Genomic DNA, 44,046 nt, shown 5'->3' on the forward strand with positions numbered 1-44,046 from the left:
TCGATTTCATATGGTTAGCTACTTAAAGCTGGTGTGCTTTTCAACCATTTGCTGGAGTAGCACCGGACGTCCCGATAATGCCACTGTAGAAATCAGTGAGCACCTGTCTGGTTTCCTCCATCGGATATAATGTTTGCGGGTCCGATGCGATGATGGGTGACAGCAGCTGATGCGTTTCTTTATCAAAGTACCTTCCCGGCCTGCCACTCTCTGTCCAGTAAACTTGATCCGAGAGATTGCGTGAACCGAATCTACGGTTATCCTTATCAATATACTGCACAATATCACTCAGAAAACGCTTGGTCATGATGGTATCCGGAATCAACTTTGACTCTACCCAATAGCAGATACTCAGTTGCTGTGTCAGATCTGCTCCCCATGTAACAGGGCATGTCTTCAGCTTACTTTCCTGATCAGATAAAGCATAATGGATCAACCGCCGGGAAACAGAACTATAGTTTTCATTCCATCTACGGGGGTGCGTTGCCAGCAGAAATAATAAAACGGACAACTCTTCATATTTCATTGAATAGCTACACGATAACTGGTCATCCAGTGCTTTTATGTGGTTGTTGTAACTGCCGAAGCGATGGCTGTTGCGGTTTATGTGATCTGTAAATGACACCATCAAATGACTGATTCTCTCCATGGTTCCGGTATTGCGAGTATGTATTGCGTCAAGCCAGATTTCCCTCACCAGACGGAAAAAGACCGGATAATCCAGGTACGCGTTGCGACTGATTACCGGAAAATCTGCCGGCAGATTTCTAATCAGGGCCTGATACTTTGGGGCACTCTCTTTGAAAGCACGTCGAAAGTCATCATCAGAATAATCCTTGAAATCCCCGGGATCAAAACATGCCCAAAGATCAGGGTGAACCTGTGGATGAAGACCATCGTATTGATCGTCAGGACTGTTGCAAACCTGCATGGCAGACCTGAAATCACACAAAATATCAACACCTCTGCCAACTTTCAAAACTGGCCACCCATAGCGAATATAGATTGCTGACTCCTTCAGCGACTCTGGCCACTGGCTGACCATCTCAGCCACTTTTTGCCGGTCTGGCCACGCAGCGGAGAAATGTTGGTTAAATTCGCAATCCACACGTTTTTTAAGTGACTGGGCGAAATTCATAACCTGACCTGCCAGACGGAGCTTGGCATTAGTGCCGGGAGTGTTGTCGACTGCCGCATCAAGGCTGTTCAGTGTGCTGGTTATATCAACACGTCTGTCTGTCAGCTCCTGAAGAATGCGATCTACCGTCAGTGGTTCGGTTGACCGCTGCTGCAATGTTTTTTCTGCGGCGCAGATATCCTGGTCAGAATACCCCTGCCGCTGCAATTGCAGACGCTCAGATAATGCAAGGGTAGCGTGCCGTGCGTCAAAGCTGGCTACTTCAGCAGAGGCGGCTTGCTGATCTGGCGACAACGGTAATTGATCGGCTGTGACAACAGGTTGTGAAGTGGATGGTAATGGTGACCAAGTGGGATAAGTCATAAGTAAACACCGGATAATTAAACTTTTGGTTTACGTTCAGGACTGCCAGGAGTGAACGTTATCTTTGGCAGCTCAGACGTTTTCAGGCCTAAATCACGCTCCCCCAGTGAAAACTGCCTCACTGATAAAAATTCTTTCTGTCGTTTATCAAGAACTTTATTACTACTAAGACTACGCCCCAGCTTGACATGGGATTTCAATTTAGTCACCACACTCATCATGCCCTTTGTCAGCGGGCTTTTATGTTTTTCTGCCAGAAAAATCTGGTCAAAAATACTTCTCACTGATGGTGATTCAGTTATCCACCATATCCGTGAAGTCTCCAGCACTTCAGCAAACTCTTTCAGCAGTTTTTTTTCATTCGTTGTCAGTGGCTCAACATTGCTGTCATCCCGGAAAAAATGCACCCTGTCTTGCAAGCTGCTCAATCTTTTTATGTTCCTTCCACAAATGTCAGTCATCAGCTTCTTCATGACCGGCTGATACAAATGATAGTCTGCGGACTTTAATGCTACACCATATTTCGTATTACCGGTTGAGCTGCACGCTGCTGGACGCTCTATATTAACGAATGGTTTATTACCGTAATCACTTTGGCTACCCTGGCCTGCAACGTCGGCTAAAGGAACCTTCTCTGAAAAGCTCCAAACCTTTTCAGGCACCAGCCACCGGGCACTTTCTGTCGCTTTTGCCCGCCGGTCACTGCCAGTTTTTTCCCCGGCTACTAATTCCTGCAAGTCCAGCGTTCCCGGAATAAATTGACTATCAACCCGCAACATAACATGGTGAGTGTGGTCCTCTTTTTTCACAAAAAGCCTGGCTGGTGACGCCAATAACCATTGGTTAAGCTTCTGCCAGCAGCCCTTCAGTTGTGACAGTCTCCTTTTCAACTCAGCGATGGAGCCCAGTGTGGGCTCTCTCAAATCAAAGGGGTGCGTCATATCCGGTAAATCCAAACCACTGATTGACGATGGGGCAGGCATTACCTCATTGCATTGACTCATGTACTTTAATAAATATGACCAGCTTGAAGCCAGCTTATAAACTACACAACATCTCTCATCTTGCTTTGAAGTATATTTATCGGGTGTTGAACCCTCACTGACCTTCGGCCCTGCCTGCTCATACACTTTATTTTCAAAGTAGTTTTTACAGGTAAGCAAATCCCTGACCAGTATTGCATAAGATGATCGGCACGCAATCATATTACCAATGAATGAGCGGACTAACAGTTTTGGTAATTTTTTCTTGTTCGCTATTAATTTCTCCACCCAGGAATCAAGATAGTTGAGATCAAGCAAAGCCTGATCTATGAAATTCAGAAATGTTTCATTCCCTGTTGCCAAAATTTCTTCACTGCTTAACCGCTCACAGATCAATCGGGACAAGGTAAAACATTCTTTTTCACTAAGGTATTGTGGCGGTTCGACTTTACAATCATCTGCGCAATCTTCCCTGGCAACCCGTCTTTCCGGGTAGGCATTTTTAACTCTGGAATATCTGCTGCCTAACAACTTTTTACAGGTTTCTTCTCCCCCACGAAGATTATCTGTTGAGCGCACCCGAAGAAGAGAAACTGCTGCTGGTTTTGCATCCTGCACATGATCACCGGGCAGACGCAGGTAGTCTATTACTCTAGCTGTAACACCAAATTCCAAAATATTTCGCCTTCTGAATAGCAGATCAATTAAGGCGATGTAGATTTAAAAAACATGAAAAAGTTCAGAAAAAAGAGGCATGAACCATTATTTATGAAGTGGTCTAATGACTCTGCCCCCCCATCTGAGAAGGTTCAGGCCACCCCTGGAGATTCCTGAATGTTAATCTCCATGCCATATCACTGCCAACAGTCAGGCACCAATAAAATCAAAAAACTCCTGTAAATTAGCGGGCAGGTTGCCTGATGGTCGGCGCAAGATCCCGTGTTCGTCATTAAACAACGAAATATATGCCATGATTTGCAGAACAGGTAGCTTAAAAACCAACTGATTCAGTTCTTCAACCGATTTTGGTTCGGGTATGGGACCAGCATGATCCTCACAATATTTTCCCCAGAAGTAATAGACAGCAAGCCGGAAAACCCGGTTATCTTCAAACATGTCACCGAAAGCTTTGTTATCATCCAATAGTTTGGCACCATAACTGAGCAGCAGTACCAACCGTGATAATTTGTCGGTCTCCCGTAAACTATAGTCACCACTGCCCATGGATGTAAAACTGGGACGAACACGGAATAAATTCGGGTCCGCCCCATGTTTCAGTAACAGCAAAACTGTTTCCAGAGAACCGAAATTCAGAGCATAAAATAACGGTGGCTCATCGCAGCTATCGCGCTGGTTCAGGTTAAACCCCTGATCTATCAGTTCAACAATTTTGTCATTCGACCCATTGGCAATCCATCTGTAGATATCGTCTCTCTCCTCGAATGGATCCTCAGGATATCGATACCACCAAATTATCGGCCCTGTGTCACTTGTATCTCTCGAAGCATCACGTTTTACTGATTCCGAATGATCTGAGCATTCAACGTTTCGCTCTCTCAAAGTGCTACCGGCAAACTGGTGGTACTGCTGAGTACTCAACAGAGAATTAACCGAAGCCTCAGTTGGCAATGTTTCAGAGGTTTCTGGTAGAGACTGGGGGAAATCTGGCCGGACAGCCAAGTGATGATTGATCATGCTTGAATACTCTGAGTTGGCCAGCGTTTGTTTCGTGCTACAATTTTTCGACAACATTAACAACGTAAAAGTTCTTGAAAATAATTCTGGGACTTGACAGCCTGGCGGAGGCAAAGGGACAGAACTGCCTTTTCTTAGTAAAAAAAGGTCGATGTAATTCAAACCGTTCTTACCATGACTATTACACTGGCTATTATCTCCTCCCCATTAACGGTTTAGAAATCGGCAATGGTTACACGACAAAGACAAATCAAGTAGTTGGCCAAATGGAATCGTATGTTTCTGGCTAAGTGGGCAGTTACTATGCAAGGAACAACGCAGGAGCAGTTGCCGGGAGTGGCTGTCCACTTATTCAGAAAATAGGATTTCATTTGGTTAACTACTTAAACGTCACTGACTTATCTGTTCTATTCCTATAGTTATCTGTTCTATTCCTATAGATAGATGTTTGCTCTGTAACGACAGTGAATTGATATCACTGCAAACAACTTTGTTATAAGGTACTGATTTGATACGGCAATCGCACGTCCCCCCAACAAGCACTGCCATCGACCCGCAAACTGTGGCAACCCCGCCCACAGAACCGGAGGGTCGATGGAGAGGGCTGGGTGTGACCATCCAATCCGGGGGTATTGCACTTCTCCAGTCGTTGAACCCTTTCTCTGATCTATCCAATTCCAGCCCACCGGTACCAGGCTTCGTAAGCCCTGCTGCCGACATGGATCCTCAGGGCCTTGATGGCCAGGCCAGTAATTTCCTGCAGTACACCGCACTGGCAGGACGGGCAATATCTGGCTATACCGGCCTGCCCTCAGAAATCATTAGTCTGCTGAGCAATCTTGCCAACCTTTCGGTTGCTGCCCGGTTTGCCAGGGATCAGTTTAACGCGTTCACAGCCCGTGCCGGTTTGCTACCCGAACCTGACACGCAAAGAGAGAATACGCCGGAAAACGCTAAAGAAAAAACCGGAAAAGCCCCCCGGAACCCACGACCACAGCCCGATAACCCCGTGACCACGACACTCCGGGCAGGCCAGCTGCCAAACATGCCTCTGGCACTGGGCGCTCTGGCCAGCCTTTCCTTGGCAGGCGCGTCAACAGCATCCGGCCCTGACACCCCGGTTGAAGTGGCGGATGCCGAAACTCTGGGCAAGGTCTGCCATACAGAGAAATATTCATGCAGTAAAAAATATCGGCTGATTAAGGATATTGACGGTAGCCAGCTGACTCAGCCCATTGGCAATAAAACCCATCCATTTACCGGCGAGTTGGACGGCGGTGGTCATATGATCCGCAGCCTCTCGCACTGCCTGGTAGGAGAGTTGGCCGAGAGCGGTCGTATTGATCGCCTGGGCTTTAGTGGTACCAGTATACGGTCAAACGATCCAGCCGGGGTAGCAGCCTGTGAAATGTCAGGTAATGCCACGATCAGCAATATTCAGGTTGAAGGTGCTGACATCACCACTAACGATGCACCCGCAGCTATTGGCGTTGGCAAGATTAATGGTGGAGGAACTGTGACCAATACGACTGCAGTGAATTGCACGGTAAAAAGTTCCGGAGCCAAGTCACACTCCGGTATTGGTGCGGGATATCAGTTTAAAGGCGCTGTTATCAACACAGCTGCGTTAAAATGTCATGTGGAAACAGCAGGAAAGTACGCAAGTGCTGGTATTGGTGCGGGATATTCGGAGGAAGGAATGGTTACCAACACAATTGCGGTGAACTGCCATGTTAAAACATTGAGAAGACGTGCAGATGCGGGTATTGGGGTGGGATATCTTGAGCAAGGAACGGTTACCGACACGACAGCAGTAAACTGTACAGTCGCAACCGCCAATGATAATGCAGATGCCGGGATTGGGGCGGGAACGTCGAATAATAAAGGTACTGTTAGACACACGACAGCCGTGAACTGCAACGTGACAACCGCCACAGGCGTTGCATATGCCGGTATCGGGGTGGGACATCATGAAGACAGCGATGTTTCCGACACGACGGCAATCAACTGCCGGGTGGAAACCTCTGGCAAACATGCATATGCCGGTATTGGTGCGGGAGGCGCAAATGCAGGGACTGTCACCAAAACGACCGCAGTGAACTGTCATATTGGCACAAAACGGGCCGGTGTCGGTATTCTCGTAGGACTTAACGTTAATCCAAAAAATATCGCCAACACTGTGGTGGTTAACAGCACCTTTAACAGTGCAGGTAAAGATGCCTCTGTGAATAAAAATGCAGGAGATGATTCTGTTATTTGTAATGTCCGCATTAATGGTGAGCAACAGGACAATGACCCTGAGTGTCGTGACTGGCTGGATCATAAATTCTGTGCAGGTATTGACCCCCGCCTGGTAACACAGAATTGTCAGGCCGCTAATTACAGTCTTACCACATTAAACAGTACTAATGCCCTGCTAACGCCCTTAATCACAGAGACGGGGGCCAGGGTATCGAGCACCAACATGACCTTTTCCGATACGGGTTCTGCCACAATTACAAAGCCCCAAACAACTGTGGCCACGGCATCCGACATGACCTTTGCCAGCCCGGGCGCTACCAAATTTGCCACACCATCACCGCTAGCGGAGTCTCTAAGTACTACTGTCATAACTTATATCACCCTGGGCGTCGCTCTGGGCACCGTAATTTTTATCCTGACCGGTGTTACCGGTGTGTGCGTCTACCGCTATTTCCGCCAAAGATCATCGACTAATGCTGACCGTAACCGTGAGGAACCCATACCGGAGTCCCCCGATATGCCCCGGGTTGAGAGAGAGCTATCTACTCCCCCCCGGAACCATCACCAACCGCAACTGTTGTCAGTCAGTCAGGCAAACTCAAGACCGCTGCCTGTTCTTCCCTGGAACCATTATCAACCATTGTTAGTCAGGCAAGGGGACATGAGACGGCTGTCAACTTCTCCCGAAAGCCATTATCAATCGTTGTCAGCCATTCAGGAGAACATGGGGACAGGGGGCAGAAGCTCTATTGCGACGAACGCTGAAGAAGAACCTGACCCGAAAAGTCCTGACAGCCCTGTGTACCATGTACTGACCGAGCATCAATACTGCGGCCATGACCAACCAGTGATGATGGAGCTGACAGATATGACAAAAGCCACTAACTCCATGGCAAGCGCAGGCAAAGAACCGGAGCCTGAACCGCAAAGCCCTGACAGCCCTGTGAACCATGTGCTGACCGGGTATGAATCCGATGACCATGACGAACCGGTGATGATAGAGATGACGGATATGACAACGGTCAATAACCCCATGGCGAGCACAGACCAGGAACCGGAGCAACAACGTCCTGATAGCCCTGATTAAAACCAATGGCTACAGATATCTGCATTTCCATAATATTTTCTGGCAATCATATCTCTACCTGCAGAAACCGGAATTACTGGCTATCTTATGTCCATATTGGTTTGTCAGGAGGTTCAAGTGTCCAGAGTCATTCAATTATGTCTTATTGGCATGATTGCCGTTTTCGTAACCGTCCAGTCATGCCTTGGTGGGGCAGAAACCAACGACAAAAGCAAACCGGTCCTTGCAGAAATAACTTCACCAAAACCGCACGGGGATTCGTCACTATCTGAAGCAGATAAAGAAGCGCTTAAATCTACTGTTCTTGAGATGGTTCGAAACCTGAACACGTTTGACTTTGACGAATTCGCCAGTTTCTTTGCTGAAGACGCATTAAAACTGTTAAAGCATCAGGTGCAACGCTATCACTCAAGTCATTTGTTTCAAATTATTTTTCCTGAAGGACGGGCAAAAGCCAATGAACTGAGTCCACAGGATTTTTATGTGCGAATTATTTCCAAATCAAAATTTAATGTGGGTATTTCCCGGGCCTACGAAATTAATGTGCCCCCCAGGTTTCGTATGCGGGCAGATGATGATGGAGAGATTGTAACCGTACTAACTATCTTCCCGGAGTCATACTCCGGCTATCAGACCAGAAGCGAAGTGTTCACCTTCAGGAAAGCGGGAAACCAATGGGTTCCGGAGGTTCCTGACTTTATTCTCAGCGACTTTAAATATGACCTGACCCGAAACTTTGCCAGCCCGCGCACGTTCTACCCGCTCTATCCGGTCATGGATACTTTCAATATTATGATGGGTTACTTCAAGCCTTCGAGTTAACCCGGAAGACGAGATTCACGGAAATATTGTTCCTCGTCTCTGTAATCGCAATTCCTTCCGTGTGGCCTCGGGCAAAGGCAAAACTCTCGGATCACGTCCATTGAGATGTTTCCCAATGGCACGTAAGCTGGCACCTTTGAGCGACAGCGGTGTGGTTTTCGGGTTTATCTTATATTTACGGATAACCTTCCTGACCAAATTTCTGGTCAGCTTTTTATCCGCACGAGCGCCACACCTGAGCAGTTCAAAGGCAATATCAACCCGCTTTTTCCAGGCAGCTAACTCAAGGGGAGCTATCCTGTCGCCATCGACGCTATTAACATCCGCATGATAATCCAACAGCAAGTTCACACTCCTTAAACCTCCGGTGTGCACCGCAATAGCCAGAGGGGTGGTCAAGCCGGTTGACTTGCCATTAACGTCCGCACCGGACTCCAGCAACAGCTTCGCGATCTTGATATCCCCCAATCTCACCGCTTTGTATAGTGGCGTTTCGTAGCCCGAGCTTCTGCTATTAGTGTCGGCCCCATGCTGCAGAAGTAGCTTTACGGCATTGATATGCCTATGGTAGACAGCCCAAAACAACGGGGTGTAGCGTCCCTTGGTCTTGGCGTCAGGATTCGCACCGTGTTTTAGCAATACCTTCATGACCTTAATACTGATAGGCTTTTCTTGAAGGATAGAGTTCAACGGCGTTTTGACACCAACGGCATGATCGTCAGGGTTTGCCCCATGCTCCAGCAGCAATTCCAGAATCTTGATACGACGATGGTTCACAGCCGTTTTCAACGGGGAATCCTGATATTTCAAATAGCATTCTTTGCGAATGTTCACGCCTTTATGCAGTAGCCGTTCAACTTCATTGCGGCGTCCGGATCTGACAGCCATGACCAGGTCCAGCTTGTCCCGAACCGTAATTTTACGTTTCCCATGTCCGGTCGGTGTCTGGTAATGGGGACTGGTATCTTGTTGTTTGCTGGCCTGGTCAACAGTGTCGGAGAGGGGAGATTGGCTTGCCGGTGTTTCAATCCTGAGAGCTGGCGTATTGCTGATACTGTTCATGATGTCTGCTCTTCATCAGGGACATCATTAAAATATAGGGCTTACGCATTGATCTGATACACCATTTGCATGAAAACTGTATATTGGACCTGTTGACGTTTAGTTGCGAGCTGAGTAACAAAACGTCAACAGGCTCCCGGGAAAAGTGATGACTGCCAGAACAAACTTTAGCCAGAAGAACGATCACTGTGGCCCGGAACCGGTTCAATCACCAGGCTGCCTTCGCGGATATCAAATTGAATCTGCCCATCAGCATTATGTCTGGCAAGTGATTCGATGGTGGCCGCCAGTTCCGGGGTTTTGACCAACGAGATTAATGGCATCCCGGCCAGCTCTTTGAGCAATGCCTTCTGAAAGCTGTCCACGATCATGGTTTTGAACAATGCCACTTCCAGGTCGATCTGAGCCTCCATAAACGCTATCTCAGTAAAATAAATGGCCTCATCTTCCCTGGAATATCTCAGCTGGGTGAAGCCGGTAATTTGCACCGGCAGTTTTTCCGTGACCATCCCCCCAAAGATATCCGCATCCACCTTGCCATCGATATGGAACATCAGGGGCTTGCCATCCCCCTGAAGAAAAATTTGCGGCGTGTCCAGATAGAGCTGCACCGTCATCATCGGCAGCATATCCAGATTGCGAATCTGTGGTGACAGAAAGCCTTTATCTACCAGCTGCTGAAACTGCTGCTGGCTGTAAACCTCCCGGTCATTTCCTGCACAGCCCCCCAGGAGAATAACTGCCAGAGCGCAGAAAACGTTAGCGAGCCAGAATCTGGTTGGCCCTGGCAACCGCCTGTCCCCGGTTGGAAGCCAGTGCATCTGCCCAACGGGTGGTTTCCGGCAACCGGAAGCGGGTAAGACATGATTCAACATAATGCACCGCCGTGTTCAACGATATTCTATGGCCAATACTGATGTACAGTGGGCGGGTTGCGCTTCGGGTGCGCAGCACACTGCCAATCACTTCATTATTATCCCGCAGTTCAACCCTGGCCCCTTTCTGCTCTGGCAGGGTATCACTGTTTCCACATAGTCGGCTCTTGGCAACCCCAATGGCGGGCAGCCCGGTGAGCACACCAACGTGACAGGCAACGCCAAAGCGCCGTGGATGGGCAACTCCCTGACCATCACACAGCAACAGATCAGGCGTTATCCGCAACTGGCCAAGCGCTGCCAGAATCGCCGGGCATTCCCTGAACGACAGCAACCCGGGGATATAGGGCATCCGGGTCGGCACTTTGGCAATGGTGTAATCCAGCAGCTCCAGAGCGGGAAAAGCCAGAACCGCAACGGCGGCACGGGTTACCCGCCCGTTATCCTCAAAGCCCACATCAACACCGGCAACACGGGTAATTTCAGGCAGGTCATCCTGTTGGATCACCTGACTGGCCAGTGTCGTTTGCATGGATATGGCTTCGGCATAGGACAAGTCCCAGCGAAGGTCAGCAAAGTCAGACACTCAACCCATTCCTTAACGGAAGACGAAGGGTCACTTCAAGACCCGGGTGGGCATTGCGGGCAGCAATGGAGCCGTTATGTTGTGATACTGCAGTACTGGCGATCGCCATGCCAAGACCCGTTCCATCATTTTCCTTACCCCGGGTTTCATCCACCCGGAAGAAGGGTTCAAACAGATCGTCAAGGGTCTCTTCAGGCACCCCCGGCCCATAATCACGAATACGAATCAGTGCCACATCATTTTCCCGAAACAGTCGCACCTCAACTTCCGAACCTTCCGGAGTGAAACGGATCGCATTCCTGATGATGTTTTCCACCGCACTGGAAAGAAACTCTCGCACAACCACCAGCTCAATTTTAGCGGTCTCTTTCAATACCACGGCCTTGTCACGGGCCTGGGCTTCAAAGTTACCATCGTCCACCAGCTTTTTCAGCATACCTTCGAGAGCCAGTTTCTCGCAGGTCATATTGGCCATATTATGCTGAATACGGGAAAAGTGGATGATCTGCCCGATCAACTGATCCAGGCGTTCTATCTCCCGTTCGATGCGTGCGTGCTCTGCCTCGGCATCCGGCGTTTTCCGTCTGGCCAGCGCCAGAGAGATCTGCAACCGGGTTAACGGCGACCTTAACTCATGGGAGACATCCCGCAACAACCGTTCTTTACTGAACACCAGAGACCCGACCTGCTCCGCCATGTGGTCAAAATCCCTGGCCAACTCACCCAGTTCATCCCGGCGTCTGGCAACCTTGCCGCCCACCCGGGCACTCAGGTTGCCACGGGCCAGCTTTCTGGAGGCCCGCTGCAAGTTCCGAATCGGCCCCACCAGGTAGCGGGCCAGAACCACACAGAGAAAGAAGCTGACACCCAACGCCAGAATAATAAGATGCCACTGACGTGCAATAACCTGCTGCACCCGCCAGTGCACCAGCATTGGCATCTCCTTGGTGAGGTACAGTTCGTAGGGGGCATCATTCAGGGTAATTCGCTGTGGGCCGACCACCACCACCCCTCGGCGAAAGGTAATGGTCGGATCGCTGAGGTTCCGGGTTTTATTGTAGGCAGAAATCAACTCTTCAGAGATCGACGCACTGCCCAGAATATTGCCCTCAGTATCGAACAGGTAGTAACCACTGCCGGGGAACCGGGGAATGGGTAAGTGCACGGAAGTACGGGAAAGCAGCTCCATTTTGCGGGCCGCTATTTCCAGCTCACGAAACAGCGCCCGCCGCTCGGACAGAAAGTCCGATGGGTCCACGGTGATGGCAAAGGCCAGAAACAGCGTCACCAGCATGGCAATCATGGTCAGCCAGAACCACAGAAAAATCTTCCAGAAGACACTGTGCCATGGCCAGACCACCAGCCCGGGGATTTTAACTCGCACTGGCAACCCCATCAGCCCGGAAGAATATAAAAGTAACCAGATCCACGCACGGTTTTTATCCTTGGATTGCCGTCAGGCCGGGTACCAATCTTTTTGCGCACATTACTCACATGCATATCAATGGCCCGATCATACAGTGTCAACTTACGGTTAAGGGCGATCTGGGTCAGGTCATCCCGGGAAATCAGTTCACCGGCCTTTTCAATCAGCGTTTTCAGCACCAGAAATTCAGTGGCGGTCAACTCCAGTGGTTCACCGGCAATGGCGGCCTCACGGTTGGCCAGATTCAGGGCAATATCATCAATCTGCAGGGTTCGGCTGGTCCCTTCCGGAATCAATGGTGTGCGACCACGGCGCAGAATAGCCTTGATTCTGGCCACCAGTTCACGGTGGTTGTAAGGCTTGGGCAAATAATCATCCGCGCCAATTTCCAGACCGATAATCCGATCCACATCATCGCCACGGGCAGTCAGCATCAGAACCGGGATGTCCGATTGCTGGCGTATCTGCTTCAGGGCATCAAAACCGTTCAGCTTCGGCAAAGTGACATCCAGCAGCACCAGGTCATGCATCCCGGACAGAGCGGCATCAACCCCGGCTTCACCATCATGAACCGCAGAGACCGTAAACCCTTCTGTGGCCAGATATTCCACCAGCAATTCACAGAGCTCGATATCATCATCAATCAGCAACAGCCTGGCACTGGTTTTGCCTGTACTTATAGAGTGACTCATAGCATGTGCTCCATAAAAAAAATACCCCGCCTTGGGGGAAAGCGGGGTTAAAGGTACAGCTCGTAAAGTAACTGATGGTATGGCCAGTCTCCCCCCCGCCCGGGTTTTCTGGCTGCCTCTGCTCATTGATTTAATAAAGAGGCTTGCCAAAAGCGCGGGACATCATATCATTCATCAAACATCAATGCTTAGTGAAACAGCGGCAAGACAACACATCAGCCCCAAACAGTGACGACTTTGATCACTGTTTCTGAATCTCGAATTCAGTGTATTGACTTGCATCTCAATCGGGTCAATAGATCCGGTAAAAGCAGTGTAAAGCCCTGACTTATTCCATTTTAAACAGTAAAGGATTCGCCAATAGTGGTTTTCCACATAGCTCTGGATGGATGAACCTCGTACTATCCGTCACAGTACATAACCCTGTATAGTGTTCGGCGCTTTGCACGGGGCATTTCCCTATATAAAGCCAAAGGCACACTCCCTTCCCCTGAAGTCATACAGGTTAATACTTAAGACCGCCAATACCTTCTTCCCCTAACAGGTTATGACGTTTGCAAAGACAAATAAGTGGCAGGTATTTTGCTGAATGCAAACAGTACGGAGCTATCAATGATCGCTAACATCACTGATCGTAAACTCGGAAAATGGCTTCCGATAGGCGCTTTAGCCACCTCTATTTTCCTTCTGGCCGGTTGCTCGGAGGAGCAGCAGCCGCAACATCAAATGCCGCCACCCGGTGTATCGGTTTTCAGTGTAATCGATCAGGAAGTAGGCGACTATTATGAATACATTGGCCGTTCAGAAGCGATCAATGAGGTAGACATCCGTGCTCGTGTAGAAGGCTTTCTGGTCAAAAGAAACTTTACGGAAGGCGGTATGGTTGAACAGGGCCAGCTGCTTTACGAAATTGACCGGGCACCATTTGAAGCCGCCCTCAAAGGTGCCGAGGCCCAGCTGGCAAGCAACAAAGCTTCCCTTATCAACGCCCGGAAAAACCTTGAGCGTAGCCGGGATCTGGTAAAACGGGGAGCGATCAGTCAGGCTGACTACGATAATAAAACCAGCTCGGAAGCCCAGGCGGTGGCCGCAGTGGAAGCAGCAGAAGCCAATCTGGAAACAGCCCGGTTGAATCTTGGCTACACGCAAATTTCCGCACCCTTCAAAGGGGAAATTGGCAAATCAACCTACAGTGTTGGCAATCTGGTGGGTCCCACCAGCCAGCCTCTGGCTACGCTGACCAGCATGGATCCAATCTATGTTACCTTTCAGGTGGATGAACGACAGCTGATCAGCCATCTGGCCGAACACCCCGGAGCCAGAACGGCGCAGGAAGCCAGCGTTGAGGTCGAAGAAAAAGGCAGGTTCAAACTCTCTCTCAGACTGCCCAATGGCACTGAATACGACCAGCCAGGCACCTTCAGTTTTGCCGACACCCAGATCGATGAAACCATGGGTACCCTGACCCTGCGAGCCACCTTCCCGAACCCTCAGGGTATTATTCTGCCGGGCCTCTACGTCACGCTGCAGGCAGAAAGCCATCAGAAAATGCCCATGCCCCTGATTCCCCAGGCCGCAGTTCAGCAGGATCAGTCCGGCTATTTTGTCCTGGTTGTCACGCCGGAAAATGTCGTTGAAACCCGACAGGTGGAAGTCGGTCGTCGTATCAATGCCATGTGGGCCGTAACCTCAGGCCTTAAGCAAGGTGAACAGATTATCGTTCAGGGCCTGCAGAAAGTGCGCCCGGGCGGCACAGTATCGCCAACCCTGGTTAATGTAGACCCAACCACCGGTACGCTTTCATCACCCGCTTCCGCCAAGCCACAGGAGCAGGATATCTGAGATGATCAGCCAGTTTTTTATTAACCGGCCCAAGTTCGCATTCGTCATCTCGATTGTGATCACCATGGTCGGTCTGATCTCGCTGACAACACTGCCAGTGAGTATGTTCCCGGAAATCACGCCGCCCCAGGTAACCATCAACGCCACCTACCCGGGTGCCGATGCAGAAACCCTGGAGTCTGCGGTTATGCGCCCCATTGAAGAGCAGGTTAACGGGGTTGAAGGGATGATTTATATGGACTCCAAAGCCTACAATAATGGCAGTGTGTCCATCACCGTCACCTTTGATTCCGGCACCGACCAGGACATCGCCATGGTCAACGTGCAAAACCGGGTCGCCGCTGCCGAACCGGGTTTGCCTGAACAGGTGCGCCGACTGGGCATCAATGTACGAAAACAGTCGTCCAATATGCTGCTCGGGGTTAACCTGGTGTCGGAATCCGGCAAGTTTGATCAGGTCTACCTGAGCAACTACGCCAGTAACTACCTGTTAGACCCAATGACCCGTATCAATGGCGTAGCGCAGGCCCAGGTGATGGGTGCCATGACCTACAGTATGCGCGTCTGGCTGAACCCCAGCCGGATGGCGGCACTGGGTGTCACCACTTCCGACGTCAGTCATGCCATTAATGAGCAGAATGCCATTGTTCCCGCCGGACAACTGGGACAATCCCCCAATCAGCCGGATCAACAATTTACCTATACGATTCGTACCCGGGAACAGCTGGAATCCCCTGACGCTTTTGGCAATATCATTATCCGGGCAAATCCGGATGGCTCTTTTGTCCGCATTAAAGATATTGCCAAAGTGGAACTTGGTTCCCAGAACTATCAGGGTGATGCACGGCTGAACAAACAACCCACGGCATTCCTGGTTGTTTACCAGCAACCGGATGCCAATGCCATGGACGTGGCCAAAGGCGTAAAAGCCCGGATGGAAGAGCTGAAGAAGAACTTCCCCGCAGGCATGGACTATACCATCAAGTTTGACACCACAGAGTTTATCTCCGAGTCCATCAATGAGGTGGTCAAAACACTGTTTGAAGCCGTACTTCTGGTTATCCTGGTGGTCTTCCTGTTCCTTCAGAACTGGCGCGCAACGCTAATTCCCGCCATCGCTATCCCGGTGTCGTTGATTGGTACCTTTGCGGTCATGCAGGTACTGGGGTTCTCCATCAATACCATCAGCCTGTTTGGCCTGGTGCTGGCCATCGGTGTGGTGGTAGACGATGCCATTGTCGTGATTGAAAACGTTGAACGACTGATCACCAAAGAAGGCATGGCACCGAAAGAGGCCACCCGCCAGGCGATGAAAGAGGTATCCGGCCCCATTGTTGCCACCACCATGGTACTGCTGGCGGTTTTTGTACCCGTGGCATTTATGCCGGGCATTACCGGAGGCCTCTATACCCAGTTTGCCGTGACCATTTCTGTCGCGGTACTGATCTCCTCGGTCAACGCGCTCACCTTAAGCCCCGCACTGTGCTCAGTGTTACTGAAAAAAGGCAGTCTTGACCAGATTGTCTGGCTGAAGCCGGTAGACACCCTGATTCACAAATTGACCGGGGGTTACCAGGGCTGGGTAAAACTTTTACTGCGCCGTTCCATTCTGGGTGTTGGTCTTCTGGCGGTGATGCTGGGCAGTACCGGCTTTATGTTTACCACCACACCCGGCGGCTTCGTCCCCGGTGAAGACCAGGGCTTCTTTGCGGTCAACATTCAGCTACCGGATGCGGCTTCACTGAATCGCACCCAGGAATTAATGGGGGGCATCACCGACCAGATTCGCTCTGAAAAAGGGGTGGATAGCGTTATCACCATTTCCGGCTTTAGTATCTTCAGCGGTGCCAGCAGTAATGCGGCCATGGCCATTGTCGTACTGGATGACTGGTCAGAGAGACAGAGCCCTGAGCTGCATCAGGATGCCATTTTGCAAAGAACCCAGGCTAAATTGTGGTCGCTGCAAGAAGCACAGGTCATGGCTTTTGCCTTCCCACCCATTCCGGGTCTTGGGTCATCCGGTGGCTTTGACTTCCGGCTGCAAGACACCATGGGACGCTCACCCCAAGAGCTAAGCCAGGTCATGAATGGCCTGATTTACCAGGCCAACCAGCAGCCGGAACTCGCCCGGGTGTTCTCAACCTGGCAGGCCAATGTGCCGCAATACCTGCTGGAAGTGGATCGTCAGAAAGCCAAGGCCCAGGATGTATCGTTATCCGAGATTTTCATGACGCTGCAAACCCAGCTGGGCTCACTGTACGTGAATAACTTCACCCTGTTTGGCCAGAACTATCAGGTCAACCTGCAGGCTGAAAGTGCTGACCGGGCCGGACCGGCTGACCTCAGCAAGTTCTATGTCCGTAACAGTCAGGGACAAATGGTGCCATTGACCACGGTTGCTTCCCTGAAACCCGTGCTGGGCCCAAGCAGTATCGGTCATTACAACCTGTATCAATCCGCCAGCATCAGTGGTCAGGCTGCTCCGGGTTACAGCTCCGGTGACGCCATTGCGGCAATGGCCCGACTGGCTGAGAACCTTCCCCAGGGGTATACCTATTCCTGGTCAGGTCAGTCTTTACAGGAAATCGAAGCAGGAAACCTGGCACCCATCCTGTTTGCGCTTTGCTTCCTGTTTGCCTACCTGTTCCTGGTCGCCCAATACGAAAGCTGGACCATGCCACTGGCCATCATCAGTGCCGTGCCTATTGCTACCTTTGGTGCCTTTGTGGGAATCAATATCATGCGACAGTGGAATCCGGTGCTGGCCAATGACATCTATGCCCAGATCGGGATGGTGCTGTTAATTGGTATCGCGGCAAAAACGGCGATTCTGATCGTGGAATTTGCCATGGTTCAACGTCGGGAAGGCAACAGTATTTTTGACTCAGCCATTAATGCCGCTGGCCTGCGCTTCCGTGCTGTACTGATGACTGCACTGTCTTTTATTCTCGGGGTAATGCCGCTGGTGCTTGCCACTGGCGCTGGTGCCGCCAGCCGACAGATCATCGGTATCACGGTGAGCTCCGGTATGTTGGCGGCCACTATCTTTGGCACTCTGCTGATTCCAGTGTTTTATTTACTGTTGCAAAGGGTGCGTGAGCATTTTGATCCTGACAAGGCAAATAGTTAATTGAACCAGAAGATGCTGTGTACAATCTCCGTTCACCGGGAATCGAAGGGTGATTGGCACAGTGTTCAACGGTTACCCATACCGTTCGTCCTGAGCCTGTCGAAGACCGGAAACTCCGGACTCTGATAGATCGTGCCAAGTACCCTTCGACTCCGCTCAGGGTGAACGGAGATCGTACACGTCAAACTCATTAAAACCAGGTACCAGATCGCTGGCTGGTTATTCATAACGGTATTTATAAAGCACTACTGTTATGAGGCATCAGTGGATCGGCCAGCTCATCAACCGTCAGGTTCAATGAGTTTTTCGGAATGGCTCCTGGCTTGATGGTTGCTGTGCCATCCTCTCTAATTAGCCATTGCTGCCCACCAGCCCTGACCGACAGAGGTCTGTGCAATGCCTCGGCCATCAATGTCAGTGGATGTCTGTCGGGCAGCGCACTGCCTGGCAACCAGTCCTCCAGAGTAAAGTTTGACCAGCATTCAGGCCCGTAGCAACTGCCTGCTAATTGCGCCCGTTGAACCTCCTCTCTGACAAGCGCAGCTGCCACCTCTGGATCATCATTGGCAGCGCGTGAGGAATCATCATCACCGCCAGCCTCCCATTGCTCACAGTCTGCCAGTCTGGAAATACGATGCCTGTCTATATCCTCCCCGGTTTTTTCCAGTGTCATTTTCAACGGGTTTACCTGCCTTTTCAGTTCACCCCAGGCCTCTTGCAATTGTGACAGATTGAAGGTGTCCATTTGTGATTGATCTTGCCGATCTTGTACAGGTTTTTTTCGACCTTTTGGCAACTTGTTGTTTCTTTTCAAAAACTGGAACCGTTCACTCCAGATGCTTTTAATCTCATCAAAAGCGGCTTCAATCTCACTAACCAGCCCTACCTCTATCCCGACACGCTCATGCAAAGATGCCAGCTCATCCAGAAATTCCCTGTCCAGCCCATCAGTCCGAAGAATTAATCCCGACAAGGTGCTCAGCGCATCATTGACATTATCAAGCCAACCACAAATCTTCGTTATATCAGTAACGTCCTGCATGGCCTTTTTGAATTCCATACCCAAAGTGGGCGACGGCGTCAAACCTGCTCGTATTAACTGCCCATAGGAATAAATAAAGGACGTATGAGTGATAATCCGGTCAAATTCTTTATTCATTTTTCTATCAAGCATATCAGCAAGAGCGAAATAAGACTCAGCCTTAACCACAGGCGTACTCTCGGGATCATCAACCACTGATTGAATCATTGCCTTGACCTCAGCCATTGGTCGATCAGCAATAAACGCCTTTACCGCATCCTGCACCCCCTGTGGCAAAGGTGTTTCCCGTGGTGGGGTTGGTGAATCTTGTCGGGCTGTCGACTGAGCTGCGGGTACAGGTGCTTTTGGCTGCACCGGTTTCCGGTAACCATAGCCCCTGGTCATTTTTCGTTTAAGCTTCCCCCTGATCTCCGATTTTTTCCTGGCTTTCTCAGATTCTTCTTCACTGATCAGACTGTTTATTTGCATGGCGGATTCTTCTGCTTTCAGGGCATGCATCAGTAAAATATCTCTGCAGGGCCCTTCTATGAATCGTTGAAAACAGTCATCAAGATTTGCACACTCAGCTTTAGACAGGGAAAACGTCTGCTTAAATTTTTCCATCGCGTCTTTAAACGACTTTTTGGTTGTTTCGATATGTATAAGTTTTTGATTGTCAATGTCTGACAAGTTGATGCAAACCAGGCACGCTAATGCCTTCGATGCAAGATAAAACAACCATTCGATATCGTCCATTTCAGCATTTATGCCATCAATTTTGCCATCAATCAGGTTAATAAACTTGCTTAACAGCCTGAGTGCTGTGGCAAATTCGCCAATACACAGTGAAGCACTGATCATTTGTATCACTTGGGGAATTTCATAGCAATCGAACAGGTCTGGGTCTGGTTTGTCCGACGCTGAATTTAACCAATTGCTGAAACCTTTAACAGCAGAAGCTGATCCTCGATTCAGGTCTGCTTTTTCTTTCAAATGTGGATAGTGATTGACAGCATCATCCAGGGTTTTTATCAGAGACAAACCGACAGTGTCACTGACACTGGATATCAGGTCAATATACCGATTATGCATATCCACATCCTTGCTAAGCAGACCATCAGGCTTGATCGGGATCTGGCTATTCAAATCGGCCATACTGTCACAGACATTCAGAAACTCCATGGATTGTGACATGAAGACCTGCCAGTGCTGTGACAAACGATCACCATTGAGAGCATTCGACTGAAACAGCTGGACCAAATCACTGATGTTTTGTCCATACTTATTTGCGAGACGTTCGATTTGGTTTTCGTCTGGCTCATCACCACAACGCAATGACGACACAAAGTGTAAATCTAACACTGTTTTGGATACAGGTTTGAAACGTTTGTGGCACAGAGCGAAGTATTCTTGTTTCAAAAGAAACAACTGATCTCTAAGCAATTCACGATTTTCTTTTGCAAATGTTCGGTCACTCGATTTTCTACCAACCTTTTTTCTTTCATTCGTCACCATTTCCTCAAAAAGAGCAACATCCTCTCGAAAATGCTCCATAATCTCGAGATCTTTCATTGACTTAGGTGTAAAGCCAGCAAAGTCATAGGAAAACTCCATATTTCGGAGGGTCTTGACACTAAAAGGCATTAATTCATCAAAATTTTTTACTTCGGAAAATTTTTTATGACGGACAACCTTTCTCTTAGCCAGTCCTTTACCACCCTTTTTTTCAACAGGGTCTTCCACCGGTATTTTTTTTCTGCTTTCAATAACATTCGGACCGACGGAGTCAATGGTCTTGCTGGCATTATTGTCTTTGGCTGCTGCCGGAAATTGCTTTTCAAAAGTAACCACGCCAGGTGCACTGCCAGCAGAAGGCTTTATATTTTCCATAACCATTACCTTTTATAATCGCGAATATTTCTTAATATTGACAACGTAAAGCCTTTTTTGTTCCCTATCGATGTAACCTGACCCGGGCCAGATCAAAAATGAGGCGTTATCACGGAGAAAAAATAAGGACTTAATGATACCTGTCGGCGACATTTACTGGAGCGGTTATTCATAACGGTGTTTAGAAAGCACGACTGTTAAGTAGCTGGCCATATGGAATCATATATTTCTGGCTACTTATGTATGAGGCGTCAGTGGATCGGCCAGCTCTTCAACCGTCAGGTTCAGTGAATTTTTCGGAATGGCTCCGGGCTTGATGGTTGCTGTGCCATCTTCGCCAATTAACCATTGCTGCCCACCCGCCCTGACCGACAGAGGTCTGTGCAATGCCTCGGCGATCAGTGTCAATGGATGCCTTTCAGGCAGGGCACTGCCTGGCAACCAGTCCTCCAGGGTAAAGTTTGACCAGTATTCAGGCCCATAGCAACTGCCTGCTAACTGCGCCCGTTGAACCTCCTGCCTGACAAGCGCAGAAGGCACCTCTGGGTCATCATTGGCAGCAAGTGAGGAATCTTCATTGGCAGCAAGTGAGGAATCATCATTGGCAGCAAGTGAGGAATCATCATCACCGCCAGCCTCCCATTGCTCACAGTCTGCCAGTCTGGAAATACGATGCCTGTCTATATCCTCCCCGGTTTTTTCCAGTGTTATTTTCAACGGGTTTACCTGCCTTGTCAGTTTACCCCAGACCTCTAGCAATTTTGGCAGATCGAAGGTGGCCATTTGCGATTGATCTTGCCGATCTTGTACAGGTTTTCTTCGACCCTTTGGCAGCTTGTTGTTTCTTTTCAAAAACTGGAACCGGTCACTCCAGATGCTTTTTATCTCATCAAAAGTGGCTTCAATCTCACTAACCAGCCCTACCTCTGCCCTGAGACGCTCATGCAAAGATGCCAGCTCATCCAGAAAATCCCTGTCCAGCCCATCAGTACGAAGAATTAATCCCGACAAGGTGCTCAGCGCATCATTGACACTATCAAGCCAACCACAAATCTTCGTTATATCAGTAACGTCCTGAATGGCCTTTTTGAATGCCACACCCAAAGCGGACGACGGCATCACACCTGCTCGTATTAACTGCCCATAGGAATAAATGAAGGACGTTTGAGAGATAATCCGGTTGAATTCTCTATTCATTTTTCTGTCAAGCATATCAGCGAGAGCGAAATAAGACTCAGCCTTAACCACAGGCGTACTCTCGGGATCATCAACCACTGATTGAATCATTGCCGTGACCTCAGCCATTGGTCGATCAGCAATAAACGCTTTTACTGCATCCTGCACCCCCTGTGGCAAAGATGTTTCCCTTGGTGGGGTTTGTGAATCTTGCCGGGCTGTCGACTGGGCAGCGGGTACAGGTGCTTTTAACTCCACCGGTTTCTGGTAACCATAGCCCCTGGCCATTTTTCGTTTCAGCTTCCCCCTGATCTCCCGCTTTTCCCTGGTTTTCCCAGATTCTTCTCCACTGATCAGACGGCTTATTTGCCTGGCAGATTCTTGTCCCCTCAGGGCGTGCATCAATAAAACGTCTCTGCAGGGTCCTTCTACGAATCTTTGAAAACACTCATCGAGTTCTGAGCACTCAGCTGCAGACAGGGAAAACATCTGCTCAGCCTTTTGCATTACCTCTTTTAACAACTTTTTGATTGTTTCGATATTTTTAAGTTCATCATTGCCAATGTCTGGCAATTTGATGCAAACCAGGCACGATAACGCCTTCGAGGCGAGATAAAACAACCATTCGGTATCGTCCAGGTCAGCATTTATGCCATCAATTTTGCCATCAATCAATTTGATGAACCCGCTTAACAGCTTGCGCGCTGAGACAAATTCGCCAATACACAGTGAAGCACTGATCATTTGTATCACCTGGGGAATTTCATAGCACTTGAACAGGTCTGAATTGTTTGATTCTGAATTTAACCATTTGCTCAATCCTGTAACATCAGAACCCAACCCACGATGCAGGTCATCTTTGTCCTCTAGCTGTGCATAGTGATTAACAGCATCGTCCAGGATTATGATCAGAGACAAACTGACAGTTGTACAGAGACGGGATGCTGAGTCGGGAAACCCTTTAAATTTTTCCTGATGATGTTTCGGGAGTTGTTGATGCATAGTGGCCAGATCGGCACAGACATTCAGAAATTCCATGGATTGTGACATAAAAACCTGCCAGTGCTGTGCCAGACGATCACTACAGACAGCGTTCCAGTATAACTCCATGCCAAGATCACCGACGCATTGGCAATACTTACTGGTGAGACGTTTGACTTTTTGGTGCATGGCGGGCTCATCACCAAGACGCAATGACGATACCATCTGTAACACTAACACTATCCCGGATACAGGCTTGTAGCGTTGGAAGCACAAAATAAAGTACTTATGTTTCAAATTAAACAGCTGCTCTCTGAGGCATTCATAGCTTTGTCTTGCGCTTGTTCGGTCACCGCCTATTTTACGCAGCTTCGGTCTTTCATCACTCACCATCTTGTCAAAACGAGCAATATCCGCTCGAAAAGACTCCATCATCTTGAGATCTTCCGTTGACTTTGGTGTAAAGCCTGCAAGATCGTAGGAAAACTCCTTATGTTTGAGATTCTCAAGATAAAAAGACATTAATTCCGAATAACTTTTTACCCTGGATGGTTCTTCATGGAGGTTAACCTTTCTTTCAGTCAGGCTTTTCTCCGGTATTTTTTTAGCAGAGTATTCCACCGGAGCATTTTTTCTGCTTTTGATAGTATTCGAACTGCAGGGTATCCCGGCCAAAGAACCGCCGGAGCCAATGGTCTTGCTGGCATGATTGGCTATGGCTGCTGCCGGTAATTGATTTTCACCACTTACCACGCCAGGTACACTGACAACAGAAGGCTGTACATTGTCCATAACCAATACCCCTTTAGAATCGCGGATATCTCTCAATACGGACAACGTAAAGCCTTTTTTGTTCCATCTCTGTGCAACCTGACCCAGGCCAGATCAACAACGAACAGTTATATACGCCTCAAATCACTGAGAAAAAAGTCCTTAAATAATTCCGACATTTAGAACTCACTCTCCGTTCATCCTGAGCGGAGTCGAAGGGTGCCTGGCACAATCTATCATGCCTCGGAGTTAACGCCCTTCGACAGCCTCAGGACGAACGGAGTTCGGAGGCTCCGAAATGTGTAAATTATTCAAGGACTATTCCTTAACCTCCCGGTGGCGGCCTTTGTTACCGGCTTTTTTTATCGGCTTTTTTATCAATTGAGAAAAGCAGCCTGTCCCTGTGAACTATCACGTCATACAATGGACCTCATAATAACGTGTATGGAGTTCAACGATGACCACTGCTTATGAGAATCTGGTGAGCCGATTCCAGCAGATGTATCACCTTTCCCATCTGGGAGCTATCGCTGGCTGGGACCAGGCCGCCATGATGCCTGTCGGCGGCAATCAGGCCCGTGGTGCAGCGCTGGCGGAATTGAACACCCTTCTGCATAAGCTGCTGACGGCACCTGAAGTGGCAGCCTGGCTGCAAGAAGCACAGGCTCAGGAAACCAACCCGGACACCATCCGCTCCATTAGAGAGATGGCGGTTGAATGGCAACAGGCCAGTGCCATTCCTGATGATCTGGTGAAAGCCAAAACCATTGCATCCACAAACTGTGAACATGCCTGGCGCAGCCAGCGGCCTGCAAATGACTGGCCGGGTTTTGCCAGGAATCTGAAAGAGGTGGTTAACCTTTCCCGCCAGGAAGCGGCTGTTCGGGCAGAAAAAAGCCATGTTTCCCCTTACAACGCCCTGTTGGAGCTTTATGAACCCGGCGTCAATACCCGGGAGCTTGACCAGCTGTTTGGTGACCTGAAAACCTGGCTGCCTGGCTATATTCAGGATGCCCTGGATCGCCAGTCTTCGGTGAGCATCATTCAGCCTGAAGGCCCCTTCCCGATCGACAGGCAAAAGGCGCTGGGACTGGAGGTGATGCAGCTGCTCGGCTTTGATTTTGACCATGGCCGATTGGACGTAAGTACTCACCCATTTTGTGGTGGTGTCAGCGAAGATGTCCGGATGACTACCCGCTATAAAGAAGATAATTTTGTAGAAGCATTGATGGGCATCATCCATGAAACCGGCCATGCCCGCTACCAGCAAAATCTGCCGGAACAGAACCGTGAACTCCCCATTGCCCTCCCCCGCTCCATGGGAATCCATGAAGGACAAAGCCTGTTCTTTGAAATGCAGCTGGGCCGCAGCAGCGAATTCCTGTCGCTGATCCAGCCGTTGATCGTCAAACACCTCTGCGCTGGCACGTCACAGCCCGCCATGGCACTGGATAATCTGGAAAAAATCTACAAACGGGTTCGTCCGGGCTTTATCCGGGTTGATGCGGATGAGATCACCTACCCGGCTCATATTATTTTGCGCTATGAAATCGAGCGAGACCTGATTGAAGGGAACATCGAGGTGGGTGATATCCCCGAACTCTGGCAGCAGAAAATGCAGGATTACCTGGGCCTGGATGTAGCCGGTGATCACAAGAATGGCTGCATGCAGGATATTCACTGGCCCATGGGGTCGTTCGGCTACTTCCCGAGCTACACCCTTGGAGCCATGGTCGCAGCCCAGCTGTTTGCCGCCCGGAAAAAAACCATGCCGGATATTGCAGAGCTGATTCAACAGGGTAACCTTTCACCCATTTTTGACTGGTTGAAAAACAACATCTGGTCACAGGGACGACAGTATTCCACGGCAGAACTGATGACCAGGGCGACCGGCGAGCCATTAACGGCCAGTTATTTCCAACAACACCTGAAAGAAAGGTATCTTGGCTGACAGGCCCTGATAAATAGCATTTTCATCAATAGCACGCCCGGGTTAACTATGATGAAATCGACTGAATCTCTCCATTATTATCATCGAGGTTAACCTGATGCGGGGCATCAAAACGACACATGTCCGCCATATATTTCAGGGGCTGGCAGCACTGATTATCATCATAACGGGGATCAAGCTGGGCAGCACACTGGTTATTCCCCTGCTGCTTTCTGCCCTGCTTGCCTTGCTGGCCAATCCTGTGGTTGATTTGCTGGCGCGGTTCAGAGTTCCGCGAATCGTCGGAATCCTGTTTACCTTAACGGCCTTTGTCATCTTCGCCCTGTTATTCCTGGGTAATGTTGCCAGCACGGTTCAGGAGTTTACCGCCGCACTGCCCGGGTATCGTGAACAGCTGACTGAGTCGTTTAACAGGACTCAGGCTTTCCTGACACAGAAAAATATCCGTATTGACCTGAAAACCTTTATGGACTCCTTTGACCCATCGGCGCTTGTCAGTCTGCTGACCAATATGATTGGCAAACTCGGCAGCACCATGAGTTTTGCCCTGCTGATTTTAATCGCCGCCATCTTCATGCTGCTGGAAGCCCCGCTGCTGCCGGGTAAGCTGCGCTTGGCACTGTCATCCCCGGACCATGAATTACAGAGCATGCGTCGTTTTCTCCACTCATTTAACCGTTATGTGGCCCTGAAAACGCTGATCAGTATGATCACTGGCCTGCTGGTTGGCACCATGCTCTGGGCGAAAGGGGTGAACTTTTATGTGCTCTGGGGGCTGGTCGCTTTTCTGTTTAACTTTATCCCTAATGTCGGCTCCATCGTGGCGGCTATTCCCGGCATTCTGCTGACACTGCTGCAGTTTGGCTATGGCGATGCCATGCTGGTTCTGGCGGGCTACCTGGCGATAAACGTGTTTATCGGTAATATCATTGAGCCTAACGTTATGGGACAAGGGCTGGGATTGTCGCCCCTGGTCGTCTTTCTGTCGTTGATCTTCTGGGGCTGGCTGTTAGGGCCTGTAGGGATGATTCTCTCCGTTCCACTGACCATGTTTATTAAAATCATGATGGAATCTTCCAGACAGTGGCGGAACATGGCTATTCTGTTAGGACCTGACGACAGTGCAGAGCAACACCAACAGAAGAACAACTGATTAATAGGTAAAAGGGAGCCGGTGATGGTTGATAAACCTGACGTTGATCTGAAAAAGAATGACCCGGATAACAATCCATGGATCGACTGGGCAGAAAAGATCCGGGCCATTGCCCAGAACGGGCTCACCTTTTCCGGAAATGAATTTGACCTTGAGCGATATCACCAATTACAGGCTATTGCCCATGATATGACCGCACTGCTGACCGGAGCCCCCACAGCAAAAGTGAACGACTACTTTCTGCCGGATCATGGTTATGCCACTCCGAAGATTGACCTCCGTGGCGGCGTATTCCTCGATAATAAAATACTGCTGGTCAAAGAGCGGTCTGATGGGCGCTGGGCTCTGCCCGGGGGCTGGGGCGATGTGTGTGAACCTCCCGCTTATGGGGTCGAGCGGGAAATTGTGGAAGAGTCCGGCTATACCGCCAGGGCATTAAAGCTGGTCGCTGTTCGGGATACCCAGCAACACCCCTACCGCCCACGAAGCCCCTATCATATCTACAAATTGATTTTTCTCTGCGAATTGACCGGTGGAGCCCCAAAAGAGAATATTGAAATTTCCGATATCGGCTTTTTTGATATTGACGATCTGCCGGAGCTTTCCGGGGGAAGAACCTTGCCGGAAGATATCCAATTATTATTGGAACACAAAAATAAACGCGAATTGCCCACCGTTTTTGACTGAAACGATGGGCACAATCCGCAGAGAATATTAAGTAATTGTCTTTTAATAAGTTCCCGATTTCCGTTCACCCTGAGTGCTGAGCTTGTCGAAGTATCGAAGGGTCGTGCCACCGAACTTCGACAAGCTCAGTCCGAACGGAGTCGGGCGATGAAAATAGGGAAGTTATTTCCAGACAATTCCTAAGCCGTACCACCCACGGTAATTTCATCAATCTTCAACGTCGGCTGACCAACACCCACCGGAACAGACTGACCATCCTTACCACAGACCCCGACACCGGGGTCCAGTTCCAGGTCACTGCCGACCATGGACACCTTGTTCATCACATCAGGGCCGTTACCAATCAGGGTGGCGCCCTTGACTGGCACGGTCTTTTTGCCATTTTCGATCAACCAGGCCTCACTGGTGGAGAACACAAACTTACCGGAGGTAATATCCACCTGACCACCGCCCATGTTTTCCACATAGATGCCTTTTTTAACGGTACTGATAATCTCCTCAGGGTCATGCTTGCCAGCCAGCATATAGGTATTGGTCATCCTTGGCATGGGCAGGTGGGAATACGACTCACGACGTCCATTACCGGTCGGTGCAACACCCATTAAACGAGCGTTCAGCTTATCCTGCATGTAGCCTTTGAGAATGCCATTTTCAATCAGGACGGTGCTTTCTGTGGGTACGCCCTCATCGTCCATATTCATGGAACCACGACGACCGCCCAGCGTACCGTCATCAACAATGGTACAGAGTGGAGAAGCAACCCGTTCACCAATCCGGCCAGCATAGGCAGACGACCCTTTGCGGTTAAAGTCACCTTCCAGTCCATGACCTACCGCTTCGTGCAGCAGCACACCGGACCAGCCAGCGCTTAATACCACCGGCATGGTGCCTGCCGGAGCGGCCACTGCTTCAAGGTTGGTCATCGCCTGACGCACGGCTTTGCGGGCATACTCAAGGCCGGTGTCGTTGAGCAGGAACTGAAGGTAGTCACCCCGACCGCCGCCTCCGGCAGACCCACGCTCAATACGCCCTTCTTTTTCAGCAATAACACTGACATTCAAACGAACCAGCGGGCGAATATCCGCTGCCAGCGTGCCATCGGAGGCGGCTACCAGCACCACTTCATGAACACCGGCCAGACTCACCGTCACCTGCTTCACACTAGGGTCGGCCTTGCGGGCTTCCTGGTCCAGCTTTTTCAGCAGATCAACTTTATCTTCACTGGTTAAAGAATCCAGAGGGTTCGCGGTTCCGTAGAGCGACAATGGCTGGCTGCGCTGCCATGCCTGAACCTGCTGCTGCTGGCCGACCCGGGCAATACTTCGGGCGGCACCGGCAGCCTGTTCCAGTGCCGGGAGAATAATTTCATTGGAATAGGCAAAACCGGTTTTCTCGCCACTCATGGCGCGAACACCGACCCCGCTGTCGACATTGAAACTGCCTTCCTTAACGATGCCATCTTCCAGCACCCAGGACTCATGGCGCATGGATTGAAAATAGAGGTCAGCGGCATCCACATTGTGCCCCAGAATGTTATCCAGAATCCTGCTGAGTTCACTGTCGCCGATATTGGCTGGAGTCAGCAGTTGGTCGCGGGCTGTTGTAATAATATCGGTCATAGATTTTGTCACCACTTTTGTTACCGCTTTTGTCAGCAGCACGTTTTGTCAGCAGCATGGCTTCACACTGGTTTATTCTTATTGCAAGCCTACTCCCTGAGAACGGGCTAACTCAAGGGAAGTTTACAATTTCTCATAATGCATTTTGTTCAGTTTACCGGCTTCCATGGCCTCCCTGAACCACGGATTCCTCCCCCTTTCTACACCGCATACCATCAGCCTTTTTCGGGAGGCTGCCCAATGTGAGTATAAACTGAATAGTCGCCCAGATTCGCGACCAAGATTATTTCACCCCATGCGGGCAGCATCACCTGCATAAATGGCTCGATCAGTTATTGGCCTGCTGATTTAAGGGTTCCAACGGTATTTCAGGTTCCGCTGGCTGCTGTGCTTCGTCCCGACGATGATAGTGTTGGTAGAGAGCGCATAGACCAATGCCCGCAAGGATCGTGAAAGCGGTACCCAGGCTGACACCCAGGACAACCCCGGTACTGATGGTTCCAGCCAATGGTGCCGGCGTGACGGGCAGTGCCGTTGCCGGGGGCATGCCGGAGAATGTCATTGATGCTTCCGGTAACGTCACCACGGTTTGTGTTACTGGTGCTGAGGTTGTCATTGCCGCTGCTGCCAATGGTGTTGTGTTAGTGATCGTGGCATTGATGGACGGCAACGGCGTTGAGATGTTGTTTCCTGTCATGGTTGTATTGGACAGTACCATTTCGTTGAGCAATGCCGGGGTGGTCAGAGCAGGACTGGACAACGGAGCGCTTGTGTTGGCCATCGCCGTTTTGCCCAGTGGTGCCGGGGTAGTCTGAGTATGGCTGGACGGCCAGCGGGCTGTGCTGTCCACTGTCGTTTTGTTGAATGGTGCCTGGTCAGTCAAAGTGTGGCTGGACGGTGGGCTGGTAGTTCTGTCCATTGTCGCTTTGTTGAATGGTCCCGGGGTAGTCTGAGCATGGCTGGACAGCGGCCTGGCTGTGCTGTCCATTGCCGTTTTGTTGAATGGTGCCGGGGTAGTCTGAGCATGGCTGGTCAACGGGCTGGCTGTGCTATTCATTGTCGTTTTGTTGAATGGTGCCGAGGTAGTCTGAGTATGGCTGGACAGCGGGCTGGTTGTACTATCCATTGCCGTTTTGTTGAATGGTGCCGAGGAAGTCAGAGTACGGCTGGGCAGCGGGCTGGTTGTGCTATCCATTGCCGTTTTGTTGAATGGTGTCGAGGAAGTCATAGTATGGCTGGACAGCGGGCTGGTTGTGCTATCCATTGCCGTTTTGTTGAATGGTGCCGAGGAAATCAGAGTATGGCTGGGCAGCGGGCTGGTTGTGCTGTCCATTGCCGCATTGTTGAATGGTGCCGAGGAAGTCAGAGTATGGCTGGACTGCGGGCTGACTGTGCTGTCCATTGCCGTTTTGTTGAGTGATGTCATTGCCGCTTGCTGGGAGGTTGTATCAACCATCGCAGTGTTATTGATGGAGGATGCCGCTGTCTGCGGGCTATATTGCCGGGCAGCGGGTGAATGGGCAGGTGTAGCCGCAATAGATGTTGCTGAACAGTTCCAATGCCAGTGGTCTGTGAGTGAGTCCGACGTGAGTTGGCAATCATCGGTTACAAAACGGGAGTCAGCGGTACGGCACAATTCGGATGAATTTGCAGAGCCAAATTTACCCGGCTTACGATTAACCTTGCTGTTAAATGATCGTATATCCGCTGTATTGCCCTTGCCGACCTTACGACCGGCATCAATACCCCCACTCCCATCCTCCGTTGAGACAGAACAGTTAATAGCCCTGACCCCTCTGACCTCATCATTCACCACCCCGCCACCAATGCCGGCATGTGCCGAACGGCCTTCTGTCCTTACCTGGCTGTCCACGGCAACGAGATCATTGACGGAACCCCTGTTAAGTTGGCCTCCGCCGCCAAAAGGACTAAGACTGGCTCTGGTACCAACCTGTCCGCCACCAATGCCTGCATAAGCTATGGGAGCTTTGGTGGTGACATTGCTCTTGATCACCGTCATGGTGCGGATATCACCAGCCACTTCACCGCCGCCAATTCCGGCATCTGACCTTGCCTCATGAGTGCTGACATTACTTGACAGAACCGTCAAATGCTCAATATCCCCGGTGATTTTGCCCCCTCCAATCCCGGCATTAGAATTGCTACCCCGGGTTTCTACCCGGCTATCGGTTACTGCCAGATGCTCAGCCTGTCCATCCATTTTGCCAGCGCCGATACCCGCATCTGAGAAACGGCCAGAGGTGGTGACCTGACTGTCTGCGACATTCATATTCTTTATCTGTCCGCTGGTCGTACCACTGCCAATGCCGGCCGGGGAAAAGTTGCCAGTGGTTGTGACCGTACTGTTTTTCACATCAACGCTCTCAATCAGGCTGTCTGTTTCCTGCAGTCCGGTGATGACACCAGTGGAGGCACGAAAAAAAGGATTAGCAGCCCGCCCGTTGATAATGCTGGTATCCTCGACAAGGATGTCGCGAACCGTTGATTGTTCGCCCATTTCACAGGCCAGTGCCGCTGAGTACTGATCACTGTTTTTGATGGCACCATTGGCGACATGCAGGTCATGCACAATGGCATCAGGTCCAAGCTTGCCGAATAGACAACCCTTCGGATCACTGATGGTATGACAACCCCCATCATAATCCCCCGTGAATGGCGTGCTCCAGCTTCCAATGGTCACACTGTTGTTATGGCTGAAACTTTTTGTCTGAAGGTAGTGACCGTCCGGGGGATAACCTGGCTGACCGATTTTGCCCAGTGTTTCGCTATCCGGGACCAGAAACAGTCTGTCCGGCGCAGCCGACGTTCCGGTCAATGGTTTGCTGCCAGGAAGCGGTGTGGTGGTATGGGACAGCGCTGTTTTATGCATGGTTGTCGGCGTTGTCAGTGCATCGGTTGCTGGTTGTGTGATTGGATTTGCTGTCACGGTTTCCGTGATGGGTAATGTCGTTGGCTGAGGAACCGGGGCCGAAGTAGCAGTGGAGCTTGAACAGTTCCAATGATCTCCGGTGAGTGAATCAGGGTTCAGCTGACAATCACTGGTCACAAAACGTGCATCAGCCGTACGACATAAACCGGGTAAGGTAACATTGCCAAAGTTTTTCAATTCACCATTAACCTGGCTGTTCAGGGAGGCGGTCCCCTTCTCGCTGCCTGAACCGAGTGCCTTCCCAATATCTGCAAAACGCCCGGTGACTGAACTGTTCACTGCGGTGGTATCAGCAACTTGCCCCATGTTCCAACCGGCACCAATCGCAATCCAGGAAAGGTTCTGACTGGCTGAAACAGAACAGTCGATAGCCGTTATGCCGTTGATCTCACTTTGCTGACCAGCTACAAGGCCACCGCCAATAGCAGCAAAGCTGTGATCATTTTCTATGTTGACCCGGCTTTTCAGGGCAACAAGTTCACTGACCTTGCCAGCAACAGGCGGAAACACTCTGCCAACCTGCCCACCACCAATGGCAGCATGCCCGCTGGTTCCCGTCGTTGTGACCTGACCGTTGACTACGGTGAGTTGTTTTATCTGGCCAGTGACCAGGCCACCACCTATGCCTGCTGGAGAATAAGCCCCTGCACTGGTAACCTGAGTGTCTCTAACGGTCAAGCGCTCGATATTACCATCAACCCATCCTCCCCCGGCTCCGGTATCTGTGTTCCGCCCTGAAGAAGTGACTGAGCAGTTAACAATCTCAATGTCTTTCAGAACGCTCTTTTTACCCTGTAGCCCGGTAATTACCCCGGCGGTACTGACCGACTCTGAGGATATTACCCCTTGCCTGGTTGCCACGCTGCCATGTTCAATCCGGACATCACTGACCGCAGAGCCACCGGACATTTTACAGGCCAATACGGCAGAGTGCTGCTTGCCGGTTTGATCAATGGTGGCATTGGCAATACGCAGGTTCTTAACGTCGGCACCGGACCCGAGTTCACCGAACAAACAGTCCTGCAGATCGCTTATGGTATGGCACCCACCGTCGTAATGGCCCTGAAATGGCGTGCTGTCACTGCCAACCGGAACACTGGTGTTATGGCTGAAGCTTCGAGTCTGCTGATAATGAGCGTCCGGGGGATAGCTATCGTTACGGCCGATTTTGCCCAGTGTTGCGCTATCCTCAACGGGTATCGGGTTGTTCCAGGCCCCGGGTCTGCCTTCTGCAGGCAGGGCCGCAGCACCCGCCAGCCGGTCCATCGCCATCAGGGTGGCGGTTGCCATGGCCGGACCTGATACACGTTTTGCTGTGCCCGAAGCGGTTACCGGCTTGTCTGGCTTTTCATCTTCCTGTTTTTTATCAGTGACCTTTTGCGAATGGTGTTTTGACACATTGTCTGAACCGCTGGCTGGCTCTTTACCAGACTTTCCCGACACGGCCATATTATCCAGGCTATTCGCCAGAGAAACGTAAGAACAGATGGTTCCTATCGCATCGCTCACTGCACTCACATTGGGTACCCAGCAGGAAAGTACCTTGCTGGCCAGCCCAACCCCCTGGACGACACTATCCGCCAGGCTTGTTTTGTCGTTTTTATTGTCAGCAGGCAGCGTATTGGCAACCGGTGCAGCTGGCTGGCTGGTTTGTCGTTGATGCTCAGGAATATAATTGGGAGAGAGAGAGCTGAAGAAGGAGGTAACACCTGACTGGACAGCAACTGCAAACTTTCCTAATGTACCAGTGGGTTTGGTTTTTGCTGGTTCGTTAAGGTAGGGATTACTGGTTACATCTGTCATTGGTGCATGAGTTGAAGAAAATGGCTGCACAATTTACTCCATAAATGTTGTCTCGGTTATACATTGAGAGTGCCATTGTCGTATGAGTAAAAAACAAAGGCATACACCTAGGAGGCTAGATGGCTTTTTGTCATTATTTCAGTTTTGGTAAGATTGCTTTGGACTACATAAAGTCATAAGCAATTTCTTTTGCCGTGAAAGATATTTTGCTTTATTCGATTGTTCTCACTTTTTGCGTCGGCTTGTTCAACGTTGAGCTCTGCTATTTCCAAACCCTGAACAAGAACGGGGCGGTCAGAGTAGCGTTCAATGGTAAATGTGATTGCATGTATTGTTCTCCATAATGTTGTCAACACAGTTTCAAACAGGCAGAAAGCCAGCACTGCTGCCAGGAGGAATCCGCTGCCTGCAAGCCAGCCATGCAGGCAGCAGAACATTCATAAATGGATACAATCAGTTATTGGCCTGCTGGTTTAAGGGTTCCAAAGGTATTTCGGGTTCCGCTTGTTTCGGTGCCTCGCCCCGACGGTGGTATTGGTAGAAAGCGTATAGACCAATGCCTGCAAGGATCGTGAAAGCTGTACCCAGGCTGACACCCAGGATCAGCCCGGTGTTCGGGATTGTAACCAGTGGGGGGGTGGTGGGCAGTACCGTTGTTGGGGGCATGCCAGCAAATGTCACTGATGCTTCCGGTAACGTCACCCCGTTTTCCGTCACTGGTGCTGTGGTTGTCATTGCAGCCATTGCCAATGGTGCTGTGGTAGTGACCGTGGCATTGATGGTCGGTAACGGCGTTGTCATGGTGTGCCCTGTAATGGCCGTATTGGACATGACCATTTCGTTGAGCGGGGCCCGGGTTGTCAGAGTTGGGCTGGACAGCGGGCTGGTTGTGTTGGCCATTGCCCTTTGGCCCAAGGTGGCCTGGCTTGTCAGAGTTGGGCTGGACAGCGGACTGGTTGGGCTGGCCATTGCTGTTTTGTCCACGGGGGGCTGGCTTGTCAGAGTTGGGCCGGACAGCGGGCTGGTTGTGCTGGCCATTGCCGTTTTGTCCACGGGGGTCTGGCTTGTCAGAGTTGGTCTGGACTGCGAGCTGGTTGTGTCGGCCGTTACCTTTTCATTGAGTTGTGTCATTGCCGGTTGTTGTGAGGTTGTATCAGCCATCACGGTTTTATTGGTGGTGGCTGAAGTTGGCTGCAGGAACCGGCTATGTTGCCGGGTAGCAGTTGAACGGGCAGGTGCGGAGTCAGTAGATGAGGCAGTAGATGAAGCAGTAGATGTTGAACAATTCCGATACCAATGGTCTTCAGTGAGTGAGTCAGTTAGCTGACAATCATCGTTCACTAAACGGGAATCGACGGTACGGCATAGTTCGGGTGAATATACAGAGTCAGAGTTTTGTAAGTCACCGTTAACCCAGCTGTTCAACGTTCGTATTTCCGTTGTTTTATTACCATGACTATAACCGGAATCAATACCCGCACGCCTATTATTCGCCGTTGTAACATTACAGTTAATGGCAATGCCCCCCCTGACCTCACCAGCCACCATCCCGCCACCAATGCCGGCATAGGCCCGGGAGCCTTCCGTTCTAACGTAGCTGTCCAGGGCAACAAGATCATTGACGGAACCATCAAGCCCGGGTTCGCAATGAGTTCCGAAACCACCAACCATCCCGCCACCAATGGCGACATTCGCATGCTTACCATCGGTAGTGACCCTGCTCTTTACCACCGTTATGTTCCGGATATCACCGCACACTTGGCCGCCGCCAATCCCGGCATGAGCCAGGCCACCCATGGTTAGTACCCAACTATCGGTGACTGCCAGATGCTCAATCTCTCCAGACATCTTGCCAGCACCGATACCTGCAACTGAGTAACGCTCAGAGGTGGTGACCGAACAGTTTTTCACAACAGCGCACTCAATCAGGCTGTCTGTTTGCTGCAGTCCGGTGATGACGCCAGTGGAGGTACGATTAGAAGCCCGCTTGTTGATAATGCTGGTATCCTCGACAAGGATGTTGCGAACCGTTGATTGTTCACCCATTTCACAGGCCAGTGCCGCTGAGTACCGATCACTGTTTTCGATAACTCCATTGGCGACATTCAGGTCATGCACGATGGCACCACGCCCAAGCTTGCTGAATAGGCAGCGCTGTGGGTCTCTGATGGTATGACCGCCTCCATCATAACGCCCCGTGAATGGTGTGCTCACGCTACCAATAGCCACACCGCTGTTGTGGCTGAAACTTTTTGTCTGACGGTAGGAACCGTTCGGGGGATAGCCTTCCTGACCGATTTTGCCCAGTATTTCACTGCCATTCACGCATATTTCACTGCCATTCACGCATATCGGGTTGTTCCTGGACCCTGGTTTTCCTTCTTCGGGCAGGGCCGCAGCACCCGCTAGCCGATCCATCGCCATCAGTGTGACGGTTGCAATGGCCGGACCGGACACACTGTTTGTTGTGTTGGAAGCGTTTACCGGCTTGCCCTGCTTGTCATCTTCCTGGTGTTTATTGGTGATCTCTTGCGAATGGGGTTTTGGCACATTTTCCGAACCGCTGGTTGGCTCTTTACCCGACTTGGCCATATTGTCCAGGCTATGAGCCAGGGAAAAGGAAGAACAGAGTGTTCCTACCGCATCGCTCACTTCACTGACATTGGGTACCCAGCAAGAAAGTACCTTGCTGGCCAGCCCAACTCCCTGGACGACATCAGCCACTAAACTTGTTTTGTCGTTTTTATTTTCAGCAGGCAGCATATTGACAACCGGGGCAGTTGGCTGATTGGTTTGTCGTTGATGTTCAGGAACATAATTGGGAGAGAGAGAACTGAAAAAAGTGGTAATACCTGACTGGACAGCAACTGCAAACTTTCCTAATGTACCAGAGGGATTTGTTTTTGCTGGTTCGTTAAAGGAGGGATTGCTGGTTACATCTGACATTGGTACATGAGTTGAAGAAAATGGTTGCACAATTTACTCCATAATAGATGTTGTCTCTGTTAGATATTTAGAGCGCCATTGTCGTATGAGTAAAAAACAAAGGCATACACTAGTACATCGTTTCAATGAGTTTGACGTGTACAATCTCCGTTCACCCTGAGCGTCCATCGTCTCCGCTCAGGATGCGCGGACTAAGGGGGCTTGGCACGATCTATCAGAGTCCGGAGTTTCCGTCCTTCGACAGGCTCAGGACGAACGGAGTGTGGAGGCACGACAACCAGTCAAACTCATTGAAACCATCTACTAGGAGGCTAGATGACTTTTTGTCGTTATTTCAGTTTTGGTAAGATTGCTTTGGACTACACAAGGACATAAGCAATTACTTTTGCCGTGAAAAATATTTTGCTTTATTCGTATTGTTCTCACTTTTTGCGTCGGCTTGTTCAACGTTAAGCTCTGCTATTTCCAAACCCTGAACAAGAACGGGGGCAAAGAAAGCAATACGCATAGTACACTACGAAGTTTACATTTTTTTAACGCAAGCATACTATAAACTCAAACGTTTACTTCTGAGTTATAAGCCTCCCGAACACAACTTCAGGAAATAGTTTTCCTCCTACCTTGATCACATCGGATCAGATTTTTTTAGAGACCGGTCACTATGCTGACATCCATACAAATCACCAGACGGGCAGCTGCCATTGCCCTGGCATCACTCCTTCTTGGAGGGTGCGGTCAAGAAGACGTTGCTCAAACAAAAACTGTCGTTATTCAACCTGCTCTGACAGAAGTGGTCAGCAGCAGTATCAATGATGAACTCAGTTTTAATGGTGTGGTCCGCTGAACGAGCCAACCTTGCCTTTCGTGTAGGTCGACTGATCACCAACATCCGGGTAAAAGAAGGTGATTACATCAAACAGGGGGATCTGCTGGCCAAACTGGATGCCCGGGATGCCAAAACAGCACTTGCATCGGCGGAGCTTGAGCTGCAAAGTGCAGAGGATGACTATAATCGCGCCAAAGCGATTTTTGACAAAAGCCGGGCGATTTCCAAAAGTGATCTGGACGCCATCACCACCCGATTCAATCTGGCCCGGAACCGTGTCGATGAAGCAAAACGACAGCATGAGTACACCGAGCTGAGAGCACCTTTTGACGGCATCATCGGTCGTAAACTGGTGGACAACCATATCCAGATCCAGGCCAATGCGCCAGTGCTGGTGCTGCATGACCTGAGTGACCTGGAAGTTGTGATTAACCTCCCCCATCAGATGATGCTTTCCGAGCAGAATCAGGCGACAGTCAATGCGGAATTATCCGCCGTACCCGGTCAGTTGTTCCCACTGGATTTACGCACCTGGGCAACAGAAGCGGAGCCTGTCTCCCAGACTTACCCGGTGGTATTCGGATTTAATGACCTCAAGGGCTTCCGCGTTCTGCCGGGCATGGCTGTTAAAGTCACTGCGTCCAGCACCCGGGCGGAAGGCGCTCTGGCAACCATCACCGTTCCGCTGACGGCAGTGGTTCCGGACAATCAGGGCGGCCAGTTTGTCTGGGTGGTTGGCAGTGACAACCGGGTGAAAAAACGTTTTGTCAAAGTGGGCAACCTGAATAACAACCGCATTGAGATCAGACAACACCTGACCACCGGTGAACGGGTCATTATCGCCGGTGTCTCCAGCCTTAAAGAGGGCATGGAAGTTCGCCCATATACCGATAGCTCTGCTGAAAAAGCCACGAAAGGCTCTGGAAAAGCTGATGGCTCTTTCATCAAAAAAGCTGATGGCTCTCTTATCAGAAACGCTGATGGCTCCACCCAGAAAAGTTCTGGAGTCTGATGCATGGATATTGCACGCTACACCATCGCAAAACGTACCAGTGTCTGGGTGATTATCGCCCTGACCCTGATCGGCGGCTATATCAGCTACCTGAAACTGGGTCGCTTTGAAGACCCTGAATTCGTTATTCGTCAGGCGGTCATTAATACGCCTTATAATGGTGCCACCGCCCAGGAAGTATCCGATGAAGTCACGGACCTGATCGAAGGTGCGGTTCAATCCCTGCAGGAGCTGAAGGAAGTAAAGTCCGTCTCCAAACAGGGCATGTCCGAAGTGACCGTTGAAATCCAGCTGGAATTTGCCAAAAGCTCCGGGGATTTACAGCAGGTCTGGGACAAACTGCGGCGGAAAATCAGTGATGTTCAACGGCAACTGCCGCCCGGTGCCGGCCCATCCATCGTTAATGATGATTTCGCCGATGTTTATGCCCTCTTCTTTGCCGTAACCGGTGAAGGGTTCAGTGACCGGCAACTGCAGGATTATGTCGACACCCTGCGTCGTGAGCTGGTACTGGTGCCGGGCGTAGCCAAAACAGCCACGCTGGCCGAACAACAGGAAACCATTTTCGTCGAAATATCCAGTGAACGGATGGCCAGGTACGGCCTGTCGGCAGAGAAAGTCCTTCAGGTACTGCAAAAACAGAACCTGGTGGCCGTTGCCGGCAGTCTTGCTACTGATGCCATGCGCATTCCAGTGATTCCCTCCGCCAGCGTACACTCCTTTACTGACCTGAAAAATCTGCAGGTCGGCGTTGGTGAAAACAACGCCGTACTCCGCCTGGGCGATATTGCCGATGTGACCCGGGGATACCGGGAACCGGCCTCCATGCTGATGCGCTATAACGGCGAACGGGCCATTGGGTTTGGTATCTCCAATGTCACCGGTGGCAACGTGGTGGATATGGGCGATGCGGTCAAGGCACGGATTGCTGAACTGGAAAACCAGCGACCACTGGGCATGGAGCTGGATGTGATTTCCATGCAATCCGATTCGGTGCGTGCGTCAGTGGCCATTGCTGGGCGGAACCGTTGTGGGCATCTGTGCCTTCAGTGCCATTGGTCTGTCACCGTCGGATATGGGGGAATACGCCGGTTCACTGTTCTGGGTAATCCTCTACTCCATGCTGTTCAGCTGGGTATTTGCGGTCACAGTCACCCCAATGCTCTGCCATGACTTTATGAAAGTGAATACCAGCAAGGCGGCCCCAAAGCCAGGTCGAATGATCACGGCCTATAAAGCGCTGCTGGTATGGGTTATTAACCATCGTCTGGTAAGTTCAGTACTGCTACTGGCCACAATGGCAGTAACCATCTGGGGTGTGCAGTTTGTGCCTCCCGGCTTTATGCCTGATTCACAACGCGCACAGTTTGTGGTGGACGTCTATCTGCCACAGGGTTCCGATATCAAGCGTACCGAAGCAGTGGTTGCTGATATCGAGCAGGATGTAAAAGCTAAAGAAGGCATCACCAATATCACCAGCTTTATTGGCGGCGGCGGACTGCGCCTTATGCTGACCTATTCGCCAGAGGCGCGGAACCCAAGCTACGGTCAGCTGCTGATTGATATTGATGATTACACCCGAATTGCGCCGTTATTGAGCGAACTGCAAACAGAACTGGACACCAAATACCCCGACGCATCAATAAAAGCCTGGAAGTTTATGCTGGGCCGCGGTGGTGGCAAGAAGATCGAAGCCGGTTTCCAGAGTCCGGACAGTCAGGTGTTGCGTCAACTGGCTGAGCAGGCCAAAACAATCATGCTGAATGAACCTGACCTGATTGCGATTCAGGACGACTGGCACCAGCAGGTACCTGTCCTGCGTCCGGTATACGCAGCTGAAGAAGCGCAACGTTTCGGCCTGACCACACCGGAGATCAACCAGGCCATTACCCAGACACTGACTGGCCGAAACGTCGGGGTGTACCGTGAGGGTAATGAGCTGATTCCTATTGTGGTCCGCTCACCCGAGGATGAACGCAACCATCAACGGGCTATCGAAAATACCGAAGTGTTCAGTCAGGTGGCGCAGCGCTTTATTCCGGTGAGTCAGTTGATCGATTCAGTCGATGTCGTCTATCAGGATGCCATCTTGCGTCGTATTGACCGCGTACCTACCATTCTTGTACAGGGCGACCCGGCACCCGGTGTCCTGACGGCGGATGCATTCAACAATATCCGCAGCAAAATCGAAGCGATTGAACTGCCTCCCGGCTATCAGCTGACCTGGTATGGTGAATACAAAGCCTCAAGGGACGCTAATGAAGGACTGGTGATTTCTGCGCCTTATGGTTTTGCCGCCATGATCCTGTCGGACATCTTTATGTTCAACGCCCTGCGCCAGCCCCTGGTCATCTGGCTGACCGCACCGCTGGCACTGGTGGGCGTCACTATCGAGCTGGTAATCTTCCAGACGCCTTTCGAATTTATGGCGATACTGGGCTTTTTAAGCCTGATCGGCATGATGGTAAAGAATGCGATTGTTCTGGTGGACCAGGCGGATGTGGAAAGCAAAGGTGGGAAACCGGCGTATCATGCCATTATTGATGCCGCCCTCAGCCGTGCCCGTCCGGTGTTGCTGGGTGCCCTGACCACCATACTGGGCGTGGCTCCGCTATTGGTTGACCCATTCTTTAAAAGCATGGCAGTGACCATTATGTTTGGTCTGCTGTTTGCCACCATTCTGACCCTGGTGGTTATTCCACTGTTTTATGCCATCTTCTTCAAAGTGACTGTTGAAACGGCATAAAAGCGGATAAGAATATTCGCTCCTGCCGGGAGCGAATATTTTTTCAACCATTGGCCTGCCATTGACCTCCCCATCAACCTCATCGAAAAAATGCACTATCGTTTCATATTTCCCCGGGGTATATCTCAAAGCCGAATCAATTTTATCCGCGTAATAAGCAACACATTTTTTGTGGATCGACACGTTAGCATAACTAACCAATCGGTCAGTGATTTTTGCGAAAGCAAATGATCAAGTACTTTACGTTTCAAAATAATCAAGTCGTAAAAACGTAAAGGAATGTGTGACATGAATAACCCTCCACCCAGTGCCGGAGTGGTCCCAGTGGACTATTTCACTAATTGCCCGGTCTGTTTGGAAAAAATCTTACCTCCCGAACATCCGCAATTTGCGGGCAGACGCATCGCCCTGGTCAAGCCCTGCGGACATAAATTCCACTTTGAGTGCAATGCTCCCTGGATAGAAGAAAAACTGACATGCCCTTTCGACCGGGTAGTCATTGAGGAGGTAGTGGTAATGCTGAACCTGCCCCGAGACTGGCAGGAGATGATGGTTATTGCAGCAAAAGAGGGCAATATCGAGATCATCCAGGCCCTGCTGAACCGGGGTGCAGACGTGGATGCGAACAAAGCCGAGGGGGATACCCCCCTGGCCTGGGCTGTGGAGACAAAGCACTTTGATGCAGCTCTGCTGTTGGCCAGCAGGGGAACATCTGACCCGATCAGTCTGTTCAAACTGGGGAATCTGTTCCGCGATGGTGACAGGAACCTCCCGGCAGATCTGCACCAGGCGGAAAGCTGTTACCTGAAGGCGGCCGGGCTGGGGAGTGTCAAGGCCATGTCCTGCCTGGGCTCCATTTATCTCAAAGGTGGCAATGACTTCCCGGTAAATCTTCAGCAGGCGAAATACTGGTTAAACAAGGCTGTCAGGGGAGGGTGCCCCAGGGCCATAGCCAGCATGGGCTCTCTGTTTGTGAAAAAGATGGCAAGCGCTTTCCGTTAAGTAGCTGGCCATATGGAATCGAATATTTCTGGCTACTTGGGCTGGTACTATGCGAGGCACAACGGAGGGAGCATAGCCGTAGCCATGTGACCGGAGTTGTAACGAAGCACGACTGCATGGATGCAGGAGCTAGAGCAACGCAGGAGCAGTTGCCGGGAGTGCCAGCACAAGGAGTCAGAAATATATGATTTCATATGGTTAGCTACTTAACCCGGAAGAACTTGGAAAAAATGGGCTATACCGTTAAAGTCATGGCCCTGAATTCAGGTTTACTGGCAATCCATTTCAGGAATAAAAAACCGGTTGGCAATTCTGCCCTCCCGGAAAGGTTTTTTATGGGTAATAAAAGGCAGCTCACCGACCTTTAGCTCTTTTCCCGTCCGTCCCCGTCTCTATTGTTAAACTGATGCCAACCCGGTAGCGGTTCTGTTGGCTGAGGATCCACTGATGAACAACACCCAAATCAACTATGCCGTTCAGGACGCCATTGAGTGGTCACTGATGCACGGCATGGCGGTAAAAACCGCCAAAGATTCTGCACGACACTGTGCCTTCAGCTTTGCCCCCACCCTGATCGGGCGTGAACGCTTTGAATTGTTGAAATCCATTGTGCCATTGATGGGCAAGCTGATTCACGGTGTTTCAGAAGACCATGGTTTTCTTATGGATGCCATTGAGCCACTGTGCAGTGGCGATGTCTTTTTTGCCAGCCTGCTGGAGCTGCACCAGAACATCCACGGCAGCACCAAGCCTGCCAGACGGCTGCCCATGCTACTGATGCGCACAGACTTTATGGACGATGCAGAGTCTGGCCCGAAACTGATCGAATTTAATGGCATTGCTGCCGGTATGGGGCCTTTTGGTCAACGGGCCCATGAGCTGCACCATTATCTGCAGTATCAGTGGCCAGCGGCCTTTCAATCCTGGTCCGAGGCAGATGACCTTGAACTGATTCCAAACCATGGCATAGAACATCTGGCCAGGGGTGCAACAGCCTCTGAAGGCGGGGTCCATAGCGGTCAGGGGGCGGTGGACTCACTGGCCTGCACCCGCCCCCCCTGGCAACGCCTGTGTTTCTGACGCCCTATTGCGCTGAAGACTGGTGCTTTATTTGGTGATCGTCGTCTTTTCTCAAGGTACAAATCTTCATGCTCATCGCGGTCGTTGGAAAACACGACAGGTATCGGATCCTGCAGGTCTTTTTTTGAGTTTTTAGCGCCTGGTTATTGGATCTTTTTGGCGTTTACCCGGTCTGAGTAACCAACCCAGAAAACGTAAGTGAAAAAGTCTCTTACATGGACAGCATTCCCTCCAGTCCGGCAGAAGCCATACCCACTGAGAATGCAATCTGCCCGATATGCCACGATGATCTCTACCGACCTGAAGACCCGGAATTTGCGGGCAGGCACGTCACCATAGCCAGGCCTTGCGGACATAAATTCCACCTTAACTGCCTTACCACCTGGACCGATGATCACCTGACGTGCCCCGTGGGGCGCAGAGTCATTGAGACCGTAGAGCTGGAAATCCTCACCCTGCCCCCGGACTGGCGGCAGCAGATGATCACGGC

The 44,046-nt window shown here is 50.6% G+C and carries 27 protein-coding genes; 14 read left to right on the forward strand and 13 right to left on the reverse strand.

Annotated features, from left to right (window positions below; translation table 11 throughout):
* Positions 1-40: 40 nt before the first annotated feature.
* The 3 genes from ACO6V1_RS07360 to ACO6V1_RS07370 all read right to left on the reverse strand — a co-directional run bounded on the left by ACO6V1_RS07360 (position 41) and on the right by ACO6V1_RS07370 (position 4,341).
* Positions 41-1,501, reverse strand: a complete 1,461-nt coding sequence (locus tag ACO6V1_RS07360; protein WP_422466337.1) for a hypothetical protein — start codon at positions 1,499-1,501, stop codon at positions 41-43.
* Between the two features lie 17 nt (positions 1,502-1,518).
* Complete coding sequence (locus ACO6V1_RS07365) at positions 1,519-3,159, reverse strand: hypothetical protein (protein WP_422449173.1); 1,641 nt, start codon at positions 3,157-3,159, stop codon at positions 1,519-1,521.
* A gap of 192 nt (positions 3,160-3,351) precedes the next feature.
* On the reverse strand, positions 3,352-4,341 hold the full coding sequence (locus ACO6V1_RS07370) for an ankyrin repeat domain-containing protein (RefSeq protein ID WP_422449175.1): 990 nt from the start codon (positions 4,339-4,341) through the stop codon (positions 3,352-3,354).
* A 346-nt stretch (positions 4,342-4,687) separates the two neighbouring features.
* Here ACO6V1_RS07370 and ACO6V1_RS07375 point away from each other — a divergent pair, with 346 nt between their 5' ends.
* Positions 4,688-7,507 carry a hypothetical protein gene (locus tag ACO6V1_RS07375; protein ID WP_422449177.1) on the forward strand — a complete coding sequence of 940 codons (2,820 nt, stop codon included), beginning with the start codon at positions 4,688-4,690 and terminating at the stop codon, positions 7,505-7,507.
* A 117-nt stretch (positions 7,508-7,624) separates the two neighbouring features.
* Entirely contained in the window at positions 7,625-8,329 is a 705-nt protein-coding gene (locus ACO6V1_RS07380) for a hypothetical protein (RefSeq protein ID WP_422459402.1), read from the forward strand.
* A gap of 15 nt (positions 8,330-8,344) precedes the next feature.
* On the opposite strand, the gene ACO6V1_RS07385 is transcribed toward ACO6V1_RS07380, so the two are convergent.
* The 5 genes from ACO6V1_RS07385 to ACO6V1_RS07405 form a co-directional block, all read right to left on the reverse strand.
* Positions 8,345-9,391, reverse strand: a complete 1,047-nt coding sequence (locus tag ACO6V1_RS07385) for an ankyrin repeat domain-containing protein (RefSeq protein WP_422449180.1) — start codon at positions 9,389-9,391, stop codon at positions 8,345-8,347.
* 167 nt (positions 9,392-9,558) lie between these two features.
* Complete coding sequence (locus tag ACO6V1_RS07390) at positions 9,559-10,182, reverse strand: hypothetical protein (protein ID WP_422449182.1); 624 nt, start codon at positions 10,180-10,182, stop codon at positions 9,559-9,561.
* Positions 10,151-10,852: a deoxyribonuclease V gene (nfi, locus tag ACO6V1_RS07395; protein ID WP_422466339.1), complete on the reverse strand. Its 702-nt coding sequence runs from the start codon at positions 10,850-10,852 to the stop codon at positions 10,151-10,153. The genes ACO6V1_RS07390 and nfi overlap by 32 nt, the downstream gene beginning before the upstream one ends.
* Complete coding sequence (locus ACO6V1_RS07400; protein WP_422449186.1) at positions 10,845-12,236, reverse strand: ATP-binding protein; 1,392 nt, start codon at positions 12,234-12,236, stop codon at positions 10,845-10,847. Before ACO6V1_RS07400 ends, nfi begins: the two co-directional genes overlap by 8 nt.
* An 11-nt stretch (positions 12,237-12,247) precedes the next feature.
* On the reverse strand, positions 12,248-12,970 hold the full coding sequence (locus ACO6V1_RS07405) for a response regulator (RefSeq protein ID WP_422449188.1): 723 nt from the start codon (positions 12,968-12,970) through the stop codon (positions 12,248-12,250).
* Positions 12,971-13,582: 612 nt separating this feature from the next.
* Between ACO6V1_RS07405 and ACO6V1_RS07410 the strand changes: the two genes are divergently transcribed.
* Together ACO6V1_RS07410 and ACO6V1_RS07415 are read left to right on the forward strand one after the other, a co-directional pair.
* Positions 13,583-14,812 carry an efflux RND transporter periplasmic adaptor subunit gene (locus ACO6V1_RS07410; protein WP_422466341.1) on the forward strand — a complete coding sequence of 410 codons (1,230 nt, stop codon included), beginning with the start codon at positions 13,583-13,585 and terminating at the stop codon, positions 14,810-14,812.
* Position 14,813: 1 nt separating this feature from the next.
* Positions 14,814-17,942, forward strand: a complete 3,129-nt coding sequence (locus tag ACO6V1_RS07415; RefSeq protein ID WP_422466343.1) for an efflux RND transporter permease subunit — start codon at positions 14,814-14,816, stop codon at positions 17,940-17,942.
* A 235-nt stretch (positions 17,943-18,177) separates the two neighbouring features.
* On the opposite strand, the gene ACO6V1_RS07420 is transcribed toward ACO6V1_RS07415, so the two are convergent.
* Positions 18,178-20,853, reverse strand: coding sequence for a hypothetical protein (locus ACO6V1_RS07420; RefSeq protein WP_422466345.1), 2,676 nt, complete (start codon positions 20,851-20,853; stop codon positions 18,178-18,180).
* 237 nt (positions 20,854-21,090) lie between these two features.
* Entirely contained in the window at positions 21,091-23,802 is a 2,712-nt protein-coding gene (locus ACO6V1_RS07425) for a hypothetical protein (RefSeq protein WP_422466347.1), read from the reverse strand.
* Between the two features lie 436 nt (positions 23,803-24,238).
* Here ACO6V1_RS07425 and ACO6V1_RS07430 point away from each other — a divergent pair, with 436 nt between their 5' ends.
* The 3 genes from ACO6V1_RS07430 to ACO6V1_RS07440 all read left to right on the forward strand — a co-directional run bounded on the left by ACO6V1_RS07430 (position 24,239) and on the right by ACO6V1_RS07440 (position 27,572).
* The gene (locus ACO6V1_RS07430; protein WP_422449198.1) at positions 24,239-25,732 is read left to right on the forward strand and encodes a carboxypeptidase M32; all 1,494 of its coding nucleotides are present in this window, start codon (positions 24,239-24,241) and stop codon (positions 25,730-25,732) included.
* 97 nt (positions 25,733-25,829) lie between these two features.
* The gene (locus ACO6V1_RS07435) at positions 25,830-26,885 is read left to right on the forward strand and encodes an AI-2E family transporter (protein ID WP_422466349.1); all 1,056 of its coding nucleotides are present in this window, start codon (positions 25,830-25,832) and stop codon (positions 26,883-26,885) included.
* A 24-nt stretch (positions 26,886-26,909) separates the two neighbouring features.
* A complete protein-coding gene (locus tag ACO6V1_RS07440; protein WP_422466351.1) occupies positions 26,910-27,572 on the forward strand; it encodes an NUDIX hydrolase in 663 nt (220 codons plus the stop codon).
* Positions 27,573-27,751: 179 nt separating this feature from the next.
* Here ACO6V1_RS07440 and tldD read toward each other — a convergent pair whose 3' ends face one another.
* The 3 genes from tldD to ACO6V1_RS07455 form a co-directional block, all read right to left on the reverse strand.
* Positions 27,752-29,191, reverse strand: a complete 1,440-nt coding sequence (gene tldD, locus ACO6V1_RS07445) for a metalloprotease TldD (protein ID WP_422466353.1) — start codon at positions 29,189-29,191, stop codon at positions 27,752-27,754.
* 328 nt (positions 29,192-29,519) lie between these two features.
* Positions 29,520-33,974, reverse strand: a complete 4,455-nt coding sequence (locus ACO6V1_RS07450; protein ID WP_422466355.1) for a hypothetical protein — start codon at positions 33,972-33,974, stop codon at positions 29,520-29,522.
* A gap of 423 nt (positions 33,975-34,397) precedes the next feature.
* Entirely contained in the window at positions 34,398-36,920 is a 2,523-nt protein-coding gene (locus ACO6V1_RS07455) for a hypothetical protein (protein ID WP_422466357.1), read from the reverse strand.
* A 631-nt stretch (positions 36,921-37,551) separates the two neighbouring features.
* Here ACO6V1_RS07455 and ACO6V1_RS07460 point away from each other — a divergent pair.
* The 7 genes from ACO6V1_RS07460 to ACO6V1_RS07490 form a co-directional block, all read left to right on the forward strand.
* Entirely contained in the window at positions 37,552-37,734 is a 183-nt protein-coding gene (locus tag ACO6V1_RS07460) for a hypothetical protein (RefSeq protein ID WP_422466359.1), read from the forward strand.
* Complete coding sequence (locus ACO6V1_RS07465; RefSeq protein WP_422466361.1) at positions 37,700-38,728, forward strand: efflux RND transporter periplasmic adaptor subunit; 1,029 nt, start codon at positions 37,700-37,702, stop codon at positions 38,726-38,728. The genes ACO6V1_RS07460 and ACO6V1_RS07465 overlap by 35 nt, the downstream gene beginning before the upstream one ends.
* 3 nt (positions 38,729-38,731) lie before the next feature.
* Positions 38,732-39,901, forward strand: coding sequence for an efflux RND transporter permease subunit (locus tag ACO6V1_RS07470; protein WP_422466363.1), 1,170 nt, complete (start codon positions 38,732-38,734; stop codon positions 39,899-39,901).
* Complete coding sequence (locus tag ACO6V1_RS07475) at positions 39,849-41,474, forward strand: efflux RND transporter permease subunit (protein WP_422466369.1); 1,626 nt, start codon at positions 39,849-39,851, stop codon at positions 41,472-41,474. Before ACO6V1_RS07470 ends, ACO6V1_RS07475 begins: the two co-directional genes overlap by 53 nt.
* A 288-nt stretch (positions 41,475-41,762) precedes the next feature.
* Positions 41,763-42,476 (forward strand): SEL1-like repeat protein, encoded by a 714-nt coding sequence (locus ACO6V1_RS07480; protein WP_422449216.1) that lies wholly within the window; start codon positions 41,763-41,765, stop codon positions 42,474-42,476.
* 447 nt (positions 42,477-42,923) lie between these two features.
* On the forward strand, positions 42,924-43,556 hold the full coding sequence (locus tag ACO6V1_RS07485) for a hypothetical protein (RefSeq protein ID WP_422466365.1): 633 nt from the start codon (positions 42,924-42,926) through the stop codon (positions 43,554-43,556).
* A 215-nt stretch (positions 43,557-43,771) separates the two neighbouring features.
* Positions 43,772-44,046 (forward strand): RING finger domain-containing protein (locus tag ACO6V1_RS07490; protein ID WP_422466367.1); only part of this gene is annotated, 275 nt, incomplete at its 3' end.

The organism is Endozoicomonas sp. ALC013, from assembly GCF_049310205.1.
Taxonomy (GTDB): Bacteria; Pseudomonadota; Gammaproteobacteria; order Pseudomonadales; family Endozoicomonadaceae; genus Endozoicomonas.

Excerpts from the sequence above, each read along its gene's own strand:
- ACO6V1_RS07360 (WP_422466337.1), bottom strand. The coding sequence starts at position 1,501 with ATGACTTATCCCACTTGGTCACCATTACCATCCACTTCACAACCTGTT.
- ACO6V1_RS07385 (WP_422449180.1), bottom strand. The coding sequence starts at position 9,391 with ATGAACAGTATCAGCAATACGCCAGCTCTCAGGATTGAAACACCGGCA.
- ACO6V1_RS07405 (WP_422449188.1), bottom strand. The coding sequence starts at position 12,970 with ATGAGTCACTCTATAAGTACAGGCAAAACCAGTGCCAGGCTGTTGCTG.
- ACO6V1_RS07410 (WP_422466341.1), top strand. The coding sequence starts at position 13,583 with ATGATCGCTAACATCACTGATCGTAAACTCGGAAAATGGCTTCCGATA.
- ACO6V1_RS07415 (WP_422466343.1), top strand. The coding sequence starts at position 14,814 with ATGATCAGCCAGTTTTTTATTAACCGGCCCAAGTTCGCATTCGTCATC.
- ACO6V1_RS07420 (WP_422466345.1), bottom strand. The coding sequence starts at position 20,853 with ATGGAAAATATAAAGCCTTCTGCTGGCAGTGCACCTGGCGTGGTTACT.
- ACO6V1_RS07425 (WP_422466347.1), bottom strand. The coding sequence starts at position 23,802 with ATGGACAATGTACAGCCTTCTGTTGTCAGTGTACCTGGCGTGGTAAGT.
- ACO6V1_RS07430 (WP_422449198.1), top strand. The coding sequence starts at position 24,239 with ATGACCACTGCTTATGAGAATCTGGTGAGCCGATTCCAGCAGATGTAT.
- ACO6V1_RS07435 (WP_422466349.1), top strand. The coding sequence starts at position 25,830 with ATGCGGGGCATCAAAACGACACATGTCCGCCATATATTTCAGGGGCTG.
- ACO6V1_RS07440 (WP_422466351.1), top strand. The coding sequence starts at position 26,910 with ATGGTTGATAAACCTGACGTTGATCTGAAAAAGAATGACCCGGATAAC.
- tldD (WP_422466353.1), bottom strand. The coding sequence starts at position 29,191 with ATGACCGATATTATTACAACAGCCCGCGACCAACTGCTGACTCCAGCC.
- ACO6V1_RS07460 (WP_422466359.1), top strand. The coding sequence starts at position 37,552 with ATGCTGACATCCATACAAATCACCAGACGGGCAGCTGCCATTGCCCTG.
- ACO6V1_RS07465 (WP_422466361.1), top strand. The coding sequence starts at position 37,700 with ATGATGAACTCAGTTTTAATGGTGTGGTCCGCTGAACGAGCCAACCTT.
- ACO6V1_RS07470 (WP_422466363.1), top strand. The coding sequence starts at position 38,732 with ATGGATATTGCACGCTACACCATCGCAAAACGTACCAGTGTCTGGGTG.
- ACO6V1_RS07475 (WP_422466369.1), top strand. The coding sequence starts at position 39,849 with ATGCTGTTCAGCTGGGTATTTGCGGTCACAGTCACCCCAATGCTCTGC.
- ACO6V1_RS07480 (WP_422449216.1), top strand. The coding sequence starts at position 41,763 with ATGAATAACCCTCCACCCAGTGCCGGAGTGGTCCCAGTGGACTATTTC.
- ACO6V1_RS07485 (WP_422466365.1), top strand. The coding sequence starts at position 42,924 with ATGAACAACACCCAAATCAACTATGCCGTTCAGGACGCCATTGAGTGG.